The 57671-nt window shown below is 68.9% G+C and carries 45 protein-coding genes (1 of these 45 running past the window's edge); 27 read left to right on the top strand and 18 right to left on the bottom strand.

What is annotated here, in order from left to right:
- The first annotated feature begins 205 nt into the window (after positions 1-205).
- The gene (locus AC0Z36_RS02710) at positions 206-1177 is read left to right on the top strand and encodes a DUF6444 domain-containing protein (RefSeq protein ID WP_485461004.1); all 972 of its coding nucleotides are present in this window, start codon (positions 206-208) and stop codon (positions 1175-1177) included.
- 313 nt (positions 1178-1490) lie between these two features.
- Here the strand turns inward: AC0Z36_RS02710 and eccCa are convergent, their stop codons facing one another.
- On the bottom strand, positions 1491-5438 hold the full coding sequence (gene eccCa, locus AC0Z36_RS02715; protein ID WP_485461005.1) for a type VII secretion protein EccCa: 3948 nt from the start codon (positions 5436-5438) through the stop codon (positions 1491-1493).
- Positions 5439-5697: 259 nt separating this feature from the next.
- Between eccCa and eccD the strand changes: the two genes are divergently transcribed.
- The 9 genes from eccD (at position 5698) to AC0Z36_RS02760 (ending at position 16119) form a co-directional block, all read left to right on the top strand.
- Entirely contained in the window at positions 5698-7125 is a 1428-nt protein-coding gene (gene eccD / locus AC0Z36_RS02720) for a type VII secretion integral membrane protein EccD (protein ID WP_485461006.1), read from the top strand.
- A 347-nt stretch (positions 7126-7472) separates the two neighbouring features.
- Entirely contained in the window at positions 7473-7889 is a 417-nt protein-coding gene (locus tag AC0Z36_RS02725) for a hypothetical protein (RefSeq protein WP_485461007.1), read from the top strand.
- Positions 7890-8027: 138 nt separating this feature from the next.
- Positions 8028-9566 (top strand): alpha/beta hydrolase, encoded by a 1539-nt coding sequence (locus tag AC0Z36_RS02730; RefSeq protein WP_485461008.1) that lies wholly within the window; start codon positions 8028-8030, stop codon positions 9564-9566.
- Positions 9563-10105 (top strand): hypothetical protein, encoded by a 543-nt coding sequence (locus tag AC0Z36_RS02735; RefSeq protein WP_485461009.1) that lies wholly within the window; start codon positions 9563-9565, stop codon positions 10103-10105. The genes AC0Z36_RS02730 and AC0Z36_RS02735 overlap by 4 nt, the downstream gene beginning before the upstream one ends.
- A 184-nt stretch (positions 10106-10289) precedes the next feature.
- Positions 10290-10577, top strand: coding sequence for a 30S ribosomal protein S15 (gene rpsO, locus AC0Z36_RS02740; RefSeq protein ID WP_485461010.1), 288 nt, complete (start codon positions 10290-10292; stop codon positions 10575-10577).
- A 421-nt stretch (positions 10578-10998) separates the two neighbouring features.
- A complete protein-coding gene (locus tag AC0Z36_RS02745; RefSeq protein ID WP_485461011.1) occupies positions 10999-13227 on the top strand; it encodes a polyribonucleotide nucleotidyltransferase in 2229 nt (742 codons plus the stop codon).
- The gene (locus AC0Z36_RS02750; RefSeq protein WP_485461012.1) at positions 13224-14591 is read left to right on the top strand and encodes a M16 family metallopeptidase; all 1368 of its coding nucleotides are present in this window, start codon (positions 13224-13226) and stop codon (positions 14589-14591) included. Before AC0Z36_RS02745 ends, AC0Z36_RS02750 begins: the two co-directional genes overlap by 4 nt.
- A gap of 317 nt (positions 14592-14908) precedes the next feature.
- Entirely contained in the window at positions 14909-15664 is a 756-nt protein-coding gene (dapB, locus tag AC0Z36_RS02755; protein ID WP_485461013.1) for a 4-hydroxy-tetrahydrodipicolinate reductase, read from the top strand.
- On the top strand, positions 15661-16119 hold the full coding sequence (locus AC0Z36_RS02760; RefSeq protein WP_485461014.1) for a hypothetical protein: 459 nt from the start codon (positions 15661-15663) through the stop codon (positions 16117-16119). Before dapB ends, AC0Z36_RS02760 begins: the two co-directional genes overlap by 4 nt.
- 295 nt (positions 16120-16414) lie before the next feature.
- Here AC0Z36_RS02760 and AC0Z36_RS02765 read toward each other — a convergent pair whose 3' ends face one another.
- A complete protein-coding gene (locus tag AC0Z36_RS02765; protein ID WP_485461015.1) occupies positions 16415-16948 on the bottom strand; it encodes a GNAT family N-acetyltransferase in 534 nt (177 codons plus the stop codon).
- Between the two features lie 457 nt (positions 16949-17405).
- On the opposite strand from AC0Z36_RS02765, the gene AC0Z36_RS02770 reads away from it, so the two are divergent.
- Positions 17406-17807, top strand: coding sequence for a hypothetical protein (locus AC0Z36_RS02770; protein WP_485461016.1), 402 nt, complete (start codon positions 17406-17408; stop codon positions 17805-17807).
- A gap of 56 nt (positions 17808-17863) precedes the next feature.
- On the opposite strand, the gene AC0Z36_RS02775 is transcribed toward AC0Z36_RS02770, so the two are convergent.
- Positions 17864-18097 carry a hypothetical protein gene (locus AC0Z36_RS02775; protein ID WP_485461017.1) on the bottom strand — a complete coding sequence of 78 codons (234 nt, stop codon included), beginning with the start codon at positions 18095-18097 and terminating at the stop codon, positions 17864-17866.
- Positions 18098-18417: 320 nt separating this feature from the next.
- Between AC0Z36_RS02775 and thyX the strand changes: the two genes are divergently transcribed.
- The 3 genes from thyX to AC0Z36_RS02790 all read left to right on the top strand — a co-directional run bounded on the left by thyX (position 18418) and on the right by AC0Z36_RS02790 (position 22424).
- A complete protein-coding gene (gene thyX / locus AC0Z36_RS02780; protein ID WP_485461018.1) occupies positions 18418-19155 on the top strand; it encodes an FAD-dependent thymidylate synthase in 738 nt (245 codons plus the stop codon).
- 357 nt (positions 19156-19512) lie between these two features.
- Entirely contained in the window at positions 19513-20412 is a 900-nt protein-coding gene (gene dapA, locus AC0Z36_RS02785; RefSeq protein ID WP_485461019.1) for a 4-hydroxy-tetrahydrodipicolinate synthase, read from the top strand.
- A gap of 323 nt (positions 20413-20735) precedes the next feature.
- Positions 20736-22424 (top strand): ribonuclease J, encoded by a 1689-nt coding sequence (locus AC0Z36_RS02790; protein WP_485461020.1) that lies wholly within the window; start codon positions 20736-20738, stop codon positions 22422-22424.
- A 162-nt stretch (positions 22425-22586) separates the two neighbouring features.
- Here AC0Z36_RS02790 and AC0Z36_RS02795 read toward each other — a convergent pair whose 3' ends face one another.
- Positions 22587-25202 (bottom strand): SpoIIE family protein phosphatase, encoded by a 2616-nt coding sequence (locus AC0Z36_RS02795; protein WP_485461021.1) that lies wholly within the window; start codon positions 25200-25202, stop codon positions 22587-22589.
- An 801-nt stretch (positions 25203-26003) separates the two neighbouring features.
- Between AC0Z36_RS02795 and AC0Z36_RS02800 the strand changes: the two genes are divergently transcribed.
- From AC0Z36_RS02800 to AC0Z36_RS02845, 10 genes are all read left to right on the top strand, one after another.
- Complete coding sequence (locus AC0Z36_RS02800) at positions 26004-31589, top strand: HAMP domain-containing protein (RefSeq protein ID WP_485461175.1); 5586 nt, start codon at positions 26004-26006, stop codon at positions 31587-31589.
- A gap of 421 nt (positions 31590-32010) precedes the next feature.
- Entirely contained in the window at positions 32011-32730 is a 720-nt protein-coding gene (locus tag AC0Z36_RS02805; RefSeq protein WP_485461022.1) for a response regulator, read from the top strand.
- Positions 32731-32928: 198 nt separating this feature from the next.
- Positions 32929-35493 carry a DNA translocase FtsK gene (locus AC0Z36_RS02810; RefSeq protein ID WP_485461023.1) on the top strand — a complete coding sequence of 855 codons (2565 nt, stop codon included), beginning with the start codon at positions 32929-32931 and terminating at the stop codon, positions 35491-35493.
- A 72-nt stretch (positions 35494-35565) separates the two neighbouring features.
- Positions 35566-36318 (top strand): helix-turn-helix domain-containing protein, encoded by a 753-nt coding sequence (locus AC0Z36_RS02815; RefSeq protein ID WP_485461024.1) that lies wholly within the window; start codon positions 35566-35568, stop codon positions 36316-36318.
- A gap of 75 nt (positions 36319-36393) precedes the next feature.
- Positions 36394-37851 carry a 30S ribosomal protein S12 methylthiotransferase RimO gene (gene rimO / locus AC0Z36_RS02820; RefSeq protein ID WP_485461025.1) on the top strand — a complete coding sequence of 486 codons (1458 nt, stop codon included), beginning with the start codon at positions 36394-36396 and terminating at the stop codon, positions 37849-37851.
- A gap of 272 nt (positions 37852-38123) precedes the next feature.
- On the top strand, positions 38124-38849 hold the full coding sequence (pgsA, locus tag AC0Z36_RS02825; protein ID WP_485461176.1) for a CDP-diacylglycerol--glycerol-3-phosphate 3-phosphatidyltransferase: 726 nt from the start codon (positions 38124-38126) through the stop codon (positions 38847-38849).
- Positions 38846-40132 (top strand): CinA family nicotinamide mononucleotide deamidase-related protein, encoded by a 1287-nt coding sequence (locus AC0Z36_RS02830; RefSeq protein ID WP_485461026.1) that lies wholly within the window; start codon positions 38846-38848, stop codon positions 40130-40132. The genes pgsA and AC0Z36_RS02830 overlap by 4 nt, the downstream gene beginning before the upstream one ends.
- Positions 40133-40330: 198 nt before the next feature.
- On the top strand, positions 40331-40744 hold the full coding sequence (locus AC0Z36_RS02835; protein WP_485461027.1) for a helix-turn-helix domain-containing protein: 414 nt from the start codon (positions 40331-40333) through the stop codon (positions 40742-40744).
- 108 nt (positions 40745-40852) lie between these two features.
- Positions 40853-41029, top strand: coding sequence for a hypothetical protein (locus AC0Z36_RS02840; protein ID WP_485461028.1), 177 nt, complete (start codon positions 40853-40855; stop codon positions 41027-41029).
- 54 nt (positions 41030-41083) lie between these two features.
- The gene (locus tag AC0Z36_RS02845; RefSeq protein ID WP_485461029.1) at positions 41084-41557 is read left to right on the top strand and encodes a Dps family protein; all 474 of its coding nucleotides are present in this window, start codon (positions 41084-41086) and stop codon (positions 41555-41557) included.
- Positions 41558-42295: 738 nt separating this feature from the next.
- Here AC0Z36_RS02845 and AC0Z36_RS02850 read toward each other — a convergent pair.
- The 3 genes from AC0Z36_RS02850 to AC0Z36_RS02860 all read right to left on the bottom strand — a co-directional run bounded on the left by AC0Z36_RS02850 (position 42296) and on the right by AC0Z36_RS02860 (position 44704).
- On the bottom strand, positions 42296-42598 hold the full coding sequence (locus AC0Z36_RS02850) for a hypothetical protein (protein ID WP_485461030.1): 303 nt from the start codon (positions 42596-42598) through the stop codon (positions 42296-42298).
- A 62-nt stretch (positions 42599-42660) separates the two neighbouring features.
- Entirely contained in the window at positions 42661-43902 is a 1242-nt protein-coding gene (locus tag AC0Z36_RS02855; protein WP_485461031.1) for a helix-turn-helix domain-containing protein, read from the bottom strand.
- A 91-nt stretch (positions 43903-43993) separates the two neighbouring features.
- A complete protein-coding gene (locus tag AC0Z36_RS02860) occupies positions 43994-44704 on the bottom strand; it encodes a GntR family transcriptional regulator (RefSeq protein WP_485461032.1) in 711 nt (236 codons plus the stop codon).
- Between the two features lie 99 nt (positions 44705-44803).
- Between AC0Z36_RS02860 and AC0Z36_RS02865 the strand changes: the two genes are divergently transcribed.
- From AC0Z36_RS02865 to AC0Z36_RS02875, 3 genes are all read left to right on the top strand, one after another.
- Complete coding sequence (locus tag AC0Z36_RS02865; RefSeq protein WP_485461033.1) at positions 44804-45052, top strand: hypothetical protein; 249 nt, start codon at positions 44804-44806, stop codon at positions 45050-45052.
- A gap of 90 nt (positions 45053-45142) precedes the next feature.
- The gene (locus tag AC0Z36_RS02870) at positions 45143-45472 is read left to right on the top strand and encodes a hypothetical protein (RefSeq protein ID WP_485461034.1); all 330 of its coding nucleotides are present in this window, start codon (positions 45143-45145) and stop codon (positions 45470-45472) included.
- Complete coding sequence (locus AC0Z36_RS02875; RefSeq protein WP_485461035.1) at positions 45469-45720, top strand: hypothetical protein; 252 nt, start codon at positions 45469-45471, stop codon at positions 45718-45720. Before AC0Z36_RS02870 ends, AC0Z36_RS02875 begins: the two co-directional genes overlap by 4 nt.
- 146 nt (positions 45721-45866) lie before the next feature.
- On the opposite strand, the gene AC0Z36_RS02880 is transcribed toward AC0Z36_RS02875, so the two are convergent.
- The 11 genes from AC0Z36_RS02880 to AC0Z36_RS02930 form a co-directional block, all read right to left on the bottom strand.
- Complete coding sequence (locus tag AC0Z36_RS02880; protein WP_485461036.1) at positions 45867-46196, bottom strand: hypothetical protein; 330 nt, start codon at positions 46194-46196, stop codon at positions 45867-45869.
- Positions 46193-46459: a holin gene (locus AC0Z36_RS02885; protein WP_485461037.1), complete on the bottom strand. Its 267-nt coding sequence runs from the start codon at positions 46457-46459 to the stop codon at positions 46193-46195. The genes AC0Z36_RS02880 and AC0Z36_RS02885 overlap by 4 nt, the downstream gene beginning before the upstream one ends.
- Positions 46459-47262 (bottom strand): hypothetical protein, encoded by an 804-nt coding sequence (locus tag AC0Z36_RS02890; RefSeq protein ID WP_485461038.1) that lies wholly within the window; start codon positions 47260-47262, stop codon positions 46459-46461. Before AC0Z36_RS02890 ends, AC0Z36_RS02885 begins: the two co-directional genes overlap by 1 nt.
- A 71-nt stretch (positions 47263-47333) precedes the next feature.
- On the bottom strand, positions 47334-47993 hold the full coding sequence (locus AC0Z36_RS02895) for a hypothetical protein (RefSeq protein WP_485461039.1): 660 nt from the start codon (positions 47991-47993) through the stop codon (positions 47334-47336).
- A 12-nt stretch (positions 47994-48005) separates the two neighbouring features.
- Positions 48006-48236, bottom strand: coding sequence for a hypothetical protein (locus tag AC0Z36_RS02900; protein WP_485461040.1), 231 nt, complete (start codon positions 48234-48236; stop codon positions 48006-48008).
- Positions 48233-49327 carry a DUF5047 domain-containing protein gene (locus AC0Z36_RS02905; protein WP_485461041.1) on the bottom strand — a complete coding sequence of 365 codons (1095 nt, stop codon included), beginning with the start codon at positions 49325-49327 and terminating at the stop codon, positions 48233-48235. Before AC0Z36_RS02905 ends, AC0Z36_RS02900 begins: the two co-directional genes overlap by 4 nt.
- Positions 49328-49335: 8 nt before the next feature.
- The gene (locus AC0Z36_RS02910; protein WP_485461042.1) at positions 49336-51546 is read right to left on the bottom strand and encodes a hypothetical protein; all 2211 of its coding nucleotides are present in this window, start codon (positions 51544-51546) and stop codon (positions 49336-49338) included.
- Between the two features lie 3 nt (positions 51547-51549).
- Positions 51550-56730 (bottom strand): hypothetical protein, encoded by a 5181-nt coding sequence (locus AC0Z36_RS02915; protein WP_485461043.1) that lies wholly within the window; start codon positions 56728-56730, stop codon positions 51550-51552.
- 14 nt (positions 56731-56744) lie between these two features.
- Entirely contained in the window at positions 56745-57092 is a 348-nt protein-coding gene (locus tag AC0Z36_RS02920) for a hypothetical protein (protein WP_485461044.1), read from the bottom strand.
- A gap of 53 nt (positions 57093-57145) precedes the next feature.
- Complete coding sequence (locus AC0Z36_RS02925) at positions 57146-57550, bottom strand: hypothetical protein (protein WP_485461045.1); 405 nt, start codon at positions 57548-57550, stop codon at positions 57146-57148.
- A gap of 86 nt (positions 57551-57636) precedes the next feature.
- Positions 57637-57671 carry the end of a phage tail tube protein gene (locus tag AC0Z36_RS02930; RefSeq protein ID WP_485461046.1) on the bottom strand. 871 nt of this gene lie beyond the right edge of the window, so the window shows 35 of its 906 coding nt (coding positions 872-906); its start codon lies off the right edge, out of view; the stop codon is at positions 57637-57639.

Below are 57671 nucleotides of genomic sequence, written 5' to 3' on the forward strand. Positions count from 1 at the left end.
TGCTCCCTGGTCTCCGACCGCGCCGCCGTGCGGTGATCACCCACCAGCCGACCAGCCATGCCAGGATGCCCCGACCCTAATTACGACCCAGGTCGTAACTACTCAGGTGTCCGTGTGACCTGCGCATGATCAGCTCGTTGGACTGTCCGCGGGCCTGTCGAAGCGTCGTCCGTCGTACGACGATCTTGTGTGCGCGCTCTTCGAGTTGCAAACCGAAGTCAGCGCACTGAAGCGGCATGTCGCCGAACAGGACGCGGAGATCGCGACGCTCCAGGCGGAGAACGCCGAGCTCAAGCGCCGTCTGGCGGCGGACAGTTCGAACTCCTCCAAACCGCCGTCCTCCGACAATCCCTATCGCAAACCCGCACCCCGGTCCCAACGCACCACCACCGAACGCCGACCCGGAGCCCAGCCCGGACACCCCGGCGCGAACCTGGCCCAGATCGCCGACCCCGACACCGTGGTCGAACACCGGCCGGTGGTGTGCAAAGGCTGCGACACCACCTTGGACACCACGGCGGCAACGGCCGGTTTCGTCCGCTCCCAGGTCTTCGACCTGCCCGAACCCCGCCTGGTCGTCACCGAACACCGGATGCTCAAACTCCGCTGCCGGTGCGGGCACACCACCACCACACCGGCCCCAGACGGCGCGGGCGCACCCGCGCAGTACGGTCCAGGGCTCCACGCCCTGACCACCGCCAACAACGCCGCACACGCGGCCCGGGCGGCCGGACGCACCGCCTTGAGCGACGAGGAACGCGCCGCACTGGACGAGGACTTCGACGAGGCGGTGAAATGCGGGCGCTCGGCCAACCCCGACCCGCCCCCCGGAGGGAAGAAGACCTTCGCCCGGCAACTCGTCGATCGTTTGAAGCGAAGACGCGACGACATCCTGCGGTTCGGACATGACCTGACGGTCCCGTTCACAAATAATCAGGCCGAGCAGGACATCCGTATGACCAAGGTCCACACCAAGGTCCACACCAAGGTCCACACCAAGGTCCACACCAAGGTCCACACCAAGGTCTCCGGCGGCTGGCGCACCCTGGAAGGCGCAAGCGTATGGCTGCTGGTGCGCTCTTACCTGTCCACCGCCCGCAAACACGGCCTCAACCCGATCACGGTCCTGCGCGACCTCTTCGCCGGAAACGTCTGGCTGCCGCCCGTTCACGCGTAGTCAGACACCTGAGTAGTTACACGTTTCGTTTGCGGGCACGTTCAAGGCGACGGACGCCGCCCGAAGAGGCTGCGAACCGGCGACAACAGGCTGAGGACTGCGCTCCTCGGGATATCCGTACGCTGTGCTCTGAATCTTCCGGAAAGGCCGGACGGCCTCCGCACCGGTTCGGGCGTGTGCCGGGATTCCGGTTTCCGCGGATATATTTGCAGACATGAAGAAGGCCCGGGCCGGTCGAATCGATCGGCCCGGGCCTTCTGCCTGCCGGGAAGTGAACCGTACGCAACGCTGACGCGCAGTCAGCCGATGTGTATCACTGCTCAGGCAGCCACGCAGTCTGGATCATCTGCACACCCTTGCGCCGGGTGACCAGGTGCCCCCGCCCGGGTGCCAGCGGGCCCGGCTTCACAGTGCCGAGCAGCGCCCCCTCGTCCCGGTTGCCGGACATCATCAGGCCGCCGGTGCTCAGGTCGCGCAGCCGCTGCATGACCGGCTCGAACAGGGATCGCCCCGCGCCACCCGCGTTGCGCGCGATGATCAGGTGCAGGCCGACGTCGCGGGCCAGCGGCAGGAACTCGCCGAGCACCGACAGTGGATTGCCGCTCTGCGTGGCCACCAGTTCGTAGTCGTCGACGATGATGAACACCTCGGCGCCCGTCCACCAGGACCGGTTGCGCAACTCCTCCTGCGTCACCCCCGGGCCGGGCAGGCGCCGTTCGAATACACCCTTGAGATCGCCGACGTACGCACTGAGCGAGGGCGCCGCGGCGGCGTACTCGAGCAGGTGCGTGGAAGGCACCGCCTCCAGCATGGTCCGCCGGTAGTCGACCATGATGATCCGGGCCTGCTCCGGGGTGTACCGGTCGGTGATGCCCCGGGCGATCGACCGCAGCACGTTCGTCTTCCCGGACTCGGACTCACCGAAGATGATGAAGTGCGGGTCCGTGTTGAAGTCGAGGAACACCGGTGCGAGTTCGGACTCGTCCACCCCCAGGGGCACGGGGAACCCGGGCATCTGCGCGGGAGTGGGGAGCGACTCGTACGGGACCAGCGACGGCAGCATCCGCACCCGCGGCGCCGGAGCCTCCTGCCAGGCGGTCTTGATCTGTCCGACGGTCCAGGCGACCCCGTCGGCCAGGTCGGCGGATTCCGACGACCCGTCGATCCGCGGCAGCGCGGTCAGGAAGTGCAGCTTGTCCGGGGTGAGGCCGCGGCCCGGGGCCCCGGCTGGGATGTTCACCGCGACCTTCCGGTCCACTTCGGACTCCATCGGGTCACCCAGGCGCAGTTCGAACCGGGTGCCGATCTGGTCACGCAGCGCCGGGCGCAGCTCGGCCCAGCGGTTCGCCGACACAACCACGTGGACACCGAAGCCCAGGCCGCGCGCGGCCAGGTCCAGGACGTCCTGTTCGAGGTACTCGAAGTCGTTGCGCAGCGTCAACCACCCGTCGATGACCAGGAACACGTCACCCCACGGGTCCTCGGACAGCTGGCCCGCGGCCTTCCGGGTCCTGAAGGTCGCCATGGAGTCGATGCGGTTGTCCCTGAACAACTCCTCCCTGCGGTTCAGCAACCCGGTCACTTCGCTCATGAGCCGCCGTACGATATCGACGTCGAGCCGGCCCGCGACCCCGCCCACGTGCGGCAGTTCGGACAGTGAGCCCATCCCGCCGCCGCCGAAGTCCAGGCAGTAGAACTGCACTTCAGCCGGTGTGTGGGTCAGCGCGAACGACGTGATGAGAGTCCTGAGCAGCACCGACTTACCGCTCTGCGGACCACCCACCACCAGTGCGTTGCCGGCCGCTCCGGACAGGTCCGCGTACATCAGGTCGCGGCGCTGCTCGAACGGCTTGTCGGTGAGGCCGACCGGCACGATGAGCCGGGAGTTGGCGGTGTACTCCGGGGAATACAGCCCCCGCTCGGCCGTGGCCGCCAGCGTCGGCAACAACTGGTCCAGGGGCGGCGATTCACCCAGCGGGGGCAGCCACACCTGGTGCGCGGGGGGACCCTGCCCCTCCATCCGGCGCACGATCACGTCGAGCACCGTGTCGGCGAGCCCGGTCTGCTCCTCGGGCTCCACCGCTGCGGCCACGGAGGACGGCTGCAGCACGCTGGGCGCCGTCCACGTGTTCGTGAACAGGACCGGCTGCGGCACGCCCTCACTACGCTGGTGCCTCGACTGGGAGGCGGGACGGTAGTCCCCGGACACGTACGCGGCCTTGAACCGCACCATCGTCTCGGTGTCGAACTTCAGATAGCCCGAACCGGGCACCGACGGCAGGTGGTACGCGTCGGGCACGCCGAGCGCCGCGCGCGACTCCGCGGCGGAGAAGGTCCGCAGACCGATCCGGTACGACAGGTACGTGTCCAGACCGCGCAGTCGGCCCTCCTCCAGGCGCTGCGACGCGAGCATCAGGTGCACGCCCAGCGAACGGCCGATCCGGCCGATCTGGATGAACATGTCGATGAAGTCGGGCTTGGCGGTCAGCAGTTCGCTGAACTCGTCGATGATGATGACCAGCGACGGCAGCGGCTCCAGCGCGGCACCCGCGCCCCGGGCCCGCTCGTAGTCGTGGATGTTCGCGTAGTTGCCGGCCGCCCGGAGCAGCTCCTGACGGCGGTTCAGCTCACCGGTTATCGAGTCACGCATCCGGTCGACCAGCGTCAGGTCGTCGGACAGGTTCGTGATGACCGCCGCCACATGCGGCATCTCGGCCATCCCGGAGAAGGTCGCACCACCCTTGAAGTCGGCGAGCACGAAGTTCAGGATCTCCGAACTGTGCGTCATCGCCAGACCCAGGACGAGCGTACGGAGCAACTCCGACTTGCCCGAACCGGTCGCGCCGATACACAGACCGTGCGGCCCCATGCCCTCGAGCGCGGCCTCCTTCAGGTCGAGCATCACCGGCTCGCCGTTCTCACCCACCCCGATCGGCACCCGCAGCCGGTCGTGCGGCGGACGGGGCCGCCACGTACGCGACACGTCCACCGAGCCGGCGTCACCCACACCCATCAGGTCGGTGAAGTCCAGGTTGGCGAGCAGCGGCTCGTCGTCCCCGCCCGCCCCGAGCCGCAACGGCGCCAGCTGCCGGGCCACAGCTTCGGCCTCCCAGCCGGCCAGCACGTCCGGCACGCCCTCGTACGCCGCCCCGCTCGCCGACTCGAGCACCAGCAGATCAGGCTCCACGATGATGCTCAGCCCGCCCCGGGCCTGGTCCAACGGGCCCGGGATGACCTCCAGGACAGTCACACCCTGCAATCCCTCGGCCCCGGCGAGCAGCGAACCGTTCGGCACGGTGCCACCGTCGAGCACCACCACCAGGTGCGGCTGGTCGAGCACCGGCTGACCGTCCCGGCTGAACCGCGGCCGGTTCTCCAGCTCACCGGCGAGCAGCCGCTCCACCTCACCCAGGTCGTCGAACACCATCCGCAGCGGCCCCGCGCCGTCCGACTCCGACGGGTGCTGCGTGTGCGGCAGCCACTTCACCCAGTCCCACAGGTGCGCGTTGCGCGGATGCGTCACCACCGCCACCCGGACGTCGTCCGGCGACTGCAACACCGTCAGCTGCGCCAGCATCGCCCGCACCGACCCGTACACCGTGTCGATGTCACCGGACACGGTCAGGTGGTAGAACGCCCGCAGCGACACAGCCATCGGCAGGTCGTCGAGCGTCCCCTGGGTCTTCAGGAAGCGCCGCATCGCATCCGCGCACAGGGGCTCCAGCTCATCCATCGGCGCGGTGTCCGGGGCGATCAGCGGCGTGGCCAGCTGTTGCTGCCCGGTGCCCACCCGGATCTGCCCGAAGTCGGCGTCACCGGCCCGGCGTTCCCAGACCCGGCGGCCCCCCGCGGCCACCGACCACAGCTGCTCGGGGTCCGGATGCGTCCACAGCTGCGCCCCGCGCTGCAGCGCGGCCGTCTTGCGGAGTTCCTTGCGGGTCTGCCCCAGGTACTTCAGATAGTCCCGGCGGGCGTCCCGCATCGCCCCCTTGTTCCCGCCCCGTGAGCGCAGGATGTTCGCGACGACCATCGCGACCGACGACACCATCATCACGCCGCCCATGACCATCATCGTCTTGGCGGCACCGGGCATGAAGAAGAAGCCGGCCGAGCCGACGGTCGTCATCAGTGGCAGGACGTTGGAGACCCAGCCCTGGTCGTTCGGCCGCTCCAGCTCCGGTGGTGTCTCGATCTGCACGGACTGGTCGGGCACCGGGGGCGGGAAAGCCCTTGGTGGCCGTTTGACGATGACGACACTCACGCAGAAACCAGCCTCACCCGTCGGAATCCTGACGGCGACACACGACCGGTCGCTTCAGTGCGACCGCCAGTGGGAACCGCCGGTCGCGTCAAGCGCGATCGGACCCCCGTGTGCGCCCGGCGATACTACTGGTCACATGTACGGCGAACTCAAGGGCGCGGGCCGCTCCGCACCGGGCCTCCGTTAGAGTGCGGGACTCGTCGTACCTGAATATGCAGGCAGTTCCAGCTGACACGCAGACAAAAGGGGACCTGACCCGGTGAGTTCCGTGACACAGGTGACCGCGACCGTCTCCACCGGCCTGGCCCGGGTGACGTTGGTCGCACCGGACTGCCGGGTGGATGTCGTCCTCCCCGAGGAAGTGCCGCTGGCCGAGCTCTACCCGGAGATCCTCCGGCTGTCCGGCCAGGTCCAGCGAGACGGGGCACCCACCGGGTTCCACCTCATGCGACTGTCCGGCCAGGTCCTCGACGGCGCCACGGGCCTGCACGCACAGGGCGTACGGGACGGTGAACTGCTGCGCTTCACACCGTTGGGCGACTCCCTCCCGGCGCCCGTCTACGACGACGTCTCGGACTCCATCGCCTCCTCTTTGAGCGAGGACAAACGGCTGTGGACACCGGCGATGCTGCGTACGGCCGGACTGTCGGCCGCCGCCGTGTTCTTCTCCCTCGCCGCGGTCGCCCTGTGGCGCATGGCACTCCCGCACGGCCTGCCGGGCGTCGTCGCCGGCACGCTCGCGCTCCTCCTCGTCGTGGTCGCCGGGGTCAGGGCCCGGGTGTACGACGACGCGACCTCCGGCGCCATCCTCGGCCTCGGCGCACTGCCCAACGCCTTCCTGGCCGGAATGGCCATCCTCGAACCGCACCGCGGCGAGGGCCTGGGACGGCTGCAGTTCCTCACCGGAGCGGTGGCCCTCATGGTCGTCGCCACGCTGATCGCCGTGCTCATCCCGCCCCGGGCCAGCGTGTACGTGGCAGCTGCCGGCACCGGCGCGGCCGGCGCCCTGGCCGCCTTCGGGCTGATCGCCACCGACAGTCAGCCCGTACGGATCGCCGCAGTCACCGCGACGGTGGCCTTCGCACTGATCGGCTTCCTGCCCGGCTGGTCGGCCCGCTCCGCGCGGCTGCCCATCGGCTTCCTGCCCACCGACGCGCCCGTCGCGGCGCAGAACGCCCAGGGCGACGCGGTCGACCACGCGGACATCGCGGACAGGGCCCGGCGCGGCCACGAGATGCTCACCGGCCTGACCGGGGCCTGCGCCACGGTGATCGTCGCCTCGGCCATCGTGCTCGGCGACGCGCACGGCGACCGCGCGGCGATGTGGGCCCAGCTCCTGACCGCCGTACTCGGCCTGCTCACCCTCGGCCGCGCCCGACTGTTCCGGCACAGCGCCCAGGTCGTCGTCCTCTACACGGCCGGCCTCGCGACGCTCGCCTTCCTGTTCATCGGACTCACTCTGCACACCGGGTTCCTCGACTCCGAGCGGCAGGGCTGGATCTTCGCCATGTGCGCGGTGCTCGGCGCACTGCTCGCCCTGATCGCCGTCTCGGTCCCGGCACGCGGACTCTCCCCGTTCTGGGGCCGCCTGACCGACATCGCCGAAGGCCTGCTGATGTGCATGGCCATCCCGATGTGCCTGGCTGTGCTCCAGGTGTACGGGAAGATGCGGAACATCACCGCCTGACGCCCGGCGCCTGACTCCCCGCCGCAGCCCCGGCCCCGGGCGTTTCAGCCGCCCGGCGTCCCAGTCTCCAGGTGTCCCAGTCTCCAGGCGTTTCCGTCTTCAAGCGTTTCCGTCTTCAAGCGTCAGCGCGGTGGTGCATACCCCGTGCGGAAAACTTCGTCAAGAGGTACGGAGCGGCTGTCACTCCTCCGGTTACTCATCCCCGGATTGAGAGCCGATCGCCCCGGACCCCGCTGGCTCGCCTGGTCTAATTTCCCAGGCAAGCCAAAGGATCAGGCCGTACGGGGGCGTGGATGTCACATATCAGCGATGTGTTGGGTCCGGACAGCTCCGGCACCGGGCCGAACGTGCCTTCGAACATCCGCACACTGCTCGAACCCACCCCGGACCCCGTGTTCCGGATGCCCCCGCCGCGCAAAACCGTCCCGCCGGTCTCCGCGCCCGGGGCTCATCAACTGGCGGACGGCGGCTCGTTCCACGTCCAGGCCCCCTTGCTGGCGGCCGCCGCGGAACCGGCCCACATGATGGCCGGCGAACTGCGACGCGGGGTTTCCGGGCTGTCCGGGCGGTCACGGTCGACCGCGACCCGGGCGCTGCCCGAGTTCGCGTTCGCGGACACGATCGCCCGGATCGCCCAGGGCTGGGAGGACCGCCTGTGCGCCCTGGCCGGACGCCTGGACACGACCGGCGGCGACCTGACGACCACCGCGCGCCACTACCAGCGCGGCGAACAGGCCGCTACGGCCGCCTTCCAGGGGAGGTGACGGGCAGTCATGGTCACGTACGCCCAACTCGACGCCGCCCACCCAGCGGCACTGGCCGACCTGCAGACCACGTGGGACACCCTGGACCTGCTCCTTGAAAGGCTCGAACCCCGCCTCCGCGATGAGGTCACCGGCCCCGTGCGCCGCAGCGGCTGGCAGGGACAGGCGGCGGAATCAGCAGTCGCCGCACTGGCGCGCACCGCCGACGAGATCTCGTCCGCCTCGATGATCGTGACCGCCGTACGGGCGCAAATCCAGGCCGCACAGCAGGACTTCACCGCCGCGAAGACGGCCTTGGAAACCGCCAAGGAACAGGCGGGCGCGGCCGGGTTGCGCGTGGGGCCGGACGGCTCGGTGACGGCCGACCCGGTTGTGTTCCCCGAATCGCATCCCGGCGCGCGGCGCGCCGCACAGGAGAAGACGACACACGTCCACAGTCTGATCACGAGCGCGCTGCAACTCGCGGACAAGGCCGACGCCGCCGCGGTGGCCGCACTGAGCGCCTTGGGCGCCGACGCCATGGACGCGGACCCGACACCGGCCGAGACGGTCTGGGCCCCCGCCCAGGCCGCCCGGACCCTCGGCATCAGCGCGACGGCGATCCCGAAGGACCCGAAGGCAGCGGCCGCGTGGTGGAAGGGCCTGCCACCGAGGGACCAGGAGTTGTTCCTGGAGGCGTTCCCCCAGGCAATCGGCTCGACCGACGGGCTGCCCGCGACCGTCCGCGACGAGGCGAACCGGATCAGCCTGGGCATGCAGACCACACAGTTGAAGGGACAGTTGGAGTACACCGACGACCCGCTGCTGAAGATGGCCTGCGAGAAGAGGCTGACCGCGCTGCAGACCATTCAGGGGCAACTGGACAGGAATCCACTGCGGCAGCCTGAACAGCAGTTCATGCTGCTGGGTTTCGACCCGGGTGGGGATACGAAGACCATTATGGCAGTGGGGAATCCGGACACCGCAAAACATGTGGCGACGTGGACGCCGGGGATGAATACGAACTTGAGTGCGCTGAGCGGGAATTTGGACCGAGTGGCCAGGTTGCAGGACACTGCCGACAAATTGACCCCGGGCCAGGCAGGTGACGTGGCGACCATCATGTGGTTCGACTACGACGCCCCTGACGGCCTGCCCGCTGCTGCGACGGAAGGCTACGCGAATAGGGGAGCTCCCGCGCTGGATCGGTATATCGACGGACTGCGGGCGAATCGCGACGACCAACATGTGACCGCAATTGCCCACAGCTATGGATCCACTACCTTGGGAACGGCAGCGAAGCAAGGGGACGGCCTGGCCGTGGACGACATCGTGGTGGCCGGCAGCCCGGGGATGCGGGTCGCCAAGGCGGAGGACCTGAACATCGATCCACGGCACGTCTGGGCTGAGGCCGCTGCTGGTGACTACGTTCCTGGCAGTGCGGCACATGGCGAGTGGGCCGTGGAGACCAAGTACGGGTTCCCGGTCGGGGCGGGGCGGATCGTGCCCTCAGATGAGATGTTCGGCGGGAATTTGATGACAACTGACACGCGTGGGCATAGTGCTTATTGGGACTATGACGAGCATGGGAAGCCGACGCAAAGTCTAGAGAATCAGGCTCGGGTGGTCATGGGGACGTACTCCAGTCCCAACGAGGATAAGCGTCCTGAAATCAGGCATGGGAAGATGCCAAAATGAATAATTTCCGATTTTCGTTGACCGTGATTATTTTTGTTGCGATGGCCATGCTTACAGGATGTGGGCCTGAGATGACTGATGCCGCCAAAACGCGCCCTGTGATGAGTCAGGAGGAGGCCAGAGCGAAAACCCTTTCCTACTCGCGCGAGATTGTTCGAGCCAGTGGGGAAGAACTGACTCCCGATGGCGCAAAGAACGGCCCTACTACCACCATGGTCGGGTGTGGAGGGAGCAAGGACAGTGACAGCGGTTACTTCAATGCCCTCACAACCGTGAACGTCATCGTTCCCCCAGGCCGACAGGTCGCCACGCTTGCCCGCCTCCGGGACTACTTCGTCGGCCTCAACTACTCCGTGGACGATTTTCGCGCCAGGGAGATGGGTGACGAGTCAGGCGGAACACTCAAGGCCCACAACCCCAGGGACAACTTCGGCTTCTCTGTGCTGAGCACATCGCCATCCCAGGAAATCACCATCTGGGTCGGCACCCCCTGCCTCCAGTCCCCGAAGCCTGGTGCAGCCTCGCCCACCACCTCCTGACCCCGCTCGATCTCACCGCTTCGCCCCCTTGCGTCCACCCCTGGTACGGTGGCAGCACATCGGAATCACTTCCGGAGTCCTCTGCTGCTCGGAAAGTCCAGTACTCCCGAGCGGCCGACGTGAGTCTCAGGTCCTCGTGAATTCAGCCCGAGGACACTCATCAGCATCGAAATGGAGCTACAGCGTGCCGCTTGCCGCAGACGTCAAGAAGCAGATCATGACCGACTTCGCCACCCACGAGGGCGACACGGGCTCCCCCGAGGTGCAGATCGCGATGCTGAGCCGTCGTATCGACGACCTCACCGGGCACCTCAAGATGCACAAGCACGACCACCACAGCCGTCGTGGTCTGCTGCTCATCATCGGTCAGCGCAAGCGCCTGGGTAAGTACCTGGTCAAGACCGACATCCAGCGCGCACGTGACCTGGCCGCCCGGCTGGGCCTGCGTCCGTCTTCGATGGGCCTGAAGTAGTCAGACGCGTCAGGGGAGCGGTGCCCGTACCGGCACCGCTCCCTTCGCCGTATCCACGCACGACGTGGCTACGCGCACAGAGCGGTGCAACCGGCCGGGAAGCCACTTGTTTTGTAGGCTCTGGAACGGTTAGGCAGCTCTCAGCTAGTCCGCAGCACCCTGTATCACCCCGCAGCACCCCGTAACACCCGTCCCGCGGCCCAGACGGCCGCGGTGACGTCACCTCGAGGAGTCAAGGCCCCACCGCGGCAGCGGCGGCATTCCGGTTGTTTCGCCGGTCCTCGGTAGTGGCCCCCGGGCCCCTGGGCACGCCCCAGGACCCCGGCGGCTTCGATCGAAGACCGGCCCGGCCAGACCGTCCGGTGCCCGTCCCGGTGCCTGCTCCTTGAACGAAGCCACTTTCGAAAAAAGGAGGGCACCCGTGGAGGGTCCCGACATTCACTTCGCCGAGGCAGTGCTCGACAACGGCACCTTCGGCACCCGCACCATCCGTTTCGAGACGGGTCGTCTGGCCCGCCAGGCCGCCGGTTCCGCCGTGGTCTACCTCGACGACGACACGATGGTGCTTTCGGCCACCACCGCCTCGAAGCGTCCGAAGGACCAGCTGGACTTCTTCCCGCTGACCGTCGACGTCGAGGAGCGGATGTACGCCGCGGGCCGCATCCCCGGCTCGTTCTTCCGTCGTGAGGGCCGGCCGTCCGAGGACGCGATCCTCACCTGCCGCCTGATCGACCGCCCGCTGCGCCCGTCCTTCAAGAAGGGCCTGCGCAACGAGATCCAGATCGTCGCGACGATCATGGCGCTCAACCCCGAGCACCTGTACGACGTGATCGCGATCAACGCCGCGTCGATGTCCACGCAGCTCGCGGGCCTGCCCTTCTCCGGCCCGATCGGCGGCGTCCGCGTCGCACTGATCGAGGGCCAGTGGGTCGCGTTCCCGACGCACACCGAGCTCGAGACCGCGGTCTTCGACATGGTGGTCGCCGGTCGTGTCCTGGACGACGGCGACGTCGCGATCATGATGGTCGAGGCCGAGGCCACCGTTAAGACCATCTCCCTGGTCGCGGCCGGCGCCGCCGCCCCGACCGAGGAGATCGTCGCGGAGGGCCTGGAGGCTGCCAAGCCGTTCATCAAGGCCCTGTGCGCCGCGCAGTCCGAGATCGCGGCCAAGGCCGCGAAGCCGACCGCCGAGTACCCGGTCTTCCTGGAGTACCAGGACGACGTGTTCGCCGCCCTCGAGGCCGCTGTCGGTTCCGACATGTCCGCCGCGCTCACCATCGCGGGCAAGCAGGACCGCGAGAACGAGCTCGACCGCATCAAGGACATCGCCGCGGGCAAGCTGCTCCCGAAGTTCGAGGGTCGCGAGAAGGAGATCGGCGGCGCGTTCCGCGCGCTGACGAAGAAGCTCGTGCGCCAGCGCGTCCTCCGCGACAAGGTCCGCATCGACGGCCGTGGCCTGACGGACATCCGTACGCTGTCCGCCGAGGTCGAGGTCATCCCGCGGGTCCACGGTTCGGCTCTGTTCGAGCGCGGCGAGACCCAGATCCTGGGTGTCACCACGCTGAACATGCTCCGCATGGAGCAGATGATCGACACGCTGAACCCGGAGACGCGCAAGCGTTACATGCACAACTACAACTTCCCGCCGTACTCGGTCGGCGAGACCGGCCGCGTGGGTTCGCCCAAGCGCCGCGAGATCGGCCACGGCGCGCTCGCCGAGCGGGCGCTCCTGCCGGTGCTCCCGACGCGCGAGGAGTTCCCGTACGCGATCCGTCAGGTCTCCGAGGCCCTCGGGTCCAACGGTTCCACCTCGATGGGCTCGGTCTGCGCCTCGACCATGTCGCTGCTCAACGCGGGTGTGCCGCTCAAGGCCCTCGTCGCCGGTATCGCCATGGGTCTGATCTCGGACCAGGTCGGCGGTAAGACCGAGTACGTCGCGCTGACCGACATCCTCGGCGCCGAAGACGCGTTCGGCGACATGGACTTCAAGGTCGCCGGCACGAAGCAGTTCGTCACGGCCCTGCAGCTCGACACCAAGCTCGACGGCATCCCCGCGTCGGTCCTGGCCGCCGCGCTGAAGCAGGCCAAGGACGCGCGTCTGCACATCCTCGAGACGATGATGGAGGCGATCGACACCCCGGACGAAATGTCCGAGTTCGCTCCGCGCATCATCACCGTCAAGATCCCGATTGACAAGATCGGCGAGGTCATCGGCCCGAAGGGCAAGATGATCAACCAGATCCAGGACGACACCGGCGCCGAGATCACCATCGAGGACGACGGCACGATCTACATCGGCGCGACCAACGGCACGGCCGCCGAGGCGGCCCGGAACACGATCAACCAGATCGCGAACCCGACGATGCCGGAGATCGGCGAGCGCTACCTGGGCACGGTCGTCAAGACCACGACCTTCGGTGCGTTCGTGTCGCTGATGCCGGGCCGCGACGGGCTGCTGCACATCTCGCAGCTGCGCAAGATGGCCGGCGGCAAGCGCGTCGAGAACGTCGAGGACGTCGTCGCGGTCGGCGCCAAGGTGCAGGTCGAGATCGCCGAGATCGACCAGCGCGGCAAGCTGTCGCTCATCCCCGTCATCGAGGGTGAAGACGACGCGCAGGCCGACAAGGCCGAGGACGCCGAGCAGAAGTGACCTCTCCTGTCGTGATGGTCCCCGGCCAGCGCTCCTTCACGGGGCAGAAGCCGGGGACCACCAGGACGCTGCTCACGGGCGGGGACGGTGCGGGCACGGTCCGCCGCACCGTCCTCCCCGGGGGGCTGCGCATCCTGACCGAGACGATGCCGCAGGTCCGTTCCGCGACCTTCGGCATCTGGGTGGGCGTGGGCTCACGCGACGAGACCCCGGCGCTGGCCGGGGCCAGTCACTACCTTGAGCACCTGCTGTTCAAGGGCACCGCGACGCGTGACGCGCAGGAGATCTCCGAGGGGATCGAAGGCGTCGGTGGCGAGATGAACGCCTTCACCACGAAGGAGTACACCTGCTACTACGCGCGGGTGCTCGACATCGACCTGCCGCAGGCGGTCGAAGTCATCTCCGACATGGTGGTCAACTCGCTGATCCGCGCGGAGGACGTCGAAGCCGAGCGTGGCGTGATCCTCGAAGAGATCGCCATGACCGAGGACGACCCGGGCGACCTGGTGCACGACCTGTTCGCCGGGGCGATGCTCGGGGACACCCCGCTGGGGCGCCCCGTGCTCGGCACCGTCGACTCGGTCAACGCGCTGTCCCGGACCCAGGTCAACGGCTACTACCGGCGTCGCTACCGGCCGCAGAACATGGTCGTCACGGCAGCCGGGAACGTCGACCACGCCAAGGTCGTACGGATGGTCAAGAAGGCCTTCGCGCACGTGCCCGTGGACGAGGCGCAGCTGCTGACGCAGCCGCGCAAGGGGCACCGGAAGGCCCGCCCCGGCGGTGTCGTCGAGATCCTCAACCGGCCCACCGAGCAGGCGCACGTCATCCTCGGCATGCCGGGACTGACCCGGGACGACGACCGGCGCTTCGCGCTGGGCGTGCTGAACGCCGCCCTCGGCGGCGGGATGAGCTCCCGGCTCTTCCAGGAGGTCCGGGAGAAGCGCGGTCTGGCGTACTCGGTGTACTCGTACTCCACGCAGTACGCCGACCTGGGAATGTTCGGCGTCTACGCGGGCTGCAGGCCCAAGAAGGTGCACGAAGTCCTGGAGATCTGCCGGGCCGAGCTGAAGAAGGTCGTCGAAGGCGGCATCACCGCCGACGAACTGCGCCGCGGCATCGGCCAGGTCTGCGGTTCCACGGTGCTCAACCTCGAAGACAGCGGCTCGCGGATGAGCCGCATCGGCAAGAGTGAACTCGTACACGGTTCGCACCTGTCGGTCGACGAACTGCTCGACCGGATGCGCGCGGTCACCCTGGACGAAGTCCACGCGGTGGCGCAGGACCTGCTCGACGCACGTCCCACACTGGCCGTGGTCGGGCCCTTCTCCGACCCCGCCGCGTTCGCCGCAGCCGTGGCTTAGAACTGTTGCGGTAGTGCCGACGTCGATCATGCTCGGAACGTTGTCCCGGACCCCCGTCCGTACGACATTCCGAACATGATCGACGTCGGCGTATCCGGACGCATTCCGAAGCGTCCTGACGTATGCCATACGGTTTCAGGCGTATCCAGGCGTATCCAGGCGTATCCAGTCGTATCCAGTCGTATCCAGTCGTATCCAGGCGTATACCAGTTGTATCCAGTTGTATCCAGTTGTATCCAGTCGTATCCAGGCGTATCCAGGCGTATCCAGGCGTATCCAGGCGTATCCAGGTGTTTCCACGATGGGGAGCTGAGCACATGACCGCCCTGCGGGTCGCAGTTGTCGGGGCCAGAGGACGGATGGGCGCCGAGGCGGTCAAAGCCGTCGGGGCAGCCCCGGACCTGGACCTCGTCGCAGCCCTCGGCCGCGGCGACAGTCTCCGGACCCTGGCCGACGCCGGAGCCCAGGTCGTCGTCGACCTGACCGTGCCGGACTCGGTCATGGACAACCTCGAATTCTGTACGGCGCACGGCATGCACGCCGTGGTCGGCACCACAGGCTTCACCGACGAGCGCCTCGCCACACTCAGGGGCTGGCTGGAAAAGTCATCGGGTACGGGTGTCCTCATCGCCCCGAACTTCAGCGTCGGCGCGGTGCTCATGATGAAGTTCGCCGAACAGGCCGCCCGGTTCTACGAGTCGGTCGAGATCATCGAACTCCACCACCCGGACAAGGCGGACGCCCCGAGCGGCACAGCGGCCCGTACGGCCGACCTCATCACCCGGGCCCGCCGCGCAGCACAGTTGCCACCCATGCCCGACGCCACCCGCGAGGAACTGCCCGGGGCCCGGGGCGCGCTGGTCGGCGACGTCCACGTGCACTCCGTACGCCTGCGCGGACTCGTCGCACACCAGGAAGTCGTCCTCGGCGACACGGGCGAGACACTGACGATCCGGCACGACTCCTTCGACCGCGTGTCGTTCATGCCCGGCGTACTGCTGGGCGTACGCAAGGTCGTCTCCACCCCGGGCCTGACCCTGGGCCTGGAGAACTTCCTGGAGCTGGGCGCGTGAAGCAGCGTGTCACCGCACTCATCCTGATCGCAGTCCTGGTCTTCTACGTCTTCCTGGTCAGCAGCCGCGGCCTGCTCGCGATCAAGGACGGCCGCCCGGTCACGGTCGTCTTCGGCCTCGCCATCCTCATCGTGCCGCTCGTGGGCGTCTGGTACATCTGGCGCGAACTCAGCTTCGGCTTCACCATGCAGAAGCTGGCCCGCGAACTGGAGGCCGAAGGCGGCCTCCCCGCCGACGAACTGGAGCGCAAGCCCAACGGCCGCATCGTGCGCGACAGCGCCGACGCGGTCTTCGAGGTCCGCAAGGCCGAGACCGAGGCAGCCCCCGAGGACTGGCGCGCGTGGTACCGGCTCGCGGTCTCCTACGCCGACGCCCGGGACAACGCGCGGGGCCGCAGGGCGATGCTGCAGGCGATCCGGCTGCACCGCGACGCGAAGCCGGTCAAGACCGGCTGACGCACCGAACAGGCGCGCGAAAATCCCCTCCGGCCGGTGCCGGAGGGGATTTTCTTCGTACGGGGCACTCCACCGCCCGTGCCGACCGGCACGGGCGGTGGAGTGCGGGCTCCGGAGCACCGACGCCGGGCCCCGTGCCGCCCCGCACGGGTACTGGAGCATGCCGGGTGTCCAGGGGCCGAGTCAGGCCCCGTGCCGCCCCGCACGGGTACAGGGCATACCGGCTGTACGGGGCTGGGGCAGGCTCCGTACAGCCCCGCGCGGAGCCTGGAAGTCCGGACCCGCGCAGGACCGGCTACAACGCCGTGTGCAGCCGCACCTGCGGCAGCGCGGTGCCGTCGGGCTGCTCCAGGTCACGGGCCGCTCCGTCGGCCGCCCAGCCGGTCTCCGTGAGGAACGCGCGCAGGGGTCCGTCCCCGTCGCGCAGTACCCACACCACCGCCGTGCTGAAGCCGTCCTCGCGCAGCAGGTCGGTCGCCGCGGCGGCGAGCCGTGACCCGTGCCCGTGCGCACGGTGCGCCGGGTCCACCACCAGGACCAGTACCTCCGCGGCGCTCTTCGGGTCCAGATCAGGGTCCGTGGCCGGCGCGGTGGCGGTGAAACCGACCACGAGCCCGTCCCCGTGCGCGACCAGCACCCGGTGCCGGTCCGACGGGGGAGTCAGGACCGCCGCGCGCCACCCCTCGGCCAGCGCCTCCGGGGCGAGGGCGGCCAAGACCTCGTCGGGCAGCACCCCCGCGTAGGTCGTGCGCCAGGCGACCGCCTGCACCCGCCCCAGCGCCTCCACATCGTCGCCCCGTGCTGGACGTACGCCCGCATCCACCGTCATCTTCGGCCTCCCCGTCGTGCCGTGCTGTGTGTTTCCCGCGCCGATTCTCGCCCCCCGGGCCCCGCCGCGTACACGGCTCGGGGTGGCGGACCACACCTACGGGCGACACGGGCACGGAACCTCCCCGGGTGGCCGGCCCCGTGCGAGGGTGGACGGGGCCGGAATCAGAAGACGGCCGAGGGCAGGGGAGTGGTCGGTCATGCACGGGGCGTATGCGCGGGCACTGTGTCTCGGAGCAACCCTGTTGCTCGCGACGGGGTGCATGGTGGGGCCGACGGTCCCTGCCGCGAAACCGGGGCCACTGTCGACGCCGCCCGGCAGGGGCGGGGGGCTGCCAGGCGGGGGGTCGGGCTCCACCCCGGCTCCGGGCGGTGACCCGAGTGGTGTCCCACGCGCCAACTCAGGCAGCGCACCGAGTGTTCCACCGGCAAATCTCACCATCGGCGGCCTGGACCCGGTGACGCTCGGTCAGGGTGCCGATGTACGAGTGCAGGAAGTTGCCGTAACGGAAGTGATTTCTAAGGAATCACAGGCCGGCCGGCTCTTGGTGGTGGTCAAACTGCGTTTGCAGAACACTTCGGACCAGGCGCTGCAGTCCCGCAAGGTCGAGGCGACGCTGCTTATGTGCCCGACCTATGAAAAAAGCGAATGCCCTCCGGCGCCGGTCGGTCCCACTGTCCGCGACGATCCGCCTAGCGTCGATCCGGGGCAGGGCGTTGACCTGTACCGTCGTTTCAGCATCGCCGATCGCGACAACGGGCCAGTGACGGTGCACATCTCAGGGTTCGGGTCGGGTGGTTCTGACGTACGCGGTGCGTGGGTGGACCAGCGGACGGCCACCCCGTCGAGCGCTCCGTAAGCCGCCTTGTCCGTGACTCGATGGATCCCCGTCCGGAACGCGGGGGTACTACTCTCTCAACGCTCCTGAGCCACCCTCCCGCCCCCCGGCCGGTCCTCCGGACTGTTGTTCAGCGCAGGCCCGGCCAGGACCACAGCCAGCACGACGACCGCGATCCCGGCCCCGGCCACGACGGACGCCTGGAGCACCCTCTCCCTGGTCCAGCCACCCCCGTCCAGGGCCCTCAGGTCCACCACGCGGGGGTCGGATATTCCGCCGCTGTCGGGTTGCGCGAGTCGCTTCACGGACATGGGTCACTCCTAGCAGGCAGGGCCTGGAATGCAGGGACGGCAGGCGGTCTCGTACGCCAGTCCGGAATACTCAGGCTGCCCCACCTGAGGGCCGTTCCGGCCGGATCCGGCTCAAGACCAACCAGAAGCGGTATCCGCCCCGACAGCCCCGTACCTCCCAGGTCGCACGCGGCGCACCCCAGTGCGACCGGAGGCGCACGCCGCTGCGCCGGGACGGCGCTGCCGGTGTGCTGTGGTCCAATAAGTGGTCGTTCCCCGGCGTGCTGCATCCCGCCGGGGCGGCGGATTGAAAAACCCCGCACTACGAGGAGTTGCCCGGCGTGAGTGACCCGTCCGAAGTCCCAGACATCCGATTCCGCGGCGACGTCACGGTGGAGTTGGTCAAGTCCAGCGCCTCCGATCAGGACGTGCTGTGGGCGGCCCGCGTCTCGACCGCGGGGGAGAAGTCCCTCGACGAGCTCCAGAAGGACCCGGAACGCTCCAAGGGCCTCATCAACTATCTGATGCGGGACAAGCACGGCAGCCCGTTCGAGCACAACTCGATGACTTTCTTCATCAGTGCGCCGATCTTCGTGTTCAGGGAGCACATGCGGCACCGGGTCGGATGGAGCTACAACGAGGAATCGGGTCGCTACAGGCGTCTTGACCCTGTTTTCTACATTCCCGCCGAGGACCGCAAACTGGTCCAGGAGGGCAAGCCGGGCCACTACCGGTTCGTGGACGGCAGCGCGGAACAGCACAAGACTGTGGACGCGGTGACCCGCAGCGCCTACACCAAGTCGTACGGGGCCTACCTGGAGATGCTGGACGCCGGCGTGGCCCGCGAGGTCGCCCGCACGACCCTCCCGGTCGGCATGTACTCCTCGATGTACGCGACCTGCAACGCCCGCTCCCTGATGCATTTCCTCGGCCTGCGTACGCAGCGTGACGACGCGACGTTCCCGTCCTTCCCGCAGCGGGAGATCGAGATGGTCGCTGAAAAGATGGAGGCGGCGTTCGCGGAGCTCATGCCGCTGACGCACGCGGCGTTCGACAAGAACGGCCGCGTCGCACCCTGACGGGCGTACGACTGCTCCTGACGGCCTACACAAGACAGTCCACCAATCGGCACAAAGGGTGATGTTCAGGGTTTTTCGTCCGAAATTGTAAATTTTGGATGACTTGTGCCGATACTTAGAGCAGACCCCAGCGCTGCTTGAACCCCCGAGCAAGTAGCGCTGGGGTCCTCTAATTTCCCGGCGTTCCGGAGCAGCGTCCAGTGCGGGTCCCGAAGTGGGACCCGCACCGGTTCCGCGGCCCCGTGCCGGGTGTCACGGGGCCGCGGACGCACCCTGTCCCGGTCCGACGGAGGCCATCCGGTGATCACCAGGCGGCCCTCCACGCCGCACCGGCGCAGTCCCCGGTACGGTTTGCGTATGGCTCCGACCTCTTCTCCCCGTACACCCTTCGGCAGGGTCCTGACCGCGATGGTGACTCCGTTCACCGCCGACGGCGCCCTCGACCTGGACGGTGTGCGGCGTCTCGCCGCCCATCTGGTCGACTCGGGCAACGACGGACTTGTCGTCAACGGCACCACCGGTGAGTCGCCCACGACCACCGACGCGGAGAAAGTCCAGGTCGTCCAGGCCGTTCTCGAGGCCGTCGGGGACCGCGCGCACGTGGTCGCGGGTGTCGGCACCAACGACACGCGCCACACCGTCGGGCTGGCCCGCCAGGCCGAGGCGGCGGGGGCCCACGGCCTCCTTGTGGTCACGCCGTACTACAACAAGCCGCCACAGGAAGGCCTGTACCGTCACTTCACGACAGTCGCGGACTCCACCGGCCTGCCGGTGATGCTGTACGACATCCCGGGTCGCAGTGCCGCACAGGTGGAGACCGAGACGCTGGTCCGGCTCGCCGGGCACCCGCGGATCGTCGCCAACAAAGACGCCAAGGGCGACCTGGGCGGCGCGAGCTGGGTCATGGCGCGCACCGGTCTGGCCTACTACAGCGGCGATGACATCCTGAACCTGCCGCTGCTGTCCGTCGGCGCGGTGGGTGTGGTCAGCGTGGTCGGGCACCTGGTGTCCGCCGAGCTGCGGGCCATGATCGACGCGTACACGTCGGGCGACGTGGTCAAGGCCCGGGAGATCCACCAGCGGCTGCTGCCGGTCTACACGGGGATCTTCCGCACCCAGGGCGTGATCCTCACCAAGGCCGCACTGAACCTCCAGGGTCACCCGGCCGGCCCCGTGCGCCTGCCGCTCGTGGACGCGACCGCGCAGGAGATCGCCGTACTCAGGCAGGATCTGGCCGCCGCCGGGGTACAGGTCTAATCAGCGCAGGTTCGAACCAGCACGGGGACCGCCAGCATGGAAACCAACCAGTACGGCAACCACCTGTGCGGGAACCAAACCAGTACCGGACCGACGAGTCGCAGGTCCACCCAGACAGTGCCCGGGAGACCACCGCCCGGGAGTAGTTGAAGCGCAGTAACAGAGCGACACTTGTCCAGTGCGCTCCGCCCAGGGGGGATCTGGACGGAACGTACCGGCGACACGCGGTCCGACCAAGGGTCCGCCGCCCCGTGCCGACAAGCACGGGGCCGGTGGGTCCGCAGACCGCACGGCGCCGCACACCACCACGCAAGGAGAACCTTTTGAGCCACCCGCATCCGGAACTCGGCGCACCGCCGGCGCTTCCCGCACACGGTCTTCGCGTCACGGCCCTCGGCGGCCTGGGCGAAATCGGCCGCAACATGACGGTCCTGGAACACAAGGGCCGGCTGCTGATCGTCGACTGTGGCGTCCTGTTCCCCGAGGAGGAGCAGCCGGGCATCGACCTGATCCTTCCCGACTTCACCTCGATCCGGGACCGCCTGGGCGACATCGAGGCGATCCTGCTCACGCACGGTCACGAGGACCACATCGGAGCGGTCCCGTACCTGCTCCGTGAGAAGGCCGACATCCCGCTGATCGGCTCCAAGCTGACACTGGCGCTCCTCGAGGCCAAGCTCCAGGAGCACCGCATCCGGCCCTACACCCTTGAGGTGAAGGAAGGCGACCGCGAGCAGCTCGGCCCGTTCAACGTCGAGTTCATCGCGGTCAACCACTCCATCCCGGACGCGCTGGCCCTGGCCATCCGCACCGACGCCGGTCTGCTGGTGCACACCGGCGACTTCAAGATGGACCAGCTGCCGCTCGACAAGCGCCTCACCGACCTGCCCGCGTTCGCGCGGCTGGGTGAGGAGGGCATCGACCTGCTGCTCTCTGACTCCACCAACGCTGAGGTCCCGGGCTTCATCCCGGCCGAGCGGGAGATCGCGGGCGTCCTCGACCGGGTCTTCGCCGACTCGGACCAGCGGATCATCGTCGCGTCGTTCGCGTCGCACGTGCACCGCATCCAGCAGGTCCTGGACACCGCGTACGCGTACGACCGGAAGGTGGCCTTCGTCGGCCGCTCGATGGTGCGCAACATGAAGGTGGCCGGCGACCTCGGCTACCTGAAGATCCCGGCCGGGCTGGTCGTCGACGTCAAGGCGCTCGACACCCTGCCGCCCGACCAGGTCGTCCTGGTGTGCACCGGTTCGCAGGGTGAGCCGATGGCCGCGCTGTCGCGCATGGCCAACCGCTCGCACCAGCAGATCCGGATCGTGGAGGGTGACACCGTCATCCTCGCCTCGTCGCTGATCCCGGGCAACGAGACCTCGATCTACCGGGTCATCAACGGTCTGACCCGCTGGGGTGCCAACGTCGTCCACAAGGGCAACGCCAAGGTGCACGTGTCGGGCCACGCTTCGGCCGGCGAGCTCCTGTACTTCTTCAACATCTGTAAGCCGCGCAACCTGATGCCCGTGCACGGAGAGTGGCGTCACCTGCGGGCCGCCTCCGACCTCGGCATCGCGACCGGCATTCCGAAGAACCGGATCGTCATCGCCGAGGACGGCGTCGTCGTCGACCTCATCGACGGCATCGCCCGGATCACCGGCAAGGTCCAGGCCGGCTACGTGTACGTCGACGGCCTGTCGGTCGGCGACATCACTGAGGCCTCGCTGAAGGACCGCCGGATCCTCGGTGAGGAGGGCTTCGTGTCGGTCTTCCTGGCGGTGGACTCCTCCACCGGCAAGACGGTCGGCCGCCCGACGATCACCGCGCGCGGCTCGGGTATCGACGACGCCAAGTTCGAGGACGTCATCCCGAAGATCGAGGAGATGCTGGCCCGGGCCGCCGCCGACGGCGTCGCCGAGCCGTACCAGCTCCAGCAGCAGGTCCGCCGGATCGTCGGTAAGTGGGTGTCGGACACCTACCGCCGCCGCCCGATGATCCTGCCGGTCGTCGTCGAGGTGTGACACCTCAGCGCGTGATCCGGTTCACGGACCGATAAGGATCCCGTACGCGAAAGCGCCGGGTGCCCCGTGCAGGGGCACCCGGCGCTTCTGTGTCCGGTCACCCGGTCAGCCGCTCACCGGATCGCGAGGTCAGCCGGTCACCCGGCGGGCGGGACACCCCCGTCAGTCGGCCACCCGCAGCACCAGGATCGCCATGTCGTCCCTCGCGGGCTCCGCGCAGAAGTTCTCCACCGCCCGGTGCACCCGGGACGCCACCGCGCCCGCGTTCAGGCCGGTGCAGCCCGCCAGGACTGACGCCAGGCCGTCCTCACCCAGCATCCTGGACCCCTCACGCCGTTCGGTGACCCCGTCGGTGACGCACAGCAGCACGTCGCCCGGGTCCAGGTCGACGATCTCGGAGACGAGGTCGACCTCGTCGAGCACTCCCAGGAGCGGCTGCGGTGTGGCCACCGGCTCCACAGTGCCGTCGGGGCGCAGGCGCAGCGGCAGCGGGTGCCCGGCCGAGACCAGGGTCAGCCGTACGCCGCCGCCCGCGCGCGGGGCTAGGTGGCCGTGCAGCAGCGTCAGGAAGCGACTGCGCGGGCCCTCCTCCAGGATGGCCGTGTTCAGCCGCGACAGGACCTCCGGGACCGACATGCCCTCGCGGGCCAGGAGCCGCAGCGCCTGCCGGGCCAGGCCGGTGACGGCGGCGGCCTCCGGCCCGGTGCCGCACACGTCGCCGATGGCGAAGCCCCACAGCTCGCCCGGGGTGATGGTGAACAGGTCGTAGAAGTCGCCGCCGACCTCGTTGCCCTCACCCGACGCCTGGTAGACCACGTCCACGTCCACGCCCGGCACGGTGGGCAGCTCCGGAGGCAGGAGGCTGCGCTGGAGCGCCTGGCTGCTGGCGTACTTCTCCGAGTACAGCCGGGCGTTGTCCATCGCCAGCGCGGCCCGCCTGGACAGGTCCTCGGCCAGCTCCAGCGTTTCGCGGCGGAACCGCTCCCCGGGCGGGTTTCCGAGGGTCAGCATGCCGATGTTGCGGCCCCGCGCCACCAGCGGCAGCGTGACGACCTCGCCCGCGGTGAGGTCCGCGCGGTGCCCGCCGTCGGCGCTGAAGCCGACGCCGGAGCCGGCACCCGCGTCGGCCCCGCCGATGGTCAGGCCGGGCCCCGTGCCGGTCTTCACGGCCAGGTTCCGCAGTCCGCTCCAGCGGCGCGCCCCGGGCGTGGGGTGGGTCCGCGGCAGTTCCGCGGCTTCCAGTAGCCCGCGCAGTTCGTCGATGCGCAGTTCGTCCGCGTGCCACACGCAGCCCAGGTGGGGTTCGTGCTGCTCGCCCAGGCTGTGTACAGCGCACCATTCGGCGAGCCTGGGCACCACGATCTGAGCGATCATCAGCAGCGTGCGCTCGGGGTCGAGGGTGCCGGCCAGCAGGTCGGAGGCTTCGGCGAGGAAGGACAGTGAGCCGCGGCGCAGCCGCTCCAACTCGGTGAGTCGGGCGCTCTCCACGGACAGTGAGACCCGGTCGGCGGCCCGCTGGAGCCGGGTGGCGTCGTTGTTGTTGAACCGTCCGGGGCGCATCGAGGCGACCCCGAGGGTCCCGGTGAGCCGGCCCTCGACCTTGAGCGGCACGGTCACCGCGGCGCGCAGTCCGGTGCCGCTGAGGAGCGGCACGGCGTCGGGGACGGGCTCCAGGTCCTCGTGGACGGCGGGCATCCTGGCTGAGCCGTAGCGCCCCACGCTGGTCTCCACGGGGACCCTGGCGAAGCGACTGTGGGTGGAGGGGAGGCCGGTGGTGGCCCGTACCTCCATCTCGCTCTCGTCGTCGGTGGCCAGGAGCAGGAAGGCCGCGTCGCCGTCGAGGATGTCGCGGGCGCGCTCCACAGCGCGCTGCAGCAGCTCTTCGAGCCCGAGGCGGCTTATGCCCTCCAGGCCGTCCCATTCGTGGTCCCCGTGCGGGTGCGCGGCGGCCATGGAGCCCCGGGACGGGGCGCGGTTCTCCAGGACCGCGCGGGCCTGTTCGGGGACGAGGAGGAGCACGAGGACGGGCTCGCCCGCGTTGTCGCGCAGCCGGACGTGGGAGGCGAACACCGGCAGTGCCCGGCCGTCGCTGTGGCAGATGTCGTAGGTGCCCTGCCAGCGTGACAGTTCGAGCATCTCGTCGAGGGTGAGCTCGATGCCGGGGGTCTGCGGCCAGCCGATCAGGTCGCCGAGGCGCAGCCCCGTGGCCTGGGGCACGGGGCTGCCGAACAGTGCGGCGGCGTCCAGGTTCCAGTAGGTGACCGTGCCCTGCGCGTCGGCGTGCACCACCGCGACCTGGACCGGCAGGACGGCCCCGGGCAGGTCGTTGGCGGGCAGCACGGGCCCGGCGAACGCGGTCGCTGAGGTGGCCCCGGGCAGGTCGAGCCGGAACCAGACCTGCTTGATGTGCTTGGTGTACTCGACACCCCACGCGGCGGCCAGCGAGGCCGACAGGAACAGGCCCCGCCCCGACTCGTCGTCGGTGTCGAACGCGGCGACGGGGGCGGGCAGTTCGCGGCTGGGGTAGTGGTCGGACACCTCCACCTGGACGCCGCCGCCATAGCGCAGGCACGTCACTTCGGTGGTGGTGCCGGCGTGCACGATGGCGTTGGTCACCAGTTCGCTGGCGAGCAGGACGGCGTCGTCGACCACGTCGCCGGCGTCCCAGTCGGACAGGGTCTGCCGGACGAACGAGCGGGCGGCCGCCACCGACCGCCCTTCGGGCGCGAAACTCGCACTCACCTTGGCGGTGACGACCATGCTGGTGTCAGAATCCATCGACCGTCCGTTGCCCTCCGCAGTTTTTCCGTACACCCGACGTGACCCGACGGGCCGGGTGAACCCTATCCGGTCGTCCGTCGCCCACGGCAGGCTTGCCCCGTGCGGCCCCTTGGAGAACCGCCCCGTGCCCTTTGTTTCCCGGCGGAGCCCCACCGGACCGGTCCCGGGGCAGGGCCGGAGTTCCGCCGGGCCGGAACGGGAGCAGGACCTGAGCAAGGCCCGAGCAAGGCCCGAGCAAGGCCAGAACAAGGCCCGAGCAAGGCCCGAGCAAGGCCCGAGCAAGGCCAGAACAAGGCCCGAGCAAGGCCAGAACAAGGCCAGAACAAGGCCCGAGCAGGGCCCGAGCAGGGCCCGGACCAAGCTATGGCCAAGTTCTGACCAGGCCAGGAGTGGAACCGCACCACCACCGGACCCGGGCCACCTCCCCGACGCTTTCCCGTCACTTCCCCACCACTTCCCTCCGGGGCGAACACGTGATCGGATGCGATCGGTTCCCCGGGACGGGTCTATGGGCCCACCGCAACGGTGAAACACTGTGTAGCTGAACCAGACGCAGAAGATGAAAGACGACCCGTCCCGGCCCCGTCGGCCCGGCAGGCCCCTCGAGGCAGTTCCGCGGAGGAATCACACATGGGAGACGCTTCCAAGCGCGAGGGGCGCGGCACGGTTGTCGCCGCCCGGACCAGGACGGCCCCCGCGCGGGGCCGGGCCGCGGGGCGCAGCCGTGAGGACGAGCGTGAGCTGCGCGAGCTGCTCCAGGCCCTGACCGCCGTCCGGGACGGCAACTTCCGGCGCCGGATGACGGTGGCCGGGGACGGCACCATGGCGCAGATCGCCGCGGTGTTCAACGACGTGGTCGACCGCAACCAGCACCTGTCCGGCGAGCTGGCCCGGGTGCGGCGGGTGGTGGGCCGTGAGGGCAAACTGATCGAACGCCTCGACCAGGGGCCGGGGGAGGGCGCCTGGGCGGCGAGCATCGACGCGGCCAACGCCCTGGTGGAGGATCTCGTACGGCCGACCGTCGAAGTCGGCCGGGTGCTCGCGTCGGTCGCCGAGGGCGACCTCTCCGAGCGGATGGACCTGCGCAACGACCGGGCGCCGCTGCGCGGCGAGTTCCTGCGCATGGGCCGTACGGTGAACGGCCTGGTCGACCAGCTCTCCGCGTTCGCCGACGAGGTCACCCGGGTGGCCCGCGAGGTAGGCACCGAAGGGAAGCTGGGCGGGCAGGCCCGGGTCCGCGGGGTCTCCGGCAGCTGGAAGGACCTGACCGAGTCGGTCAACACCATGGCTTCGCGGCTGACCGCGCAGGTGCGTGACATCGCGCTGGTGACGACCGCGGTGGCCAAGGGCGACCTGTCGAAGAAGGTCACCGTCGAGGTGGCCGGTGAGATGGCCGAGCTGAAGAACACCGTCAACACGATGGTGGACCAGCTGTCCGGCTTCGCCGGCGAAGTCACGCGGGTGGCCAGGGAAGTGGGCACGGAGGGCCGCCTGGGCGGGCAGGCCCGGGTCGAGGGCGTGTCGGGGACGTGGAAGGACCTGACCGACTCCGTCAACGTCATGGCCGGGAACCTGACCGCGCAGGTGCGCGACATCGCGCAGGTGACCACCGCGGTCGCGTACGGCGACCTCTCGCAGACCATCACCGTCTCCGCGCGCGGCGAGATGGCGCAGCTCGCCGAGACCATCAACTCGATGACGGGCACGCTGCGCACGTTCGCCTCCGAAGTCACCCGCGTCGCCCGTGAGGTCGGCTTCGACGGCCGTCTCGGCGGCCAGGCGCAGGTTCCGGGCGGTGCCGGGATCTGGAAGGACCTGACCGACTCGGTCAACACCGCGTTCTTCAACCTGACCGCGCAGGTGCGCGACATCGCGCAGGTGACCACCGCGGTCGCGCAGGGCGACCTCTCGCAGAAGATCACCGTCGAGGTGGCCGGCGAGATGCTCGAACTCAAGAGCACCGTCAACACGATGGTGGACCAGCTGTCCGGCTTCGCCGGGGAAGTCACCCGTGTCGCCCGGGAAGTGGGCAGTGAGGGCATCCTCGGCGGCCAGGCGCAGGTCCCGGGGGTCGCCGGAACGTGGAAGGACCTGACCGACTCGGTCAACTTCATGGCCGGGAACCTGACCGGCCAGGTCCGCAACATCGCCCAGGTGTCCACCGCCGTGGCGCGGGGTGACCTGTCGCAGAAGATCACGGTCGACGTCTCGGGCGAGATGCTCGAACTCAAGAACACCGTCAACACGATGGTGGACCAGTTGTCGGCCTTCGCCTCCGAAGTGACGCGGGTGGCCCGCGAGGTGGGCAGTGAGGGGCGGCTCGGCGGGCAGGCCCGGGTGGTCCCGGGTGTGGCCGGTGTGTGGCTGGACCTGACCGATTCGGTCAACTTCATGGCCGGGAACCTGACCGCGCAGGTCCGCAACATCGCCGAAGTCACCACCGCCGTGGCAAGGGGCGACCTCAGCAAGAAGATCGACGTCGACGCGCGCGGCGAGATCCTGGAGCTCAAGAGCACCGTCAACACGATGGTGGACCAGCTGTCGGCCTTCGCCGGCGAGGTCACCCGTGTCGCCCGCGAGGTGGGTACGGAAGGCCAGCTGGGCGGGCAGGCCCAGGTCCTGGGGGTCGCCGGTGTGTGGCGGGACCTCACCTACTCGGTGAACTCGATGGCCGGCAACCTGACCAACCAGGTGCGTTCCATCGCCCAGGTCGCCACCGCCGTCGCCAAGGGCGACCTGTCGCAGAAGATCACCGTCGACGCGCGGGGCGAGATCCTCGAACTCAAGAACACCATCAACACGATGGTCGACCAGCTGTCGGCGTTCGGTGACGAAGTGACCCGTGTCGCCCGCGAAGTGGGTACGGAGGGCCGCCTCGGCGGGCAGGCCGACGTCAAGGGAGTGTCCGGCACCTGGAAGGCGCTCACCGAATCGGTGAACTCCATGGCCAACAACCTGACCTTCCAGGTCCGCAACATCGCCGAGGTCACCACCGCGGTGGCGCGCGGCGACCTGTCGCAGAAGATCACCGTGGACGCCCGCGGCGAGATGCTGGAGCTGAAGGACACCGTCAACACGATGGTGGACCAGCTGTCGGCGTTCGGTGACGAGGTCACCCGTGTCGCCCGCGAGGTCGGTACGGAGGGCATGCTCGGCGGGCAGGCCCGGGTCCGGGGCGTGTCCGGCATCTGGAAGGCGCTGACCGACAACGTCAACGTCATGGCCAAGAACCTGACCAACCAGGTGCGGTCCATCGCCGAGGTGACCACGGCGGTCGCCGACGGCGACCTGTCCAAGAAGATCATCGTCGAGGCCAGCGGCGAGATGGCCGCGCTCGCCGGGACCATCAACACGATGGTCGACCAGCTGTCCGGGTTCGCCGACGAGGTCACCCGGGTCGCCCGCGAGGTCGGTACGGAAGGCATGCTCGGCGGCCAGGCCCACGTCACCGGGGTCTCGGGCACCTGGAAGGACCTCACTGACAACGTCAACTCGATGGCCAACAACCTGACTTCGCAGGTGCGGCAGATCGCCGAGGTCACCACCGCCGTGGCGCGCGGCGACCTCAGCAAGAAGATCGACGTCGACGCCCGGGGCGAGATCCTCGAACTCAAGACCACCATCAACACGATGGTCGACCAACTGTCCGCGTTCGCCGACCAGGTCACCCGGGTCGCCCGCGAGGTCGGTACGGAAGGCATGCTCGGCGGCCAGGCCGAGGTCGAAGGCGTCTCCGGGCGCTGGCAGCAGCTCACCGAATCGGTGAACGAACTCGCCGGCAACCTCACCCGCCAGGTGCGCGCCATCGCGCAGGTCGCCACCGCCGTGACGCTCGGCGACCTCACACCGAAGATCGACGTGGACGCCGCAGGCGAGCTCGCCGAGCTCAAGGACAACATCAACCAGATGATCGCCAACCTGCGCGAGACCACGCGGGCCAACCGCGAGCAGGACTGGCTCAAGACCAACCTCGCCCGCATCTCCGGCCTCATGCAGGGCCGCCGCGACCTGATGGCGGTCGCCGCGCTCATCATGAGCGAACTCACCCCGGTGGTCGACGCCCAGCACGGGGCCTTCTTCCTGGCCGAACTCACCCAGGAGGACGCGGTCGAGCTGCGCCTCATCGCGTCGTACGGATACCAGGACGGCGGCGGCGTCCCCACCCGCTTCCGGCTCGGCCAGTCGCTCGTCGGCCAGTCCGCGATGGAGAAGCGCTCGATCCTCGTCGAACAGGCCCCGCCCGGCTACATCAAGATCTCCTCGGGGCTCGGCGAGGCGCCCCCGGCGAACGTGGTCGTCCTCCCGGTCCTGTTCGAAGACCAGCTGCTCGGCGTACTCGAACTCGCGTCGTTCAGCCCCTTCACCCAGGTGCACCGCTACTTCCTTGAGCAGCTGATCGAACAGATCGGCGTCACGGTCAACACGATCATGGCGAACTCCCGGACGGAGATGCTGCTCGCCGAATCCCAGCGCCTCACCGAGGAACTCCAGGAGCGCAGCGAGGAACTCCAGCGCCAGCAGGGCGAACTGCGCCGCTCCAACGCCGAACTCGAGGACAAGGCCGAACTCCTCGCCCGGCAGAACCGCGACATCGAGATCAAGAACAGCGAGATCGAAGAGGCCCGCAAGGCCCTGGAGGAGCGCGCCGAACAACTCGCGCTCAGCTCCAAGTACAAGTCCGAGTTCCTCGCGAACATGTCGCACGAACTCCGTACGCCCCTCAACTCGCTGCTCATCCTGGCCAAACTCCTCGCCGAGAACATCGAGGGGAACCTGACCCGCAAGCAGGTGGAGTTCGCCGAGACCATCCACGCGGCCGGGTCCGACCTGCTCCAGCTGATCAACGACATCCTGGACCTGTCGAAGGTCGAAGCCGGGAAGATGGACGTCCGGCCCGCCAAGATCTCCCTGGCCCAGCTGATGGACTACGTGGACGCCACGTTCCGGCCGCTGACCGCCGAGAAGCGGCAGGACTTCACCACCCGGGTCGCCCCGAACGTCCCGGTCAACCTGCACACCGATGAGCAGCGGCTCCAGCAGGTCCTGCGCAACCTCCTGTCGAACGGCGTGAAGTTCACCGACCAGGGCGGCTCGGTGCGCGTGGAGGTCACGGTCACCGACGACATCCCCGTCACCGGCACCGAACTCGACCAGGCCACCAGCGCCCTGGCGTTCTCCGTCGCGGACACCGGCATCGGCATCGCCGAGGACAAACTCAAGGTCATCTTCGAGGCCTTCCAGCAGGCCGACGGCACGACGTCGCGCAAGTACGGCGGCACCGGGCTCGGACTGTCCATCAGCCGGGAGATCGCCCGGCTGCTCGGCGGCGAGATCCACGCGGAGAGCGAATTCGGCCGCGGCTCGGTCTTCACCCTCTACCTGCCGCTGGAAAGTGTCCTGCCGGAGGGCGACACCCCCCTGTTCGGCCTCCCGTCCGGACCCGCCCCGCTGGCCCTGCCCGCGCGGAGCAACCCGCCGATCGTGACGTCGACCGGCCCCCGCAGCGGCCAGCCGGTCTCCTTCGGCACACCGTCGAATAACGGCGAAAGCGGTACGGGAGGACCGCAGCGGCAGGCCGGACCCAAGCGGCGGGTCCTGGTCGTCGAGGAGCAAAGGCCCGACGGCGGCCCGCTGGCCACCGCGCTGACCGGGATCGACGAAGCGATCCAGGTGGGCAGCGCGGGCAGCGCCGCCGAAGCGATCACCGCACTCGCCGAGAGCCCGCCGGCCTGTCTGGTGGTGGACCTGCGGCTGCCCGGCGAGCAGGCCTGGACGGTCCTGGACACCGTCGCGGCCCGCGACGAACTGCGCAACCTGCCCGTGGTCGTGCACCTGCCGGCCAGGCCCACCCGCGGCGAGCACACCCGCCTGGGCACCTACCGGCACCGCATCCTGCTGCTGCAGCGGGTCTCCACACCCGACGCACTGGCCGGACACGTCATGACCGCGGCCCGGCCCACCCACACCGAGATCCGGCCCAAGTCGGCCGTGCGGCCCTTCGAAGGCAACTTCCACGGCGAGACGGTGCTGATCGTCGACGACGACGTACGCAACGTCTTCGCGCTCACCAGCGTCCTGGAGCAGTACGGACTCAGCGTGCTCTACGCCGAGAACGGCCGCGAAGGCATCGAGATGCTGCAGAGCCACGACGACATCAAGCTCGTCCTGATGGACATCATGATGCCCGAAATGGACGGATACGCCACGACCACCGCGATCCGCCGGATGCCGCAGTACGCCCAACTCCCCATCGTCGCGCTGACGGCCAAGGCCATGAAGGGCGACCAGGAGAAGGCCATCGCCTCCGGCGCGTCCGACTACGTCGCCAAGCCGGTGGACACCCACCACCTCCTGGGCCTGATCCGCACCTGGCTGGCCCGCTAGAAGGCCACTGAAAATCCAGACCGGGCTCGCGACGCCCGGCACGGCCCCGGCGACCGCGCCCGTCCCCGGAACGGGCGCGGTCCCGCTGCGATTTCCAGAAAAGTCACCCATGACACGTTGCGCCGGGAACCATCACTGCCCGTAGCACGTACCACAGGGTGGTGGAACGTCAGGGAGGCTCCCGCGCACACCTTGCGCACGCTAGGTTGGGTGCGGGGCCCTCGCAGTGACCTCCGGCGACCCACCTGGCGGGATCGCCTGACCGGTACCGCCCGGGCCCACTACGATGACCGGAAAACACTGAAGGACGAACCAGCGCGACCGCAGTCCCGAAGAGCAGTTACAAAGAAGAGACGACACGAACAGCAGCCGGCCGGGTCCGCCAACACCCGGGACAGCGCCGGACCGAAGAGGGTGGGCCATGACGGAGAAGGCCAAGATCCTCCTGGTCGATGACCGTCAGGAGAACCTGCTCGCCCTGGAGGCGATCCTCTCCGCGCTGGACCAGACACTGGTCCGCGCCACATCCGGAGAAGAAGCCCTCAAGGCGCTGCTCACCGACGAGTTCGCGGTGATCCTCCTTGACGTGCAGATGCCCGGGATGGACGGATTCGAGACCGCGGCGCACATCAAGCGCCGGGAGAAGACCCGGGACATCCCGATCATCTTCCTGACCGCGATCAACCACGGACCACACCACACCTTCCGCGGCTACGCCGCGGGTGCCGTCGACTACATCTCCAAGCCGTTCGACCCGTGGGTCCTGCGCGCCAAAGTGTCGGTGTTCGTCGACCTCTACAAGAAGAACTGCCTCCTGCGCGAACAGGCGGCCCTGCTGCGCACCCGCCTCGAAAGCGCGGGCGGCGGCGCCGGCAACGACGTCATCGCCGAACTGTCCGGCCGCCTGGCCGCAGTCGAAGAACAGGCCGAAGGCATGGCCAAACAGGTCGAGTCGACCGGCGACCAGGGCCTCACCGTCTCCGCCAACCAACTGCGCCGCCGCATCGGGCGGCTGCGCGCCGCACTCGACGCACTCCTCCCCGCACACGGCGGCCACGGCGGCCGCCCCGCCGAGGCAACCCGCGGCGACCACCCCGGCGAAGGCCCCGACACCGGGGACGACGACGCCGACGGCGGGTGAACCCGTACAGCCGGATGAAAACCCCGGACGGAGTCCGGGACCCGGCCCGGCCGGCTTCAGACACCGGGGCGGGGCGGTGACTGAAGTGGTTCGTGAGGTGCGAGCGAATCCGGCAGGGCGTGGCCCGGCCCGCTTTAAGCACAGAACACACCTCCGGTGTCGTGTGTGACGTCTGAGGTCAGCGGCTAACCTGCCCCCATGGCAACTCGCGCACCCGGTGGCGGTGCTCGGCCGCAACCGGCCGCGAAGAAGAAGGCCGCCCCGCGGCCCGCTCCCAACCCCGCCGCCAAGGCGGCGTCCCGGCCTGCGGCGAAGGCCGCACCCCGGAAGGCCGCGGTGAAGCGGGCCCCGAAAAGGGCCCCCGCCCCGCCCCCCAAGGGCCTGCTCGAGCGGCTCTTCGCGCTCGTCTACTCCCTGGTCAGGGGCATATGGACGGGCACTGCCCACGTCCTGGGCGGCCTGCTGCGCAACATCGGCGAAGACGCCCGCGACCTCGACCCGGAGCACCGTCGCGACGGCGTCGGCCTCGGCCTGCTCTTCCTGGCCACCCTCATCGCAGCCTGCGCCTGGGGCAACCTCGACGGCTGGATCGGCGAAATCGTCGGCACCGTCGTCACCGGCGCCGTGGGCCACCTCGACGTCCTGGTCCCGGTCCTGATCGCCGCGCTGGGCGTGCGCATCATGCGGCACCCCGACCAGGGACAGGACACCGGCCGGATCGCGGTCGGCAGCGCCGCCCTGCTGCTCGGCGTCCTCGGTGTCGTGCACATCGGCAGCGGCGCCCCGCGCCCCGCCGACGGCGCGGCCGCGATGCGTGACGCCGGCGGCTTCGTCGGCTGGGCCGTCTCCACGCCCCTGGTCGCGGCGGCGAGCGCGTTCGTCGCCGTCCCGCTGCTCCTCCTGCTGACGGCCTTCGGCGTCCTGGTCGTGACCGCCACCCCGGTCCGCGAGATCCGCAGCCGGTTCCGCGCGTACTTCGGCTTCCCGGCCGACGGGGTCCCCGCCGACGGCGACTACCCGGACTTCGACGGGCACGACGAAGACGAAGACGGAGACGACGCCGGGGAAGCCCCCCGGCTGCGCCGTAGCCCGCCCCGGCGCCGCCAGGGCGTGGCCGGCGAAGGCCAGGACGCGATCGACGCCGGGGCCCCCGGTGTCCAGCCCGCCGCCGCCCCGGGCCCGGTGCCCGCGGCCCGTACCCGCCCCCCGACGGTGACCGCGACGCCACCCGCGGCGACCGCGCCCCCGCAGCACACCCCCGCCCCGGCCCGCAGCGAACAACTGCGCCTGTCCGGCGACGTGACCTACCACCTGCCGGGCCCCGGGCTGCTGAAGGCGGGGCCCCCGGGCAAAGCGCGCAGCAAGGCCAACGACGTCGTCGTCGCCGCGCTCACCACGGTGTTCGAGCAGTTCAACGTGGACGCCGCGGTCACCGGCTTCACCCGCGGGCCGACGGTCACCCGCTACGTGGTCGAACTGGGCCCCGCGGTCAAGGTCGAACGCATCACCGCCCTGGCCAAGAACATCGCCTACGCGGTGGCGAGCGCGGACGTACGGATCATCAGCCCCATCCCGGGCAAGTCCGCGGTGGGCATCGAGATCCCCAACGTGGACCGGGAGATGGTCAACCTCGGCGACGTACTGCGCAGCGACGAGGCGGTCAGCGACGGCCATCCGCTCCTGGTCGCGCTCGGCAAGGACGTCGAGGGCGGGTTCGTCATGGCGAACCTGGCGAAGATGCCGCACCTGCTGGTGGCCGGTGCCACCGGCGCCGGGAAGTCGTCCTGCATCAACGGCCTGATCACTTCGGTGCTGGCCCGGGCCACGCCCGAGGAGGTGCGCCTGGTCCTGGTCGACCCGAAGCGGGTCGAGCTGACCGCGTACGAGGGCATTCCGCATCTGATCACACCGATCATCACGAACCCGAAGAAGGCCGCCGAAGCCCTGCAGTGGGTCGTCCGCGAGATGGACATGCGGTACGACGACCTGGCGAACTTCGGTTTCCGGCACGTGGACGACTTCAACGTCGCGGTGAAGTCGGGCAAACTCACCGCCCCGCCCGGCAGTGAGCGTGTGCTGGCTCCGTACCCGTACCTCCTGGTCATCGTCGACGAACTCGCGGACCTGATGATGGTGGCCCCGCGCGACGTCGAGGACTCGATCGTGCGCATCACACAGCTGGCCCGCGCGGCGGGCATCCACCTGGTGCTCGCCACCCAGCGCCCGTCGGTCGACGTGGTCACCGGCCTGATCAAGGCCAACGTGCCGTCCCGCCTGGCGTTCGCCACGTCCAGCCTCGCCGACTCACGGGTCATCCTCGACCAGCCGGGCGCGGAGAAGCTGATCGGCAAGGGCGACGCGCTGTTCCTGCCGATGGGCATGTCCAAGGCGGTCCGGATGCAGGGCGCGTTCGTCACCGAGGAGGAGCTCGAAGGCGTCGTGCGGCACTGCAAGGAGCAGCTCCAGCCGACGTACCGCGAGGACGTCGTGGTGGTGGGCGGGAAGAAGAAGGAGGTCGACGAGGACATCGGCGGCGACCTTGACCTGCTGTGCCAGGCGGCGGAGCTGGTCGTGTCCACCCAGTTCGGCTCGACCTCGATGCTCCAGCGCAAGCTGCGGGTGGGGTTCGCCAAGGCCGGGCGGCTGATGGACCTGATGGAGTCGCGGGGGATCGTGGGCCCGTCCGAGGGCTCCAAGGCGCGCGACGTGTTGATCAAGCCGGATGAAATCGATCAGATTGTGGCCACGTTGCGTGGCGGATGAGCATCCGAGGGTAGTGGCTGAATTAGTCTGACGAACGTCCCGCCCGCCTGACCCGTCGAAAGGCGTGCCTCCGTGACCATCGGCCAGACCATCGCCGAGGCCCGTGCCGGGGCCGGGCTCACTCTCGGACAGCTCTCCGAGACCACCCGCATCAGGCCCGCCGTGATCGAGGCGGTCGAACGCGACGACTTCGCGGCCTGCCACGGGGACGTCTACGCCCGCGGGCACATCCGTACCCTCGCCAAGGCCCTGGGCCTCGAAGCGGGGCCGCTGATGGCCGAGTTCACCGCCGACTACGGCACCCCGGCCGAAGACGCGCCCCGGGCCACCGACATCTTCGAATCCGACCGGATCAGAGCGCCCAGGTCAGGTCCGAACTGGCCGGTCGCCGCACTCGCGGCGACCGTCGTCATCGTGGTCTTCGCCCTGGTGCAGTTCATCGACGGCGGGGGCGGCGACCGGAAACAGAACGCCGCGGCGCCGAGCCCCGTTCCGTCCGCCGTCGCACCGGCCGCGGCCCCGCCGCCACCCCCGCCGGCCCCGGCACCCAAACCGGCCGGCGTGCAGGTCGTCGTGGAGACCGTCGACGGCAAGAGCTGGGTGCAGGCCGTCGACAGCAAGGGCAAGCAACTCTTCCAGGAGATCATCCCCAGCGGCGGCAAGCAGGAGTTCAACGACCCCGAGAAGATCAGACTGGTGGTCGGCGACGCCGGAGCGCTCCGCATCACGGTCAACGGCAAGGAATACGGTACGGCGGGCAAGGACGGCCGGGTCGCGCGCCTCACCGTGACCAAGGACGGGCCCGACGACGGCCGCGACGACTAGGCCGTGACCACCCAAGGACCCCCGGACACCTTCCCGGTTCCTGCGGGACGCCGACGCTGACGTACTCTTGCCACTATGTCCGCTCCTCGCTCTGTCGCCCTTGTCACGCTCGGTTGTGCCCGCAACGAGGTCGATTCCGAGGAGCTCGCCGGCCGGCTCGAAGCCGACGGCTTCGTGCTGACCGAAGACGCCGACGACGCCGACGTCGTGGTCGTCAACACCTGCGGCTTCGTCGAGTCCGCCAAGAAGGACTCCGTCGACACCCTGCTCGAAGCCGCCGACCACAAGTCGAACGGCAAGACCCAGGCCGTCGTCGCCGTCGGCTGCATGGCCGAACGCTACGGCGAGCAGCTGGCCGAGGCCCTGCCCGAAGCCGACGCGATCCTCGGCTTCGACGACTACCAGGACATCGCCGGACGCCTGCGCTCGATCCTCGCCGGCGACAAACACGTCCCGCACGTCCCCCGCGACCGCCGCAAACTCCTGCCGCTGTCCCCGGTCGAGCGCCAGAAGTCGGAAGTCGCCGTCCCCGGCCACGGCGGTGCCGCGGACCTGCCCGACGGTGTCGCGCCCGCCTCGGGCCCGAAGGTGCTCCGCCGCCGCCTGGACAACGCGCCGTACGCCTCGGTCAAACTCGCCTCCGGCTGCGACCGCCGCTGCTCGTTCTGCGCGATCCCGTCCTTCCGCGGCTCCTTCATCTCCCGCCGCCCCGCCGACCTGCTCTCCGAGGTGCGCTGGCTGGCCGGGCAGGGCGTCCGCGAGATCGTCCTGGTCTCCGAGAATTCGACGTCGTACGGAAAGGACCTGGGCGACATCCGGCTCCTGGAGACCCTCCTGCCCGCGCTGGCTGAGGTCGAGGGCATCGAACGGGTCCGGGTCAACTACCTCCAGCCCGCCGAGACCCGCCCCGGGCTCATCGACGTGCTCACCTCGACGCCGGGTGTACTCCCGTACTTCGACCTGTCCTTCCAGCACGCCTCCAACCCCGTCCTGCGCCGCATGCGCCGCTTCGGCGACCGCGAGTCCTTCACCGCGCTGCTCGCATCGGCCCGTGCCAAGGCCCCCGGGGCGGGCGCCCGCTCCAACTTCATCGTCGGATTCCCCGGTGAGACCGAGGAGGACGTCCTCGAACTCGAGCGCTTCCTCACCGAAGCCCGCCTCGACGCCATCGGTGTGTTCGGCTACTCCGACGAAGACGGCACCGAAGCCGCCACCTACGACGGCAAGCTCGACCAGGAAGTCGTCGACGCACGCCTGGACCGCGTCTCCCGCCTCGCCGAAGAACTCGTCTCGCAGCGCGCCGAGGAGCGGATCGGCAGCACGATCGACGTCCTCATCACGGAAGAACTCGAAGAAGGCGTCTACGAAGGCTGCGCCGGCCACCAGGCACCCGAGACCGACGGCTCCACCACGGTCACCGGCGAAGGACTGCGAGTAGGCGACATCGTCCGCGCCGGGGTCACCGGCTCCGAAGGCGCCGACCTGTACGCCGACCTCATCGAAGTCCTGCTCCCGGCGGCAGGTCCGCAGTGACGCGGACACCCCCGGACGCCGGGGACGACCGCACCGGCGGCACGTCAGGCGGCGAGTCCGCGGGCGGGCCCGGCGCGAAGGCGTCCAAGAAGCAGACGTCCAGGCAACTGCGCAAAGCCGTACGCACCCAGAGCGCCCGCTTCCAGCGCCCCACCGCCAAGGCCGCCCGCCGCCGCGACGCGCGCGCGGCCCGGCGCGCCGCCCAGGGCGACGGAGTCCGCCAGCGGCGCACCGAGACGATGCGCGCCGCGGCCCAGCGCAACACCGAAGCCATGCGCGCGGCGGCCACCCGCAACGCCGAAGCAGTCCGCGCCGCCGCGCAGAAACCGGCCGACCGCATCCGCGAGGCCGCGGCCAACCACCCGCCCAAGCCCGACGCCCTGGGCGACCCGTCCGGCACGGCCGGGATCTGGAACATCGCCAACATGCTGACCCTCTCCCGGGTCCTGCTCGTCCCGGTCTTCATCTGGCTGCTGTTCGCCGACGGCGGCCACGACCCCGTCTGGCGCGCCTGGGCCTGGGCCGCGTTCGCCGTCGCCAGCATCAGCGACCTGTTCGACGGCAAACTCGCCCGCAAGTACAACCTGGTCACCGACTTCGGCAAACTCGTCGACCCCATCGCGGACAAGGCCCTGATGGGCGCGGCCCTCATCGGCCTGTCCACCCTCGGCGACCTGCCCTGGTGGATCACCATCGTGATCCTCGCCCGGGAGATCGGCATCACCCTGCTCCGCTTCTGGGTGATCAGGCACGGCGTGATCCCGGCGAGCCGCGGCGGCAAGGCCAAAACGATGCTGCAGGGCCTGGCCATCGCCATGTACGTCCTGGTCATCACCGGCCCCCTGGCGACAGGCCGCGGCTGGGTCATGGCCTTGGCCGTTATCGCCACGGCCGTCACCGGACTCGACTACATTCGCCAGGCACTGGTGCTGCGCCGCACCAGCAGCCGGGCCCGTGCCGCCCGCCGCCGAGGACGTGAGGAAGAGGTCCCCGTATGACGCGGGTCGTGCCGTTGAAGGTCGAAATCATCTCCATCGGCGACGAACTGCTCATCGGGGACATCGTCAACACCAACGCTTCGGTCCTGGGCTCGCTCCTGACCACGGCGGGGCTGCGGGTCACCGGGGTCTCCACCGTCGGTGACGGGCTGGCCGACATGGCCGACGTCCTGCGCACGGCGGTCCGCCGGGCCGACGCGGTGATCGTCAGCGGCGGCCTCGGGCCGACCAGCGACGACCGCACCCGCGAGGCACTGGCCCAGGTCGCCGGCGTCGGACTGCACCGCGACCCCGCGCTCGAACAGTGGCTGCGCGACCGGTACACCGGCATGAACCGCGCGCTGACCGCGCTCGGCCTCCAGCAGGCCGACGTCCCCGCGGGCGGCCGGGCGCTGCCCAACGCCCGGGGCAGCGCCCCCGGCCTCGCCCTGGAGACCGCCGGGACCCTGGTCTACGCGGTCCCCGGAGTCCCGCACGAGATGCTCGCCATGGTCACCGGGCAGGTGCTGCCCGAACTGGTGGAGCGCGCCGGTTCGCCCGCCGCGCGGGTCCAGCGGGTGCTGCGCACTTCCTGTGTGGGCGAAGGTGTCATCTCCTCCTGCCTGGCACCGCTGGAGAAGGCACTCGCCGTCGACGGCCTGGTCGAGGTCGCCTACCTGGCGTCCCCGGGGGAGACCCGGGTCAAGCTCACCTCGACCCGTCCCGGCGGCGCGGCCGGCGTGGCCGCGGCCCTGGCCCAGGCCCGCGACCTGCTCGGCTACTGCGTGTACGGCGAGGACCCCGACCCGCTTGCCGCAGTGGTCAACCGGCTCCTGCGGGAGCGCGGCGCGACCGTGGCAGTGGCCGAGTCACTCACCGGCGGCCTGGTCGCCGAACAGCTGACGTCGGTGCCCGGCGCGTCACAGACCGTCCGCGGATCAGTTACCGCGTACGCCACCGACCTCAAAACGGAACTCCTGGGCGTCGACGCGGACCTGCTGGCCCGCGAGGGCGCCGTGCACCCGGACGTGGCGCTTCAGATGGCCGAAGGTGTGCGGCGAAGACTGGGGGGTACGTTCGGCATCGCCACCACGGGGGTGGCCGGACCCGACCCGCAGGACGGCCGTCCGGTCGGCACGGTGCACATCGCCGTCGCCGGGCCCGGCGGCACGGTGGTCTCCTCGCCCGTCCTGTCGGGCGACCGGGACCGGATCCGCGGGCTCACCGCCGTACGGGCCCTGGACCTCCTGCGGCGCTCGGTCCTCGGGCTGCCGGTCGGCCACGCCAGGGAATGTACGGGGTGATCCGGGGGTTGCAGCACGCATTGTCAGTTTCAAAGGGGACGCCTCGCCCGTACCCCCGTCCGGCACAGTTGTCTCGCATTAAGCCATGAGTGAATACATGAATGAACTGGATGTCCGACCGGGTACGCCCAAGCTACGGGCCAGGTACGGTGGGGCTGTATCGCACTACAGAGCCGTGGCCCTAGGAGGGAGCGACCGATGATCCTGCTCCGTCGCCTACTAGGTGACGTGCTGCGTCGGCAGCGCCAGCACCAGGGCCGCACGCTACGCGAGGTGTCCTCGTCAGCACGCGTGTCCCTGGGCTATCTGTCGGAGGTCGAACGCGGCCAGAAGGAAGCGTCCTCCGAACTGCTGTCGGCGATCTGCGACGCTTTGGACGTACGAATGTCCGTACTGCTGCGGGAGGTCAGTGACGAACTCGTCCTGGCCGAACTCGCCGCAGACAACGACCTGGCGCCGGTGGAGCCCTCACGGGCCGACCTGAGCCGGCTGGGGCGCATCGTCCTGGAATCCGTTCCCAAGAGCGGCGAGAGGACCCTCCCGGGCCCCACTCCGTCGGGCAGCGGACCGGTCAACGCCACCAACTCGGTGGCCGTGGTGGTCGCGGCCTGACAGCCCCGGCACCCGTACGACCCGGCCCGTCGCGGTCTGCTCCGGCAGACGGCGGCGGGCCTTCGCCGTGTCCGGGTGTGGTGCCTCCTGTGGTGGCCGGTTCCGGCCGTGCTGTCGCCGGTCGCGCTGTCGCCGGCTGTGCTGTCGCCGGTCGCGCTGTCGCCGGCTGTGCTGATCCCGGCTGTGCTGTCGCCGGCCGCGCCGTCGCGGATCACCGGCGGGTCGCGCGCATCAACGGAAATCTTTCGGGCATCCGCACGGTTGTACCGGACGACGGAATCGTGATCATGAGACCGCGCGTTCCGCACACCACCAACGACAGCAGGAGGAAGCCGCATCATGCCTATCGTCAAGAGCCCCCTGGACGACGACGCCCGCAAGATCACTGGTGAGGCCCTGCAGGGAGCGCTTGTCGACCTGATCGACCTGTCGCTCATCGCCAAGCAGGCGCACTGGAACGTCGTCGGCCGCCGTTTCCGCACCGTCCACCTCCAGCTGGACGAGGTCGTCACAGCCACCCGCGGCTTCTCCGACCTGGTCGCCGAGCGGGCCTCCGCGATCGGCGTCAACCCGGACGGCCGCGCGGCCACCGTCGCCGCCGTCAGCGGCGTGCCGCAGCCCGAGGCCGGCTGGCTCAAGGACGACGCGGTCATCGAGCACTTCGTGAAGGCGTACGGCGCGGTCATCGGGCGCATGCGCGAGCGGATCGCGGCGACCGAGTCCGCGGACGCGGTCAGTCAGGACCTCTTCATCTCCATCTCCGCGGACCTGGAGAAGATGGCTTGGATGTTCCAGGCGGAGAACCAGAGCTGAGGTCGACGCGATATTGATGCCCTGACCTGGGAAGGCGGGTGTTGAGGTGTGTTGATCGGCATAGGTCAGTCTTCCGGTTTCTTACGGAAGGAATCCGGAATCTCTGGAACCGACCGGAAGGATTCCGGAAGATGACCAAGCCTTCTGAGCGTGATTGACACCTCGCAGGAGCAAGCGAACGCAGCAGTGGCCGCGCCTGACCAACGGGGCGCGGCCACTGCTGCGTTCGGAGGGGCGGTTCCACCGTTAGAGGGATCCGCCCCGGGCCGACCACGCGGCGGGTGGGGGTGGTGTCGCGTGGCCGACGGCTAAGGGGAGCGGCAAGATTTCAATGAAGCTCGGGTCGGCGCCCCTGTGGCCAGCCCCGGGGGCTGCGGCCGGTCGCGTTCAAGCCGCGTGGAGTAGTCCGCTCCTGGCAGCCTGCACAGAGCCATACGGCACCGTTGACGACTCGCGTAGCACCAGATAATGGCATCGTAGGAGAGGCTGCCTCAGCGGGCGAAGCGCGCTTGCGCCAGGGGCCGACGACGGTGCCACCAGCGACGGTCCCCGGCGCGCTCTTGGGTCCTCGTGACTGTGTCAACGATCTGATATCCCATCAAGCACATGCACGACACACCACTCGATCGGATGTACGCACAGGACGCCGAGAGGACTCGGCACCCGCCCCGAATCTCAGCATGTGGATCCGCCGCCCGGGACTAGAGCGCGGACGGAGGCAGAGCATGGGGCCGCGGCTCACCTCTGCACGGGGCGGCGGCGTGCGGTGTCCTCCGAGCAGAGAGCAGCAACCTGCTCCTCGAGACGACACGCCTGGACACTGTCGATCAGGTGACGTACCACCGCGAGAGCCTGATCAACGGTGAGATCCCCTTCGTAGGTGAGATGGATCGGCTGGTCCCGCCTGCCCGTACGGGCGATGACTGGCATGGCGGTTGCCGCGATCGGCCTCTCACGTGTCGTGCCGCCATCTGGCGTCAGGCCGGCCTGAACGCGAACATCGTGCTGGCGCATCGTGGTTTCCCTACGGTCGTCGTCCATGTCGTACGACGACGGTAGGAGCGGCACTCGGGAAGGACCGTACAAAATGTACGGTCACGAAATTAGGCGGTCAGCAGACCAATCTTCGAGGCGGTCTTAGCGGCACGCTCGCGACGCACAGCCTGCGGTGAATCAAGTTCCTCCAACAGGATTCGGCGGGCGTAGCCGTTGTAGGCGACGGTCTCCGGTGCCACCTCGTAGGCTGCGTCCAGCGTGGCCACTGCGGCCTCCGGTTGGCCGTCGAGGTAGAACGCGCGAGCCTGCTCAACCTTGTGGCGGGCCCGGCGGGGCCTCGACGGGATCACCACGGCCTCAGAGGCGTTTGCCTGCCGCACCGACTCACCACCTTGGTGCAACTCAACCGCCACTGTTACAGCATGCGCCGCCATGATCGCCCGGGAGAAGGACGTCATCGGGTGAAAATAGGCTTCCGGGAGCCGCTTTGCCACACGGTCAGCCTCGTCCCAATACCGCCACGCCGTGCCGATCTCGCCCCGGCGAGCAGCGGTATACCCAGCCTCGAACGTCAGCGCACCCGACATGGCGAGGACCTCGGTCGGCGCGTCTGAGAGCCGCGGCTTAAGGTGCCGCAGTGCGCCCAGATTGACGGCGTCTGCGGCCTCCCAGTCGCCGGAGTCGCGATGGGCCTGTGCTGTCAGCCATGCTGCGACGCCGATTGCGTGGTCGTCAGCGGACTCCTGCGCGGCCACCATGCCCCGCTCGGCTACACGCCACAGCAGATCACCTGCGGGTTGGTAGGCGACGAAGAACTGACTGAGGCTGTACACCTCGGATAGGGCTGCCTGAGCTGCTCGACGGTCGGCTGTCGATTCTGCGTGGTGCACGGCCAACTGGGCATCTTCTATCAGCCTGGGCAGAAGAGCCCCCACCACGTCGCGGTGATTCTTCGCGGTGTGCCGCGCTGCCCATGCCTGAGCGAGTCGGGCACGCAAGTGAGCTGTTGAAGGGGCCTCACGATCGGCGATGAAAGGGAAGGCGTTTACGGCTGTGCGGACAGCTGGTAGCCGGTGGTGACCGGGGCCGGTGAACAGATGTATCTCCAGAGATTGGTCACCGGTGAGTTCTGCAAGGTCGCGGACGCGAAGCGCCTCGGCAATGCGCAGGAGGATGGCGAGTTTCGGCACACCAAGGCGGCCGTGCTCCAGAGCTTGAACCCACGATGCGCTCTTGCCGCCCGTGAGGCCACCTAGGGTCTCCTGTGTCATTCCGCGCCGCACCCGCGCAACCTTCAGTCTCTGCCCAAAGCCGAGTTCGTCGCTCAGGGGTGAGTTAGCATCAGACATATTGGCCCCGCCCTCTTCTGTCCAGCTCGCACTGACAGCGTAGGGGCGGGGTCGTTTCCGTGCACGGGATCGAGCAGGATGTGGGCAGTGCCTACGGAACCGGCGTTTCGAACTCGATCTCCCAGCGGGCCGCGACGACGACGATGTCCGCCGTCTCCACCGGTCCAACACCCACCGCCATGTGCGTGCGCTGAATGACCTGCACCCCGACGCCGGGTGCAATCTCCAGGCGTCGCGCCTCATCGACCGTAGCCGGGCGACACAGGGCCCTGTACGTGATGTTGGTGACTCTGATGCCGATCCTCGCCATGCGCGCCATGACACCGATACCCCGATGATCCGACACCTCTGGCATGGCGACGACGTCATGCCCAGTGAGGGCCATGGGTTCGGAGGATGTCACGATGCGGACCGGGCGCCGCTCCTCGTTCTTGTAGACGTACAGCGTCCGCACGGTTGGGGCACCCGACTGGATGTTCAGCCGGTCGGCGACGTCGTCTGACGCGCCTACCGTTTCAGATTTCGCCCAGACCTTGCCGGTTGGCAGACCCGGTGTCAGGTCGAGTACGAGCCGCGGTTTCGTCAGCGGGACCCGAGCCCGTCTGTACCGCGGCATCTCCACAACACCTTCGCCAGCGAGCAGAGCCAGTGCCTGCCCCGCTACGTACGGACTCGTGTCGTATTCCGCAGCGAGTTCTGTGCGATTCGGAAGTTCCTCGCCCGGTTTCAGGGTGCCTGCGTCGATCCTGCATCGCAGGTCATCGGCGATTTTCTCGTATCGGCCCGAACCTCGTTCCGGCATGACGCCCCCTCAGGTCTAGCCAACTTGGTGCACGCGGTAGCCATCGGGGTCTATTGTTTAGCTAACTCTCTAAAGTTAGCTAACTTGAGGTGAGGGTACATGGAGCTTGCACCGAGTCGCCGCGCGGCCATCATGCGCGCCGAACTCGAGGACGCCACCGGTGCTCGCATCCTGGTCGACACCCTGCCTGACGGCCGCGAACGTCTCCAGTTGCGACTGAGCGGCGAGACCGCGCCAGCCGCCTGGCTCAGCATGTGGGCCGTCGTCCTCAAGTGGAACCCGCTAGTCGCCGTCACCACTGACGAGCTTGACGAAGCGGAGATCGTGCTCGACATACGCCCGACCTGACCATTCGGGGCGGCTGCGACGCCCCGCCACCCGCCCCGGCCGGCCCGCGAACCCGGCCCACGGCACCACCCGAGAAAGAAGCCACCCCACATGTCCAACAACATCGTCCCGAACGGCCACACCGTCATCGTCCAACCCTCCGAAGACCTGGAGCGGCCGGTCACCCTGCGGTTCGGACCGCACCAGGCCGAAGACGGCAGCCTCCTCGACGGCGTCTACACCGACGAACGCCTCACCCGCCGCCAGGCCCTAGCGCTGCTCAACGACCTCGAGGCTCTCCTCACAGGCACCGTGACCGGCGGCGCCGGACCACTGCCGCCCTACCGGCCGGTCGACCACAGCATCCACAGCCACGCGCCCGCACGCGAGCCCCAGGCCACACTCACCGGCATGTCCAACCAGAGGACACCACGGCCGTGAGCACCGACACCGACGACATCGTCGAAATCGTCCCCACCGACGGCGGTATCGGCATCGTCGTCCGCTCCCTGGACGCAAAACCCTGCCGCACCTGCCGCCGCCGCAGCACCGGAGTCATCGTCGGACACCACAAGGCCGCCGGAATCGTCCGCCGCATCCTCGCCGCGATGGACCCCGGCGTGCGGGCCGAACTCCTGGCCGACCTGGCCCGGGTGCAGTCGAAGCCACTGCACACCGCGCACCGCTGACCCCCGCAGCTCCGCCCCCGGCGCATGCCCACCAAAGGCGCCGGGGGCGGACCCATGCCCAGGCAGTGGCGACATAGCCCGACCCCGGACATGACGAAGGCGCCCCGCCCTCCTGAAGGAGAACGGGGCTGCTTCACTTCGTCAGGTCAGGCTGGCGGGTCGGGGGTGACAGCCTGCTCGACACGGTCGACCGCGTCTCTGAGACTCCCGCCACTGTTCGGGATGAGCTGGTGCTCGATCCGCTCCGTCCGCTCCTCCGTGACGGTCTGCCGGTCCTCGATCCTCGCGAGCCGTTCCATTACACCGAGCTCGGCCGGTCGGCCAGGACGCGCCGGCCGCCCTGCCCAGTCATCCCAGAACGAATCGAGACGGTCGACCAGGCCGCGGATCGGCTGGCCAACCGTCCGCCACAGCATGCCGAGGATGATAAGGAGTCCGCCGCCGATCGCCACCCACGTTCCGAGAACCCCGGTCACTGGCGGTCCCCGAGCACATCCCGTATGTCCGCATCACGGTCGACAACCGCCTCCGTAACGCCCGGACCGGACGGCCCGATACCCGCCGCGGCAACCGACGTCAGCAGCGACAGCACCGCAGCCATCCCCGCCACACTCAGCGCACCCGTCCAGTCCGCATCCATCACACCGGCCGCACCCGCGCCGAGGACGGCCAGCAGAGCCTGAGCAAACGTACGCACAGCCCGCTCGAACGCCGCACGCCAAAACGCTGCCGTCGTCATCACCCCACCACCGTGAAGCCGTGCTGCACTCCCAGGCGCGTGAGTGAAGTACGGCCCGGGGTCCCGTCGGCGTCACTGCCGCTGTAGTCAAGCCGCCGCTGGTACGCCGCGTACGCGTCCACCGTCTTGCTGCCGAAGCTGCCGTCCACCCAGGACGCGGCCAGCAGGCCCTCGGCCTGAAGTCCCTGCTCGACGAGCAGGCTGTCGGTCCGGTGCGACGCGGAACCCTGTGGCGCCGAGGGGTCACGCCGGGCCGCGTCGATGACCGCGGCCAGGTTCACGGACGGGACGGTCCCGCCGTTTCCGCCCCGGTAGTCGTGCGGGTCGGCCGTGGGCGGGCAGCCGTCGCCGAAGTTCGGCGCGAAGTACCCGGTGATCTTCGGGTTCCGGCGGTCGTACACGTGGGAGTAGACGCCCTTGCCCTGGCCGCCGTCACCGCCGGCAGGAAGGGTGTTGCCGCCCTTGGTCCACACCCGGTCGGCGTCGAAGCGGACGACCAGCTCGGTGTGCGCGCCGTTGTTGAAGTTCACCAGCGCGCCCCAGCTCGGGTACTCCGACCACTGGCCTCGGGTCTTCGCCCAGGCGGTGAACGCCGAAACGTTGTCAACCTTCGGGACGATGTCCGCGAGGCCGGCGTCCGCGTACATGCACCAGTCGAAGATCACGCACCAGGCGACGCCGTCCTCGCCGAACTGTTTGCCCCATCGGGTGTGATTGTCGTAGCCGTCCCGGCTGTTCCAGCCTTCGTAGACGCCTTCGGGTACGGACTGGAGGTGTGCGATCAGGGTGTCCCAGTTTGCCATTTTGAAGCCCTCCTCGGGCATGCAGAAAGCCCCGGCCAGGACGGCTCGGGGCTTGCGTTGGTGGTGGTGGGTCAGGCGGCTTCGTACGTGTAGTTGAGGAGAATCTCATCCCCCGTCGCCGGCCCCCCCGGGAAAGGCGAGCCCGGATTCCGGCCCCAGCCGTACCCGCCCGACCCGGACGCCACCACCGTGAACCGGGACTGCGCCGGATCCAAAATCACCGCGCCAGTCCACCAGTCCACCCACGTGCGCACAGCACCCGCCGACCCGATGATCCGCGATGTCAGATCCGGGGACGCGGCCACCGGCGTCGGCGTCTGCCAAAACCACGTGGCAATCCCAGTCCCGGTCGTGGTGGTGTTGCCGATCGACAGCCGCATGTGCCCGGTGACCTGCTTGCCGATCTGCGTCCACCGGTGCCAGTACAGGGCGTTGCCCAGCGACGGTGTGCCGATGGTCGCCATCCACGCCGGAGCGCTCGTCGTGGCGTAGTCTCCGAGCGTTCGCCAGGTGATGCCGTCGTGGAACTCGTGCCGGTTGAGGTCCTTCAAATAAGTGGTCATGCCCTCGACCGGCGTGGTGATCACCGCACCGCGGTGAGCGGCCGTATCGAAGCGCATCACGCCCCGCGTCACCAGGCCGTCGACCAAGCCGTCGACCGCGGACTCGACGTTCGGGGCATCCGACAACCGCGGTTTCGGGATGCCCTGGTAGGGATCAGGTACCGGCATATCAACAACTCCTCATGCGAGCTTCCCGGGGATGTACCGGTCACCGGTCGCCGTCCGCACGACAACCACCAAGTCCCCGACCACCGGGGTGTAGTGGGCCAGCCGCCGTACACCGGCCAGGGTGCCGGTCGGCACAGTGACGTCCACCGTCCCGGCGCCGACGGCCGCGACGACAGCCAGCTGCGACGTGTCGCCGACCGGGCCGTCCCGTACGGCCTGGGCGATGGCGTCGGCCAGACTCACGGTGTCTCCGTCCTGCTGTAGGTGGTGACGCTGAAGTCGCCGGATGCGGTGAGCGGCAGCGCAATGGTCTGCACGATGTGCAGTTCGGCCGTGCCGTTGGTGTGGACGACCCGGATGCAGTCACCGGCCTCCAGCGCGGGGTTCGGGACGCTTTTGAGGCTCACCGAGGTGTTGGTGCCCAGCGAGTCGCGCAGGGCGGCCGTGCCGATCACCGAGCACGTCGACACCGACGTCCACAGCGGACTGTCCCTGCGGCCGAGCAGGTGCCCCATCGGGCCGCCCCACCGTGTCGGGCTGAGCGGGTCGGCGTCCACGGTCAGCGCTGATACGGGAGGGACCCCGTCGGAGGCGTTCCCGGACGAGATCAGCCAGCCGTTGCGGACCTTCGCCCGCGACATGCCCGCACTGGCCGACACCAGCACCCCGCCCTCACCCGCGGCGACCTCCCACACCGCAGAGGCCGTCGACAGGTCCGGGATCGGGCGGATCCGCCACGTCCCGACCGGATCGCAGAACACGTCCGCACCCATCGCCGCGGCGACCGACGTCACCGCGTCCCAGCGGTTGTCGGTGCCCTCCCACACCACCGTCGCCGGATCAGGATCACCCACGGCCTCGTTGACGATCACCGCGTCCGGGATCGCCCCGTGGATCAGAGCGGAGATCACACCGGACGACGTCGAATACCCGGCGGTCGAGAAGGGCGCCAAAAACGGCTCGTCGGCGACGACCGCCTCGAGGGACATCCCGGTGATCTTCACCGGCCCCAGGTCACGGTCCCCCTGGGGGTCCTGGATCCTGAACACCCCGACCGGCGCCAGCTCCTCGCTGCCGTCCTGGTACTGGATACCGCGATTGATCCGCAGCGTCTGCCCGAACACCGCCAAAGGATCACCGGCCTGGCGCGGCATCAGCGCCACATCGGAGATGGTCAGCGACAGCGTGCGCCGGGTCTTCGACCCCCGGTCCACGGTGATCGAACCGTCTGTGATCGGCAACTTCCCCATCAGCAGGGTGCTGCCCTGGAGCGCGTCCACCCGGCGAGCCAGGATGTGCGGATGCTTCAGGGCCTCGAGGAACTGAGCACTCACCGCATACATCAGGTACCTGCCTTCCCGGTCAGCACACCCAGCCAGGTCGCGTACTTCGTTGCGACGTCCAGCCACGTCGGGCTGTCCGTCAGGACCGTCTGCCAGGTCCGGCCGGCCGACCCCTGCATGCCACCGACCGGGCGGGCGACCTCCGTCAACGCCAGCGTCCACGTCCGCCACTCATCGACACCGTCGTCGGCAGTCGCCGCAGCATCGGTGACATCGCCGACGCTCACATAGACCGATCCGAGGTCCAGGCCCTGGAGGAGGAGCGTGCCGCCGGTGTCGAGCAGCCAGTGCAGTGACTTCTCCTCCGCAGCCGTCCAGGTGTAGACCTCCAGAGACCCGGTCCGCGAGGACCGGACGTCGGAGATGACCACCGGGAACCGGGCACCCCGGACCGGGTAGATCCCCTGATCTGTCTTGCGCTGCCACGCGCCAACCGCTTTGGCCGCGAGCAGCAGGTTCGATGCCGGGCGGCCCGGGTCCTTGAGCCAGCACTGGTAGTGCTCCGGGGGGTCCGGGACGGTGACCGGGTAGGTGCCGGTCGTGTAGACGTCCCACGGAGCCAGGCTGTTCCACCGCTGGTATTGGTAGGTGACCGGCCCGCCGAGCGGCGGCTCATAGTCCTCGATGATCAGGACGGAGCCGGTCACCGGCACCCCGACCATGTCCCCGGTCATACCGCGGACCGGGACGGGCCTGCCGTCCGGATCGACCCGCCACAGCGTCAGCCGGTCTATCCCGGTCAGGTTCGACAGGGTGATCGTCACGGACGCCGTCTCACCGTGCGCCACGACCTCGTACGGAGGATCGGCCTGCACGAAGGAGATCGCGTCGAGGAAGAACGCCTGCCCAGCCGCAGTGGCCTGGGGCAGTAGGACCGGCCTGGCCCACACCGCGCCCGCCGGGGACCGACGGCCGATCTGCGAGCCCTGCCACTGGTCCCCGGGCAACGTCCCGTCATGATCCGGATACGCACTGCCGAGATAGGTCATCGCCGCGTCGTACCAGTCGACGTCGACCCAGCACGCCGACGGTGTCGCACCCGCCGTACGGAACGCCGCAGTCAACAGGTAGCTGGTCCCCGGGGTTACCGCCACCGGGGACGCGAGTTGCACCCGCGCCTGCCCGGCCGCGGTCGCCGCGGCCTTCAAGCTGTAGCCGTCCTGTGCCGGATCCGGCGGCAGTGACTGCGAGATCGCCGTGTTCGCGCCCGCCTGCCACGCCGACACGTCCAGCTCGACGGACTGCGCCGGCCATGTCAGCAGGTTCCCCGCGATCAGCAGCGGAGCCGACGGCCGGACCGCGACCGTGTCCCAGTTCCACGCCTGCGACCCCGCAGTAGCGGTGCTGCGGAGCACGACCAGGACGTACGCCGCCCCGACCGGCGCCGCAGCCAGCACGTTGACCCGGGTCCACTGGCTGACCACCACCGCGCGGCTGCCGGTCGACGTCGAGATCGCACTGCCGCCGGTCGCCGCCGCGTACCACCGCAGGTCGACCGAGACCGTGCCCGTGGTCACACTGAACGCATCCGCCTGCCCCAGATAGGACACACCCGCGGTCACCGGGTACCGGGTCACCGCCGTGACCGACACCGCACCGGACGCCGTCGACAGAGCGCGTACGGAATACGTGCCCTCCGTCGCCCCGGTCGTCCTCGACAGCGCGGCGTTCGTCGGTGTCCAGCCCGCGACGTCCATCTCACTGGACTCGACGCCGTACGGCAGGAGGTTGCCGGGTACCGCAGCGACCAGGCCGAGCCCCAGATCATCGATGTTGATCTGCTGCCCGGCAGTGGTGATACCGGCTGTGACTGTGACCTGGATACTCGCCTTGGCCGCAGTCGCCGGCGCGGTGCCGATCGTCACGACCGGCCCAGACACGGCCGTCGAGTTCGGCAAGGTCACCGGACTCGACGTGACGGACGACGAAAGGAAGACGTCCGCCGAGGTGTACCAGTCGATCCTGAGGCTGACGATACGGCCGGAAGCGGCGACCTGGTTCCAGGCGTTGCCGTACGCCTCGTAGACCTGGCCTGCGGTCACTGCGTATTTTCCGGTGAACGCCGCCATGGTCCCGGAGGCCGCCGCCGTCAGGGTGAGGAACAGGCCGTACGGCCTGCCGACGGACGTGTTCGGCCCGGCCGCCCAGGTGCCCGTCGAGGCATTGAACCGCGCGTCGTCCGTGGTCAGGAGGTTCGCGATGATCCCCACCGGTTACCTCCTTCCCGCTGTGAGCTGCTGCTCGGAGGCGCTATCACGGGCAGTCACTTCGGTGCGGACGATGTCGGTGATCTCCCGGTCGCCGACGTACACGCGGACGTGGAGATCCCCAGGCCCTTGCTGCCGGTTGCCCGCCATCTGCTGCACCGACGACCACTGCGCCCCCGTCAGCACCTGCTCCGACCTGCCGCTGTTGTTGAGCGCCAGCGTCAGGCCGGGAGGCAGCGGACCGCCCTGGTCGTACAGACGCGGGATGATCCCACCGGATGCGTACCCCCGCGGTGGCTTCGAAGGGTCGGCCTGCTGGACGTCCGTGATGCTGCCGTACCGGCCGCGGATGTAGTTGATCGAGGCCGCGATATTGGCTACCGGCTCAAAGGGGTCCCAGCTCGTACCCGCCGCGTGATAGATCCTGAACGTCGGATCGATCACCTGCGCTAGGCCCTTGCTCGGTGTGCCCGCCGCGGCGTTGGAGTCCGAAAGGTTGATGGCCTGCGGATTGCCTCCGCTCTCCCTGCCGATCAGCGTTGCCATTCCGGACCGCCAGGAGTCGAGCGTCCCCGGCGGGGGCGTGTGCGTCGCGGCGAGAGCTGCGTCGATCCACGCCAGGAGTTGTCCGGTCGGTACCGGTCCGCCCCCACCACCCCGGCTGGGCTCGTAGCCGTAGTTCGCCGGGAAGAGGGCGTCGTTCCAGCCCCGGGCCCGCGACCCGACCACCACGCCGTCGCCGCCCCTGGATTCCACATTGACTCCGCCCAGGGTGCCCGCCATGTGGCCGACGCCGTTGTTGGTCACGCCGACGCGGAACGGCGCGTCGGAATTCTGTTTCCAGCCCTCCGGCGCCCGGGATCCGGCGAAATCGAAGGTCGTCCACAGCCGCCCCGGCGGCTGCCCCATGATTGTTTTCTGAATTCCGGCCATGAACCCGGAGCAGTCCCAGCTCGGATTGCCGCCGCCGCCCCACTGGTAGGGCTTCCCGGCCTGCGACTGCGCCCACTCCAGGGCGCGCTGTACCGCCGGGCCGCCGGCGTACTTCGCGTCCTCACCCTTGATCTTGTCGATGATGGAGTCGATGAGGTGAAGGGGAATCCCCTTCGCCGCTTTGATCCAATTCCCGTCACCGGGAACCGCGTTGATCATTTTCCGGATGGGCGTCAGCCCCACCTCGGCGACCTTCGCGGCAGCGCCCCGCGCGAGGCCCTTCGCCCAGTCCAACGCGGCGCCGGCGCCCGGGATCCGCTTCACCGCACCGACGGCGGTATCCACCGCCCGGCCGATGATCCCGCCCCAGCCGAACGCCCCCAGGTACGGAGTGCCGGACGCGCCGAGGAACGACTGGACACCGGACGCGCCGCCCGTGCGGGCGGCGGCATTCGCCGCGTGCACGTAGTCCGACCCGACCGCCCGGGTCCACTCCGGCCGCATGATGGCCTCGCCGCCGGACACGTACGCCATCCCGACGTCCCGCCCCGGCGTGTACCCGGGGTAGATGCCGCCCGTCGCAAAAGCAGGGACCTCCGGCATCTCGGGAAGCCCGACCACTCCGGCGACCTTGTCCCACACGGCCTTGATGCCGTGCGTGTACACCTTGTCGATCACCCAGCGGATAGGGGCAGCGGAAACCTCCTTGACGCCATCCCAGACAAGGCCGATTCCCTGCTTCGCCAAATCGAACGCCTTCGTCATCCCGCTCATGACGGTGTCGACCTTCGAGGCGATCCAGTCGAAGGCCGGTTTTATTCCGTTGTCGTACAGCCACGTCGCCCAGCTGGCCAGCTCCTTGAACCCGCCGACGATCCAGCCGATCGGCGGCTGAATGGCATTCGTCCACAGCCAACCGGCTTTATCGCCGATCCACTGGAGAGCGCCCCAGATCCCCTCCGTGGCGGGCTTGATCGCATTCGACCAAAGCCATGAAGCCGCTCCGCCGATCCACCCGAACACCGGACTGATCACGTTCGACCAGAACCACATTACCTTGTCGCCGACCCATTGCAGGCCGCCCCAGATGCCATCGAAAGCGGGCTTGAGCGCGTTCTCCCAGAGCCAGACAGCAGCCCCGCCGATCCACCCGAACACCGGCTGGATAGCGTAAGTCCACAAAGCCATCGCCGCAGTGGAAAGAATCATCCAGCCGATCACGATCGGCGCGACAAGAATCGTCAGGATAATCGCCGCAAGAATCGCCGCAGCAAAAGCAATCGCATCAAAAACCGGCTTCAGGATCGTCTCCCAGAGCCAGACGGCCCCGGCGGCGATCCCGTCGAAGGCAGGCTTAATGGCGTTCTGCCACAGCCAAGCGAACTGGTCGCCGACCCATTTCGCACCCTGAACGATCTTCGGCCAGATGTCATCCCAGTACACGACGAGCAGCGCAATCGCTGCGACGATCGCCACCACCGCGATGACCACCCACGCGAAGGGATTCAGCAGTTGGAGGGCCGCCGAAATCGCCAGTGCGGCATTCCAGACCCGCATCGCAGCGCTCGCCAACATCAGCCCGAAACTGAAAACCTTCAAGGCAAAACCCAGCAGGACGAGGCCCTGAACAGCCCACGGCGCATGCTCCGCGATAAAGGAAATAGTTTTGCCGATGTCCTTGATGACCTCCAGCGTCGGCCCCCGGAACGGCTCCAACGCATTCGACACGTCAACGAACGCCCGCCCCAGAGCGGACAGGGCATCACCGAGCAGTGGCGCATTCTTCGCAGCGTTAGAGAGGAACGTCTCAAACTCAGGCGAACCCTTGAGTCTCGCGCCCCAGTCCGCAAACCTTCCAGTGATCAACTGCATCCGGGAAGAAATCGAATCCATATGCGGAAGAAACGCCCCGACAATCCCCGCCATCCCCCTGAGGATATTCCCGAAAGAAACACCGACCCCGGTGATCGCCGCCGGAATAGCCGCCGTCAGATCCGCCTTCCACGCCACCCAGAACGGCGACTTCAAACTCGCCGACGCCCGGTCCATCAGACCGCCGACAGCTGTTGCCGCACCCAGAACCATCGGCGTCAGCGTCGGCAACGTCCCCGTCAGACCGTCAATGAACCTGGTGAAAAGCGGCATCACAGCAGGTGACAAGGAATCCGACCACGCCTTGAACGCCGTCTTCAGCCGCAGCACCGCGTCGTACGTACCGCGCGTCGCCGGATTCATCGCCGCGAGAGCGTCCGCATACTTCTTCGCCGCCGTCGCCGCAGCATCCGTCCCACCCGCAGCCGACTGCGCCGCCGCAGCCACCGACAGCTGAGCCGACTGGATACCCCGCTGAGCCGACGCGATCTGATCCGCAGCCTGCACCGACACCTCGGCGACATGCCGCTGAGCATCCGCGACCTGTGCCTGCGCTTTCGCAATCGACTTCGCCCCGTCGACCTGGGCCCGCGCAGCATCGGCCTGAGCCTGCGTCACACCCTTGCCTGCGTCGCCGACTTTCAGCTGCGCGTCCGTCAGGCGTTTTTGAGCCTGCGTCACCACAGCCGCGCCGTCGACACCCGCGCGGTTCGCTGCGGCGACCTGGTCCTTGAGCCGTCCGTTCTCCTTCGACTGGTCTTTCAGATGCTGCACAGCCTCGTCGTAGGTCAGCTGTGCCTGATCCCGCTGAAGCTGCGACGCGGCAGGGTCGGCCAGGGTCTTGTTCAGGTCGAGCTGGGCCTGCCGTACCCGCAGCGTCGCCGACCGCTGGTCGAGGGCCGACCCGGCCAGACGGTCATTCAGGTCCTGGAGCTGCTGCGTGGCGTCTTTACGCGCCTGCGTCAGATCCACCTGCGCGATCCGCGCATCCTCTTGAGCCGATGCCAACTTCCGCTCGGCTTCACCCACCTTGGCGACCGCCTGAGCCGACCGGTCCGCCGCCTGCTGACGGGCATCCGCGACGCCCTGCTCAGCCTGCGTCACCTGCTGCAACGCCTGCTCACGCTGCTGACCGGCCTGCCGGTACGCGGCCGTCAGGGCCTGCTGGGCACCCTGCATGCTCAGGGCCTGCTGAGCGGCCTGCACCGCCTGCTGAGCGCCGCTCTTACCGGCCTTGTCGCTGGCGGTCGCTGCGGCTTCGGTCGATGCCTTCTGCGCCTGCATCGCCGCACTGATCTTGCCGATCGCGGGGACGGCCACCAGCGCCAGAGCGCCCAGGCCGACCGCAGCCGCCGTCGCGGCAGCCAGCACCGCACCCAGGCCGGCCGCCAGGACACCGATCGCCGGAGGCACCACGATCATCCCGAGGGCGGCAGCGAGCGCCAAGATCCCGCCGGTCGCAGGCCCACCGTTGATGTTGATCCGCCGTGCGTCCAGCGCACTGACCTGGGCGTTGATGGCCATCAGCTGAGCCGACGCCGCAGCAGCATCCACCCGGACGTCCACCGTCGCCGAGGATGCGGCCAGCCGGTCCAGCCGGATCCGGATCTCGTCGATCCGTGCGATCGCCGAGCCCGCGTCAATGTCGATGCCGACGCGCTGCGTACGCAGCTGTTCCAACTGTCCGCGTAGGGACTGGATATCGGCCGTCGCCTGGTCGGTACTGGCGTCGATGTTGATGACGGGCAGCTGGGCCTGTGCCGCCTCTACAGCAGCCCTCAGCCGCTGCGCGAAACCGCCCTCCACCTCGATCCGCGGGGAGGCCGACGACCGGGAGAGACGCTCGATCTCCGCCTGAAACTCCGCCAGAGCCGCACGGGCCTGCGCCGTGTCGACCCGCACCTGCACGTTCGGGTGCGCACTGCCGAGCCGCCGCAACTGTTCTTCAATATCAGCGGCCTCAATGCGCGCGGCCTCAGCGTCGATCGTGATCCCGATCCGCTGGTCCCGCAACGTCTCCAGACGCACCCGAAGCGCCTGGATATCAGCGTCAGCTTCCGTCGTGCTCGCGCCGACGGTGATGTCCGGCAGGCTGCGGAGCGCCGCCTCCAGGCGGGTCTTCATCGCCCGGCCGAAAGCGCCGCCCGCCTGGTCGCCGTCCCGCGTGGCCTGCGCCCTGGCGCTTGTCCCGCCCAGCCGCATCCCGTCCCGGATCCCGGCCGCGATGCCGCGCTGCATCCGGCGGCCGATCTCGTCCCCGGCCTCCTGCCCGACCCGCGTCGCCGCAGGAATGATCTGGGAGGCCATGCGCGCGTAGATGCCGTTCATGTTCGGGACGACATCGACGCCGACACTGCCGATGGAGATGAGCGTGCCCGCCATGCGCCCACCCCCCTCTACATCGGGAGACCGCCAGGTGGGGCGGGCTCGTAGCGGGCACGGATCGCGTCGCGTCGTTCTTGCTCTTCGTCCGACAGCTCGGTGGAACGTCGAGCACCAGAGGGGACGACACCGGGACGGCGGATCGGCGGCGGGGGATCGGCCTTGCCTCCGGCCGCCGCGATGGCGACTGCGGTGCCCTGGGCGATCAGGTCCGCGAGCTGCGCGAGCAGCATCTCGACCTGGGACCAGCGGCCCTCCTCGGGTTTCGCACCCTTGCCGAGCTGTTCCAGCTCTGTGACAGGGATGGAGTTGCGAAGGGCCGTCTGATAGCCGGACTCCATGGGCAGCGCGTTGAGCAGCACCCGCAGCCGACGCCACGTCAGACACCGCCCTGGGCGGAACAGGTCCCGGATGTCTACCTGGTAGTGCGCTTGGAGGTCGGCCTCGATCGCTTCGCCGTGCGCTCGGAGGCACGACGCGAGGCCCGCGATTCCGGGGCAGAGATCCCGTGGTGCTCCTGCCAGTCCTCAACGATCTTCGCGATCGCCTTGTTCGGCAGCCGGTTCGTGCAGAACAGTGCGTACTGCTCGTCGCCCAGGAGCATGGCGACGAACGGCCGCATGTCGCCGCCGTTCGGATCGGCGGAGGAGCGGGACGTCTCCTGCCAGTCGAAGTCCTCCGGCGACTGGAGGCTGTACAGCTCGCCGCCCACCGTGAAGGTGAACGGCCGTGCTTCGTCGGCTGCTTCGTGCAGCCAGACATCCAGATCGAGGATGCCGTCTTCATGCGGGTCGATGACCCGTCCTTCGATCGCATCCATGCGCGGACTCCTTATACGTAGGGCGCGGATTTTTGGGAGTGAGGTGTGCGGGCCGCGTCCGCGCCAGGTACGACCCGCACACCCGTCTACAGGACCGGCGTCCCGCCGCCGGCCGTGGTGG

The organism is Kitasatospora sp. UYEF31 (assembly GCF_057291755.1).

What these genes read in the sequence shown, in the direction of transcription:
- AC0Z36_RS02890 (WP_485461038.1), bottom strand. Translation starts at nt 47,262, where the DNA reads ATGGCAAACTGGGACACCCTGATCGCACACCTCCAGTCCGTACCCGAA.
- AC0Z36_RS02915 (WP_485461043.1), bottom strand. Translation starts at nt 56,730, where the DNA reads ATGGCGGGCACGCTCATCTCCATCGGCAGTGTCGGCGTCGATGTCGTC.
- dapA (WP_485461019.1), top strand. Translation starts at nt 19,513, where the DNA reads ATGGCTCCGACCTCTTCTCCCCGTACACCCTTCGGCAGGGTCCTGACC.
- AC0Z36_RS02860 (WP_485461032.1), bottom strand. Translation starts at nt 44,704, where the DNA reads ATGCCGGAACGAGGTTCGGGCCGATACGAGAAAATCGCCGATGACCTG.
- AC0Z36_RS02735 (WP_485461009.1), top strand. Translation starts at nt 9,563, where the DNA reads ATGAATAATTTCCGATTTTCGTTGACCGTGATTATTTTTGTTGCGATG.
- AC0Z36_RS02800 (WP_485461175.1), top strand. Translation starts at nt 26,004, where the DNA reads ATGACGGTGGCCGGGGACGGCACCATGGCGCAGATCGCCGCGGTGTTC.
- AC0Z36_RS02870 (WP_485461034.1), top strand. Translation starts at nt 45,143, where the DNA reads ATGTCCAACAACATCGTCCCGAACGGCCACACCGTCATCGTCCAACCC.
- AC0Z36_RS02775 (WP_485461017.1), bottom strand. Translation starts at nt 18,097, where the DNA reads ATGTCCGTGAAGCGACTCGCGCAACCCGACAGCGGCGGAATATCCGAC.
- AC0Z36_RS02805 (WP_485461022.1), top strand. Translation starts at nt 32,011, where the DNA reads ATGACGGAGAAGGCCAAGATCCTCCTGGTCGATGACCGTCAGGAGAAC.
- AC0Z36_RS02765 (WP_485461015.1), bottom strand. Translation starts at nt 16,948, where the DNA reads ATGACGGTGGATGCGGGCGTACGTCCAGCACGGGGCGACGATGTGGAG.
- AC0Z36_RS02795 (WP_485461021.1), bottom strand. Translation starts at nt 25,202, where the DNA reads ATGGATTCTGACACCAGCATGGTCGTCACCGCCAAGGTGAGTGCGAGT.
- AC0Z36_RS02895 (WP_485461039.1), bottom strand. Translation starts at nt 47,993, where the DNA reads ATGCCGGTACCTGATCCCTACCAGGGCATCCCGAAACCGCGGTTGTCG.
- AC0Z36_RS02885 (WP_485461037.1), bottom strand. Translation starts at nt 46,459, where the DNA reads ATGACGACGGCAGCGTTTTGGCGTGCGGCGTTCGAGCGGGCTGTGCGT.
- dapB (WP_485461013.1), top strand. Translation starts at nt 14,909, where the DNA reads ATGACCGCCCTGCGGGTCGCAGTTGTCGGGGCCAGAGGACGGATGGGC.
- rimO (WP_485461025.1), top strand. Translation starts at nt 36,394, where the DNA reads ATGTCCGCTCCTCGCTCTGTCGCCCTTGTCACGCTCGGTTGTGCCCGC.
- AC0Z36_RS02835 (WP_485461027.1), top strand. Translation starts at nt 40,331, where the DNA reads ATGATCCTGCTCCGTCGCCTACTAGGTGACGTGCTGCGTCGGCAGCGC.
- pgsA (WP_485461176.1), top strand. Translation starts at nt 38,124, where the DNA reads ATGCGCGCGGCGGCCACCCGCAACGCCGAAGCAGTCCGCGCCGCCGCG.
- AC0Z36_RS02850 (WP_485461030.1), bottom strand. Translation starts at nt 42,598, where the DNA reads ATGGACGACGACCGTAGGGAAACCACGATGCGCCAGCACGATGTTCGC.
- AC0Z36_RS02810 (WP_485461023.1), top strand. Translation starts at nt 32,929, where the DNA reads ATGGCAACTCGCGCACCCGGTGGCGGTGCTCGGCCGCAACCGGCCGCG.
- AC0Z36_RS02845 (WP_485461029.1), top strand. Translation starts at nt 41,084, where the DNA reads ATGCCTATCGTCAAGAGCCCCCTGGACGACGACGCCCGCAAGATCACT.
- AC0Z36_RS02830 (WP_485461026.1), top strand. Translation starts at nt 38,846, where the DNA reads ATGACGCGGGTCGTGCCGTTGAAGGTCGAAATCATCTCCATCGGCGAC.
- AC0Z36_RS02925 (WP_485461045.1), bottom strand. Translation starts at nt 57,550, where the DNA reads ATGGATGCGATCGAAGGACGGGTCATCGACCCGCATGAAGACGGCATC.
- AC0Z36_RS02855 (WP_485461031.1), bottom strand. Translation starts at nt 43,902, where the DNA reads ATGTCTGATGCTAACTCACCCCTGAGCGACGAACTCGGCTTTGGGCAG.
- AC0Z36_RS02865 (WP_485461033.1), top strand. Translation starts at nt 44,804, where the DNA reads ATGGAGCTTGCACCGAGTCGCCGCGCGGCCATCATGCGCGCCGAACTC.